The following is a 47349-nucleotide window of genomic DNA, read 5'->3' as shown; positions in this document are numbered from 1 at the left end:
CCTTCCATTCTTTTAGGGCCTAATATTCCGGATTTTGCTGCTATATTATACGAAGCTATTTTTTTATATGTACTGTCAGATTTATTTTTGGCATATATTTCAAGTATATCTTCTTGTTTGTATACTGTTATTAATATATTTAATTCTTCTAATTTGATATTATTATTTTTTAATGTATTTTTTACAATATTATCTTTTTCTTTTATGGCTGTTCTTACTCTATTATATCTTTTCTGATCATCAAGAAAATCTCCGGCAAATAAAAAAGAATTAATCATATTAAAAATAATAATTGCAATGATAATTTTTTTCATAAAACACTCCATATTTTGTAAAATATCGTAATTATAAATATTTCCTTGATTAAAAATATATTTTACTGTATTATTATTGCATTAATATATAGAATTTAAAGGAGGAAGTAATGTTAACTTTCAAAACCATTGATGATAAAGAAATGCAGCACATAATGGATACTAAAGAAGTAAGTGATGATATAAAAAAATCTTCAGAAAATGTTTTAGCTATATTCACTCAGGATTGGTGCGGTGATTGGAAAGGCTTGCAAAGAGAATTAAATGCTAATAAAGATAATGCTGATATTGATATAACTATATTTATTTGCTTATACAATGAAAGTCCTTTATATGAACCTTTTATGAATTTCAAAGAAAATGTATGGAATAATGATTTAATACCTTATTTAAGATATTATAAAAATGGTTCATTTGTTAAAGATACTAATTATTTACCTTTCCAAAGATTAATAAAAGCATTTCAATAAAAATACAATGTTTAAAATTGAAAAGGCGGGGATTGAAAATATTGAAGATCTTTCTATTCTCGCCAAAAATATATACTTAAAATACAATTCCAATTTAGATACGGATGAAGGTATTAATAATGTATTAACTTTTATATCGGCTAATAATATGAGGCTTAGATTTTTTATGCAAGGCTCTTTAATGCTCATTGCTAAAAATGAAAATGATATAATAGTTGGAATGCTTGAAATAACTAATTTTGATCATATTTCTCTTTTCTTCGTAGACGACAAATATTTTAAATTAGGTATAGCCAGCAGTTTATTTGAAGAAGCAAAAAACATTTTAAATTCAGATAAGTATACCGTTAAATCTAGTCATTATGCATATGAATTTTATAAAAAGCTAGGATTTATAGAATTATATAATGATATTCAGGAAGAAAACGGAGTGCATTTTCATTATATGATTTATTAGTAAAATGGGCATATGATATTAAAATCAAATGCCCATTTATTATTATTATTTTATTTTTTCAAATTTGAATTTAATTTTTAATTCTATTTGATTATTCAATCCTGTAGCTCCATTTCCGCAATTATCTTCATTGTCAGGACCGTCCATACCATCAATTATCATAGATATCTCAGCTTCACTATTTTCATTAACAGTTAAACTTGAAGTTTTAGATTTTATTCTATCTCCATATTCATCTGTTATAGAAGCCAATTCAAAAGTATTATTATTTTTATTGTATTTGAGTTCTATCTTTATCTTGTCATTTTCACTATAAGCATAAGGATAATGTACTTCATATAGGAAATCTCCAGATCTTTCATCATATTTTGTTAAATTGACTGCCATTGATATTGTTATATCATCATTCTCTTCATAAAGTAATGAATGTTCTTTTGATTCTATATTTATGCTTCCTACAGAATCAAGTTTTACTTTTAATGCCTGATCTATTTTACTAGGATTTAAAGTAGTAAATGGAGATAAAGAATGAACATCGCTTGAAGAACTATAAAAATCTAACTTCATATCATATCCAAACAATGCATAATCAAGTACTTTTCCCCAAAAACCTACATTACCAGTAATGGCATTTCTACTTGCCGATTTAGTATCTATATTTCTTAATTCCATAGAAGTAAAAGTCAATTTCATCTCTTTTTTATTGTCGGAAGCATTCTTATTGAAATAAGGTGAAGTTCCAGCACCTTGATATGATGCTATAGGTCTGTTCTCATCGTGAATTGAAGGAAAATACCCTGTAGAATTCAGTCTCATTTCATTTTGATATTCAGCATATAAAGTAACCTTTCCATCGGCATGCACTATACCTATAGGATCATATTCATAAAATTTCTTTTTACTTTCAAATAATTCTACTGCCTTAAACTCTACAGGATAAGGAGTACCAACTACAGGAGCATTAGCAGTCTTTGTTATTTTAGCATAAGCAAATACTAATTTTGAATGAGTATCTACAGCTATTAAATAGTTATTTAAATCTACTCCTATACCAGCAACTTTAGCAGATCCCTTTATTCTATAAAATAAAAATCTATTCATTCTATCAGATTGATTATATGAACTATCTATAGTTACCAAAGTTTTTTTTTAAAATTCATATTTATATACAGTCATAGGATTTATAGCAATACCCTGAGCCTTATTTCCATCTCCTGAAGCATCAAAATTATATTCAACTATAGAAGGATCACTATAATACCATGATTTAGAGTTGTCCTTATAAAATTCATATATAGGTACATTACTATCATCAAAAGATACTTTTAAAAACCAATCTTTTATCTCATTTCCATTAAAACCATTATATCCTATATCATTCCAAGGTCCATTTTTAAATGGATCTTCATCTTCAGGTACAGTTTCATCTCCTCCAACATCATCTGGATTACTTTCATTTGTATTTCCGCTAGATACATTTTTTTTATTATAATAGTATCTAGGATTAAAATAATTTCCGCAAGATGTAATAAATAAAGAAAATATAATCATTAATAATATAGTGCTTCTGTTCAACATAATACCTCACAAAAAATATACATAATTTTAAAAATGTCTATATTTATAGTACAGCTTATTAAATTTAAGTAAATAATATTTTCTAATATTTTTTAATACTTATACAACAATAATAAAATATTATAATACATTTCATACAAAAAACATACATTATAAAAAAACTGTCTATTTAAGATATTAATTATTATTTTTAATATAATGTTAATTGTAAAAATATTAATATTATATTATAATTAACATAATAGACTTGTTTCAAAACTACTTGACAAGATTATTCATAAAATTATTTAACTTAAAAAATTATAAATATAATGTTTTATATATTATATAATTTATTATTTTAATGTATAAACTTGCAGTCTTTCGCCGTAGGCGGACTTTGTCTGCTTCTTTGTGTCAACAAAAGAAGTGGGGGTGTGGGGCAAAGCCCCACTTATAAAAATAAAAAACTAAAAAATTTAAACTAATTTATTATTAAATTAGTTTTGGAACAAGTATACTATGTTACTGTAATAGGACTATCAATGGAAAATATACTAGAAGTAGAAAATTTAAAAATGTACTATCATACATCAAAAGGTTTAGTAAAGGCTATTAATGATATAAGCTTTAAAATAAAGAAAGGAGAAACTTTAGGCATTGTAGGTGAATCAGGATGCGGTAAAACTAGTCTTGGAACATCTCTTTTAAGAATGCCTTCCATACCAGGAAAATATGAAGGAGGAAAAATAATACTTGATAATGAAGATATTATTCCTCTTAAAGAAGAATATATAAGAAAAAATATAAGATGGGCTAAAATATCTATGGTTTTTCAAGGCGCAATGAATTCGCTCACTCCTGTATACACTATAGAAAAACAGATGATAGAAACTATAAACAGACATATTGATATGAACAAATCGGATGCGGTAAAACTTATAGAAGAATATTTGGGATATGTAGGGCTTCATGCAGATGTTGCCAAAAGATACCCTCATGAACTTTCCGGCGGTATGAAGCAGAGAGTTGTTATAGCTACTGCCCTATTTTTGAAACCTAAACTTATTATACTTGATGAGCCTACTACAGCATTAGATGTTATAGTACAGGCTCAGATTATAAACTTATTAAAAAAGTTAAAGAAGGATTTTGATTTATCATTTATCTTTATAACCCATGATTTGGCATTGGAAGCTGAAATTTCAGATAGAGTATGCGTTATGTATGGCGGTAAAATCTTAGAGCTTGCAAGCAATGAAGATATATATAAAAATGCTAAGCATCCATACACAAAAAGACTTTTAGCAGCTACTCCTAGATTAAATAAAGCTGTAAACAAATTAGAGTTTATAGAAGGTACTCCTCCGGATTTGCTTAACCCTCCTATAGGCTGTATGTTCTATGACAGATGCAAAGAAAGAATAGATAAATGCAAAAATGAAGAACCTATGTTAAAAGATATAGGAAACGGTCATTTATGTGCTTGTCATTTGATTAATAACTAAATTTAATTAATAATAAAAAGAAGAAAAATTATGAATGATATAATATTAAAACTTGAAAATGTAAAAAAATATTTTTATCCAAGTACCAATATAATAGAAAGTTTAATAAAAAAATCTAAAGAAATAAAAGCAGTTGATGATATAAGTATAGAAGTAAAAAGAGGTGAAATACTTGCCATAATAGGAGAATCTGGAAGCGGTAAAACCACTATAGGCAAACTTGTGATGAAATTAATAGAGCCTACTTCAGGAAATATTATATTTGAAAATGAAAACATTAATAATTTTAATAAAGAAGAAACTGCTAAATATAGAAGAAAAGTTCAGATGATATTTCAGGACCCTTATGCTTCTATGAATCCAAGATTTAAAATAAAAGATGTATTAAAAGAACCTTTATACATTCATAATATTGAGGGAGATGAAAAAATTTATGATGAAATGGTTATAAAGGCTTTGAAAGATGTAAAAATTAATCCTCCGGAAGAGTTTATGGAAAGATATCCGCATATGCTTTCAGGAGGACAACGTCAGAGAATAGCAACAGCCAGGGCTTTAATACTTAATCCTAAATTGGTTGTTGCTGATGAGCCTGTTTCTATGATAGATTTGTCTACAAGAGCAGAAATTCTTTATATGATGAAAGAACTTCAAACAGAAAAGAATTTAAGCTATATATACATCACACATGATTTATCAACAGCTAGATATTTTGCAGACAGAATAGCAGTTATGTATTTAGGCAATATAGTAGAGATTGGCGATGCTGATGAAATAATAGATAATCCTAAACACCCATATACAAAGGCTTTGATTGCTGCTGTACCTGATGCTTCTTCAGGAAGAGTCAATATAATAAAAGAACTCCCTATCAAAGGAGAAATACCTAATGCATCAGATATTCCTTCAGGATGCAGATTCCATACAAGATGCATATATGCAAAAGAGGAATGTAAAAATAATACTCCAAATGCTAAAAAGATTTCAGAAAATCATTTAGTTTCATGTCTATTTGCTGAATAAATAATATTGAAATTACAAAACAATTTCAGTATAATAAAAATAATTAATCATAAACAGGAATAAATTATTATGAAAGAATATAATGATCAGGAAAAAAAATTAGCTGAATATATAGAAAAATATCTGCCGTTCAGAGCAAAACATATATTTTCTACAAGAGAGCTTTCTGTTCAAATAGCAGAAAAATATAATGTTGATACAAATAAGGCATCTGTTGCTGCATTATGTCATGATTTGGGAAAGAGATATAAAGATGACGAAATGCGTAAAATAATACTTGAAAATGATAATAAAGAATATCCTAATTATATAACAGGTGCTTTACTTCATGCTAGAGTAAGTTCTATAATCACAGAAAAAGAATTCTCTATAAGAGACAGAGAAATTTTAGATGCAATAGAAAGTCATACAGTAGGACATGGAAATATGACTATGCTTGAAAAGATAATATATGCAGCTGATTATCTTGAGCCTACAAGAAATATACCTGCTGCTGATAAAATAAGAGAGAAAATTTTTACAGATTTTGATAATGCATTTCTAGAAGTGGTATTAGAATCTATAAATTTTGTTTTGAGTAAAAAGCAGTACTTGTCAGATAAAACAATAGAACTTTATAATTCATTAGTTATTGGATAATTTTTATGAATAATGATAATCTAAAAAAAGCATATATAATATTTGTAACCGACAGCAGACAATACAGAAACAGCAAAATAAATATAGATAATATACTTAATGAACTTGCAATGCTATGCGATACAGCAGGTTATGAGGTTGTAAATAAATATTCATTTATACAGCCCAAAATAACAGCTGGAACTTATATAGGAACTGGTAAATTAGAAAGTTTAAAAGAAAGTGCGGACATTGATAATGTAGAATATTTTGTATTTGATAATGAGCTTAGCGGTTCTCAAGTAAATGCTATAGAAGAAGGTTCTAATATAACAGCTCTAACAAGAACAGAAATAATATTAGAAATATTTGCTTTAAGAGCCAAAACTATGACTGCAAAAATGCAGGTGGAATTAGCTTTTTTAGAATTTGAATATCCAAGATTAAAAGGTAAAAGAACAAATCTAAGCCAAATAAAAGGCGGTATAGGATTAAGAGGCGGAGCTGGAGAAAAACAGCTTGAATATGATAGAAGAAGAGCAAGAGAGCGTATACATAAATTAAAATCTCAATTAAGCAAGGTAGAAAAATCAGCAAGTACAGGAAGAAAAGGAAGAGAAAATACTTTTAGAATAGCAATAGTTGGATATACCAATGCTGGAAAAAGTACATTATTTAATCTGCTTTGCAAAGAGTCCGTTTATGTAGAAGATAAATTATTCGCTACATTAGACACTCATACAAGAAAACTATATTTAACAGATGATACTCCTGTGGAAGTTATAATAAGTGATACTGTAGGATTCATAGACAGACTTCCTCATACTTTAGTAGCTTCATTTAAATCTACATTATCTGAAGTTGTTGAAGCTGATTTACTTTTACATTTATCAGATGCAAGCGATGAAAATATAGAAGAAAAACTTTTGCATGTAGAAAGCATAATAAAAGAAATAGATGCCTCTCATATAAAGAGAATAGTTATATTTAATAAATCTGACTGCATAGATGAAGTACAAAAAAATAAAATACTAACCTCTTATGATGATGCAGTATTTATAAGCGCCAAAAATAATACTAATATAGATATTTTGAGAAATAAAATATTAGATATTATATTGGAATTAAATATTAATAATAATCAAAAGATTTAGTTAACTGAGCAAATATAACTACCCAAAAATCCTCACCATTAATAGCATAATGTGCTACACCTATATGAGTAAATTTATCGCTTAGAATATTAACTTTATATTTACTGGAATTCATCCAATAACTAGCAACAGTTTCTGCATTTTTAAACCTATAAGCTATATTCTCATCAGATGAATAAGCAATTATCCTATTTTGATAAAATAATTCATCATATTTTGTATTATTAGGTCTAATATGCGAGAAACTAACAGCAAGTTCTTTTGCTCTAATATCCGCTACTTCATTCAATCTATCATCAATCTCAAATGAATATAAATTATTATTCTCTCTTATCTCGTTGAACATATTCAACATAGAAGTAATATCATTATTATAATCTTGAGCAGACAAAAAACTAAAGCTGCATGCAATTACAATAATTATTTTTATTAAAATATTAATCATATATTTCCACTTTACTATTAAAAAATTTTATTTACATAAAATGCTATTTTTATATGAATAAATATAATATTTTTTCATTATTTTTCAAGTCTAACAAGTAAATTATTTTTATTAATTTCGGAAATATTTGAATGTTTTATATTATAAATTATTCTTTGTTTTATCCTAGAAATAATGCTTATCTCATCATTAGAATACGATAAAATATCCAAAATACTATTTGTAATATCCACAAGATATTCATTAGATTTTCTTGAACATAATCTGCTGTAAGTCTGAAGTATATATTCTCCAAAATATTTTATGAGCCTCATATCATTGGCAAGTATAGCAGCATTAATATGATAAGAATAAATTTTCAATGCATTAATATTATCTTCTTTAATGTATCTATCTAAAAATATAGAAAACATTTTTATATACTCTAAACTTTTATCTTTAAGTTTATTGCATATCTCATCTTTATTAATTATATGAACAGAATATTTTAAATTTAATACTATAATATCATCTTCATCATAATCAAATATTAGATTATCCTTAGAACAATCTAAAGGATTATCCATTTTCAATCTGATATTATCTATATATCTTAATTTTTTATTAGCATTGCTGCAGCTTATTTTTGAAGTATCAACAACAAATAGATATTCTATATTTTTGGTTTTATTAACTATAGATCTTTTAGCGCCTCTATATTTAGTATATTCAGAAGTAACAATATCTAATTTACCTCTGCTTTCAAGTATTGAAATTAAATCATCATATTCAATTATTCCATCTGTAGAATAACTCATAACTATATGCTTAGAATCTATATTATCCAATAAATTTATTAAAGTATCCTTAGCTGTTTTTTTATAACAGTACATTGATTTAGTTTTAACCCAATCTTTTCTGATACCGCCTTTGTCTGTTTTTTTACCATTTACATATATATTCTTATTAATTGCAGGCTTATCCCATAAGGCTATAGTATTAAGTAAATGATAATTGCTTCCGTATTGATGCTGATTATATGGCGGATCCAAATATACCAAATCAAAATGCTTATTTCTATTTTTTAAAGCAAACTCATTAGCATCAAGCATACTAACATGACATTGCTTGCCATTATATAAAGGTATCGGCTTTAATGATATAGGAGCCATTATTCTATGCAATGCATCCTTGTTTCTTCCGCCAAAACCTGCATGAAAAGCTTTGAAAACTCCGGAAGTATTTGTATGTGTAGCAGATTCATATATAATTGAAGCTATAAGATAATAATATTCTTTTTCATTTATTGCATTATTTTTATAAAGCATTTCTATGTTATGTCTTATAATATCTATTCTCTTTGCATTGTAATGAGTGTAAAAAAGTCTTTCATTTATTAAGTCTGGATTTTCATCATTTGAAGGAGCATAATATTTTGATATATATCTGTCATCATCATCTATATATTCAATATTATTAATCATATTTATTGTATTCTCTGCCCCGCCGGTATGAATAAACATATTAGATAAATCTTCTTCATTAATACATAGATGAGCATAGTTTAAAATATAAGAATAATATTCCCAATCATTAGAATAAACTTCTAAATCCATAGTTTTCAAAAGTCTTGAAACGCTTCCGCTTCCTGCAAACAGATCAAGAGCAGTATTTACATTGCCGTCTTCTTCTAAGATTCTAGAAATGGTGTTTTCTATAAATGAAAGAAGTCTTCTTTTATTTCCAATATATGCTATTAAATTTTCTTTTAAATATTTATCTTTTATATTCGCTTCAGTATTAGTTATCATAATCTTATTATCATAATATAGTTTACATAATAATATTAACATAATACAAATAAAATATCAATATTCTATTATTTAGAAATTAGCATAAACATATATTAATTAGATAAATATTCATAAAGGATATAGCTAAGAAAATCATTTATAGAGCTTACATATATTTCTATATTTAAAAAATGATTAGTAAATTTTTATTTCTGTAAGTAAGTTAAATGGCAATACCATAGAATCTTTCATATATTATAGTCAATTAATAAAATAGTCACCTACTTTTCCCAATTATAAATTATAATCTAAATACTTTCCTATCTCAATTCAATAATTTTACTATATTAATATAATTCTGATATTAAAAATTTTTAGATTTTAATATTTTCAATTTAAATATTTATCAAGTTATATTTTTAATAACATTAAAAAAGCGATGCATATTATACATCGCTTATAAATTAAATAAATAAAAGAATTATTTATTCATTAAAAACATTATCAAGCATATACTTTATCTGTACATAATTATTAATATTTATATTATTAGTAATAGTCTTAGTATATATAAATATGTTTTGCTGTGTTTTATACCATTTGGAAACTTCTCCATTAGTATATGCTTTTTTTACATCATCTCCAGAAAGCCATAGTCCTGTTTCTCTTTCTAAATCTACCTCTTCAACTGTTTTACCATTCATATCTGCAACCAATTCTACAGCTTCGCTCATATTAAGCTGTCTATAATCCATAGCCTTAAGAATAGCTCTTGAAAATCTATTAACTATATCAGCATTATTATTTTGAAAAGAAGGAGTAACTATCCAACTGCTAGGAAAAGATCCAACATCAGAATAATCAACTGTTGTAGCAATAGATTTCACTTTATCTCCAAGACTATTTAATATCTCAAAACTGTATGGGGCCTGTACAGAAGCCGCATCAATAGTATTGCTAATCATAGATGATACTATTGTGTTTCCATTCATATTTATAATATCTAGTTCATTTGTTTTAATTCCCAATGACTGTAGAGCTAAATATAGTAGAATTTCAGAAGAAGTTCCTATTTGAGTACCAACCTTTTTACCCCTTAAATCTTTTACAGATTCTATATTAGCTGCATTTCTTACTATAATTTGTTCAGCTCTGCTTAAAGCATTAGGGAACAATACATTAACTTTACCTTCAATAGCAAGAGAATGTGCTCCATGTCCTATATAAGCAAATTCTAAATTTTTTAATAGCATCTCCTCTACTTCAGAAGGACCATCTAAAAACTTTATTAATGTAACATCTAAATGTTCTTCATCAAAAAAGCCTTTTTCCTTTGCTATAGCAACAGCAGATGTTCCAGAAAAATCAGGCATATATCCAACTCTTATCTGATATTTCCTTGCTGGTAAAACATTTACTGTTTTTACTGCTTTTTCTGTTTTTTTTTCGCATGATACAAACAGTATCATAATAAATGATAATAGTAAAATATTTTTTTTGCTCATATTAGCCTCCTAACTCTAATTGATAAATATTATTTAATTATATTCTTTACTAATTATAATTTTTTTCAATATGAAAATATCTATTTTAGTTATATTATCTAATTTATTTGTATATAATTAATATTCTCAACTATTCATAATTTGAGAATACCTTTTGCCGAGCTTAATACCATTAGCAGCTGTTATATAGTATAGTATTTTTTATATATATTAAGCAACATATATAGCTATTTATTTTTAATAATTATAGGATAAATATAATAATTATTATAATTTTTTATACAAAGTTAACATACTTCATAAATTTATAATTCAAACTTTCGATAATAATTGAAAAGATAGATTTTTATGGGGTTTTTATCATGAATATGCAAAATGATTATGTCTTTAATGATGAGAAAATATATGTTTTGTTGGAAGAATTTAGCGATTATTTACAAACTTTAAATTTTGCTGCTCATACTATTAATAGTTATAATAAAGATTTAAAAGAATATTTTCAATTCTTACATAATAAAAATATACCATTAGATGAAGCTAATCATTATACAGTAAGAGATTATTTAACTTTTTTAAAAGAAAAGTCATTGACAAACTCTACTATGTCAAGGCATTTATCATCAATAAAAAAATTCTATAAATATTTAATAAGAAACGGTTATTCAGATAAAAATAGAATAGTAGATATGAAAAGTCCGAAAAGGGAGGAACATATAGCTAAATTTTTATCTATAGAAGATATAGACAGTATATTAGCTATAGATGATGAAGGAGATTTTACACTCATCAGAGATAAAATGATGGCGCTGTTTATGTATGCGATAGGACTTAGAGTATCAGAACTTGCTTCTTTAAGACTTAGTATGATAAAAAAAGGTTCTGAAACATTAAGAATATGCGGTAAAGGTTCTAAAGTGAGAGATATACCAATATTACCTATCATATACGAAAACTGGGACATCTACATGGAAAAAAGGAGAATCATTCAAAAAGAATATTCTGAAAACAATGACTATTTATTTATAAATAGATTTGGAAAGCCAATAAGCGATAGAAGCATAAGAACATCTATGAAACGCTTAATAAGAAATGCTAATATATCTATAGATTTTTCTCCACATACATTAAGACATACATTCGCTACACATTTGCTTAATAATGATGCAGAAATTAGAGGCGTTCAGGAATTATTAGGACATGAAACTATAGCTACAACCCAAAGATATACTCATGTTACAAATTCAAGACTATTTGAAGTATATAATAAATTTCACCCTCATTCTAATAATTAAAATTTTTTTATTGCAAATAAAATTTTAGGCATATTAATTAATTTAAAATCAATTAATACGCCTAAAAATATTTAACAATTTTTTATTATCAATAAAAATTATTTGTTATTTTTTTTACTTCTTTTTATACTTCTAAGATGCAAGTACACTGTATGATGTGAAATATTCAAATAATTTGCCACTAATTGAACAGATTCTTTAAACTCAAATATACCTTGAGCATATAATTTTTTTATTATTGTTTTATTATAAACAGAAGGTCCTACTTCATCTTTATCTACAGTACCTATAACTTTTTTAAGAGCATCTATGATAATATCTTCTGATTTACTATTTTTACTTTCTTTTACATCAGAATTAATATTATCAGGTATAAATACTTTTAATGTATTAACCAAAGAAATATGAAACTTCCAACTTATAACCATCATAGCTATAGGAATACCGTTAGAATTTTCTATAACTGTATAATTTATTTTATGACATTCTCCAGTAACAGTTTCAATAAAATTATTTTTAAAAAATTTATTATTATTTTTATCTAACATCTCATTTAATATGCTTCTGTCTTTATCGGAAATAGCATCACCAATACTTTTATTATGCATATATTCATTAACTATAAAAACTATAGGACAATCCTCATTTTCAAAAGAATATACCACTATTTCTACATTATCCCCAAGATACTTTCCTAAGGATATAGAAATATTTTTATAACTATTTAATATACTAAAATCTTCTTGGGTGTATATATAATTATACATTGCTTCTCCAACTTTTATTATCGATACTTTTATAATATAATAATTTTTTTATATTTTCCAAATTTTTTTAACTAAAATATTTGTTTTATTATTTTATAAATATATAATTATAACAATAATAACTAATATAGGTAATTAAATGGAAATTAATTTAGATAACTATGTAACAATACCATTAGAAAAAATAAAAGATTATAAAGAAGTAATACTAAAAGATAAAATAGAAATTATTTCTAAAAATGAAAATGGTGTAGTTAATGTTGTACCATACAATAAAATAGATTATTTATTCAATAATAATTTACAAGAAAATCCATTATTTGCTGGGGCTAAATATTATATATATAAATCTTATTTGGATATGATAGAATTTTTTATTAATCCTAATGAATTAAATAGTAAGGATTATTTCTATTCTATTTTCACAAACAGCAAAGATCCTATAGAAAAGACTCAAAAAGCACAGGAAGCTATACTTGAAAATATATTATCTATGAATGAATATAAAAGAGTTGAAAATATAAAAAATTTAATCATAGAATTAGAAATAGAAGAAAACAGAGATAAATTCACTTGTAAAGCTGCAAGTTTATTAGGAGAAATATTAGTAAGACTTGGGCTTATGATAAGAATAAATGTAATAGGCAATATATCTGAAAATAATGAAAATTATAAAACTATATATGAAAGCACAAAATATAATACAAATTATGAAGAATTAATGAAAAGTATTGCTGAAAGTACTTTTGTATTACTCAATAAAAATTATGAAAATCCGGATATGTTCAGTGATGTAATAGGATTTACAGGCTGCAATATAATAGATCATAGCAATAGACTATTTATTAATACTATAGAATTTATGATATTCTATAATAAAAATATAAGTATGGGTATGCTTTCAAAAATAAGAGCTAAATGGAAAAATGATTATATGCCTTATTATATAAAAGTATCAAAGAAAAATAAATTTATAAAAGATATATCCAAATTAGATAATATATTCAAATTGGGAATAAGACAATTTGATTATAGTGAAATTGTAAATATGTCTATCGCTGCATTTTTGCATGATATTACATTAACAGAAATAATTAATTATTTACCTAGAGAAAATGTTAATATAAATAATGAATTATATTCGCATGCTATTAAGTCATACAATTATACAAAATATTCGATATCTAATAATCAGGATATAAATTTAGCTATCGGAGTTCATCATGAATATTATGGATACGGACATGGTCTTGCTATGACAATATGCGAAGCTATGAAAGCTAAAAGACCAAATTTTGAATATCCATATTTAATAAGTTTTGATTCTAAAGATATATTTAATTTCACATCTTTTATTTATTATCCTGTGAAAATTATAGAAATATTAGATTTATATGATTTTCTAAAATACAAACATGATATTTGTATAAGTGAAATTAATACAGATTCAGAAATAACAGATTATATGTATGATAATTTTTTGAAAGATGAAGTGAAAATAGATTATATAATATTCTCAATTTTCAAAAACTATTTATTAGAGCTAAAAAATTTTTAATTAATAAACACTAAATTACAAAAGGGATAACTATGCGTTTTTTAACAATTTTATTTATTATTTTATTCGGTATTTCCTGCTCGAATGATACTGACAAAACAAAAACTACTACATCAGAAAGTGTATTAGATTATGTTCAAGTGGATTCGCCAAATTCATTTGCACCTTTAGGAATAGGCATAACAGTTGCACCTCCGGAACATGGACAAAATGGAAAATATTTTATAGTTAATAAAAATATAGCAGAATCTACATTTGATTACATGAATAATGCCTATATATACAGAGCATCAAAAGATAAAGAAGCGTTATTATCTCTTTACGGAGATTATCAAAACGATACAAATAAAAATTTCACAGAAAATGAATATAAAATAGATGTGGAATATAATACAACTTCTCTTAATGAAAAATTTACATTATGGAAAGTAGATGATATATATTATACTTTATCTACAAAAATAGAAGATGATAAAGATTTAACTAATTTATCTGTACTTTATGTAAATTCAATATATTGGCATAAAAAATAATTAAATAATATAAAAAATAAAAGGGCTTATATTTTAAGCCCTTTTTTATTCAAATAATTTCAGCTAAGTAATACAATATTAATCCTTGGATTAAAAGCATAATGCTGTTCTATCTTTTTTCTAGTATCCTCTATCAAATTAATAACATCTTCAGCTGTACTTTCATTTTTAGAGTCATACAATGATTCATTTATAATATAGTTTGGAAATCTTCTATGCCATTTCATAGCTCCGAACTTCATATCAAGTCCGCCTACCCTCTCTACCATCTCATAAGCCTTAACATCATAAAAATCTTCAAACACAGGACCTATGCTGGCTTCAGTAGGAGCAACAGAACCTCTTATATATCTAAACCAATCTATTCTATTATCAATACTTTCAGGACTGTCTTTTTCTAATACCAATACCGCTGATAATATGATGATAAATCTTTTTTCTTTTTCAGTTAAAGCTAGATATTCATCTTTACTTAATTCTGTTACAGTACAATCTTGTTTATTAAATAATGTTACAGATTTAACTAAATTAAGAAGAGATATTCCAAAAGATTCTAATGTATCATATATGGATGCTCCTATTCTAGTATTAACTAAAGCTACAAATTCTAATCCGGATAAATTTCTAATTCTAGCCTCATGCGAAAGTCTTTCTAAAATAGCAGAACTATTAGATTTTAAAACCCCATCATCTAAAAATTCAAAAGATTCAAATTCTCCTTCCAATGAAACTATTATACCATTATAACCATTATCAGAAACTATAACCTTACTAGTATCCCCCATCACAAAATAATCAATAACATTCTTATATAAGAAATTAGCAAGTTCTAAAAAATCAGATATTTTTTTTACAACAATATATAAGTCAATATTTCCGCCTACATTAAATCTGCTGAATTTACTAAAAGCTTGGTTTATATAATATTCTATATTTTTTTCTTTGAGAAAGCTCTCAACCATTTTGTAATTTTCTTGCATATTCATTGCTAATCCTTACTATATTGCCCGCTCCCAAAGTCAATATTATATCTCCGTCTTTTTTCATATCATCAAGTACCGGCAATACATCTTCTATATTTGGAACATATCTTATATGATCATTCTGTTTTCTTACTATATCGCATATAATCTCACCGCTTATTCCTGCTATAGGAGCTTCACCTGCTGCATAAATATCGCTAATAATAACTTCATCAGCATCATTAAATGCAGACTCAAAATCATTAAGAAGAAGTTCTGTTCTGCTGTATCTATGCGGTTGGAATACTGCTATTATTCTTCTGTTTTTATAAGCATTTTTAACAGATGAAAGAGTAGCTTTTATCTCTGTTGGGTGATGAGCATAATCATCGAATAAAGTTATCTCCTTATCATAAAGTTTATTCAATCTTCTTCCTACACCTTCAAAAGTTTTTAATCCTTCTTTTATATCAGCAATATCTATACCTAAATGAATGCCTACCCCTATTGAAGCTAAAGAATTCAATACATTATGAATTCCTATAAGAGGAACAGAAAACTCTCCTAAACATTCATTATTATGATAAGCTGTAAAATAAGTTATAGGTGCTTCTACCCTAATAGAATCTTTATCAACATAGAAATCATAATCACTTGAAAAACCATAGGAATAGAATTTTTTATTGGCACTTTTTGATAAATCTTTTACAACACTATCTTCAAAGCATAAAAATGAACATCCGTAAAAAGGAACTTTATTAATAAACTCTAAAAAAGCAACTCTTAAAGCCTCAACATTTCCATAATAATCCAAATGATCATTATCAATATTAGTAACGATGTTAATTACAGGAGAAAGTCTTAAAAAACTTCCATCACTCTCATCTGCCTCGCATACCATATATTCACTGCTTAAATCATTACAAGCAGCATTACTCTTCAAATTAAAATGATTTCCGCCTATTATACAAACAGGATTAAGTCCGGCATGCATCATTATCTGACTTATAAGCGATGTTGTTGTAGTTTTACCATGAGAACCTGATATTGCTATACCATATCTTAAACGCATAAGTTCGGCTAGCATTTCACCTCTAGGTATAACTGTTATCTTTTTTGCTTTCGCTTCAATAATCTCTTCATTAGTCGGACTTATAGCCGATGAAGTTACAACTGCAGTAACATCATCTTCTATATTTTGAGCCTTATGCCCATAATATACTTTTATTCCTGCAGATTCTAAAGATTCTGTTTTTGCTGTTTTAGCCAAATCGCTTCCAGTTATAGTAAAACCTATAGCATTTAATACGCTTGCTATAGCACTCATTCCAATTCCGCCTATTCCTATAAAATGTATCTTTTCTTTTCTTTTTGTAAACATATCTTCCCCAATATTTAATATTTTAGTATAATCATTTTTTTTCTAGAATTCCAGTTATATCATCAACTATTGAAGATACAGCTCTTGCACTCCAATTATTTTTAATATTTTCCCTCATTTTTTTCAATCTCTCTTCATTATTCAAATTATTCACAATAATATTTTCCAACTTTTCTTTATCCAAATCAGATTCTTCTATCAAATATGCCATATCCTTATTAAGCAAATCTAAAGCATTAAAATACTGATGATTATCTGTTGCATAAGGAAAAGGTACTAACAATGAAGGAACATTAACAGCTAATATCTCACTGATAGAACTGCTTCCAGCTCTAGATATAACAAAATCCGCAGCATGAAGTAAATTTGCCATATCTCTATAATAACTATGCACAAAAACATTTTCAAATTTAGCACTATTTACTTTAGCAATTATATCATTAGCCCATTTAGGACCAGCAAGCCACATTATATGTAAATTATTAACTTTAGCTTTTATATCCTTTATGCATTCAAAAAATAATTCATTCAATTTCAAAGCACCTTGAGAACCTCCCATAACAACTAAAAGCTTATCATCTTCTTTTAATTTCATAACACTTCTAGCACTTTCTCTATGAACCACAAAGAAATCATTTCTTACAGGATTTCCAAAAACCTTTCCATTAGGCATAAACTCTAAAGTCTTTGAAAAAGTTAAATATGCTCTTTTGGCATTTTTATAAAATATTCTATTAACCTTGCCAGGTATAGAATTCTGTTCGCATAAAAATATAGGTATATTTTTAGTTTTTGCTGCATAAAGCATAGGGAATGATACAAACCCACCCATACCTATTACACAATCAGGCTTATGCCTTTTAATTATATTATATGATTTCATCAAAGCCGGTATAAATTTCAACATAAATATTATTTTCTTGAAAAAATTACCCGGAGAATTAATATTTATAGTATTAAAATCATAATTGCCCGGTATCAAATGATAATCCTTTTGAGCAACAACAAGTCTAGGTTTATGTCCTTCTTTTTTCATATAATCGTATATAGAAATAGCAGGAGTTATATGTCCGGCAGTTCCGCCGCCGCATAAAATTACATTCATTGTTCTCTCCTTTGAGTTATTTTTAATAAGATACCTACCATTATCATATTAACAACTAAAGCATTTCTACCATAACTAATGATAGGAAGTGTCATACCAGTAGTAGGCAGCATAAGTGTAGCCACCATTATATTTAAATATGCCTGCACACTAATGAACATAGTAATAGCAAATGAAAGATTTTTCAAAAACAGATCTTTAGTACGCGACGATATTATAAATCCTCTAATAGTAAATGATAAAAATAAAAGCAATATAATAACATTACCTACCAATCCATATCTTTGAGATACAGAAGCATATATAAAGTCAGTTAATGCGGCAGGCAAATGTGTACTAACATCAGCTATATATTCATCAGGAATTCCTGTAGCTCCTCCGTAATTGAATGCCAACTTAGCTCTTCTAATTTGATAAACTTCTTCTTCAGGCTGGCTCTGAGGATCCAAAAATGATACAACTCTGCTCCTCATATATGGTGTATTGAAAATAAAAATAAGAAAAAGAATCATTAAAAAAAGACCTGAAAGCAATATTGATCTTAAAGGTATGCCTCCATAAAAGAATATTGCAAAACCAACTATAGAAAATAAAAGTGCTGTACCGGAATCCGGCTCTATTAAAATAAGTCCTGAAACAATTATCAAAATAGATAGAGGCGGAAATAATCCTCTTTTAATATCTATTAACTTCTCACCTTTTTTACTTAAAACGCTTGCAAAATATATACTGCATGTTATTTTGGCGATTTCTGAAGGCTGTATAGTAATTCCAAAAGGAAGAAGAAGCCATCTTTTTGCATAACTCCCAGCAACAGTTATACCAAAAAAATATACCAAAACAAGAAGTATCAAAGTAAAAAGCAAAATAAGAGGCACCATCTTATCTAAAACAGTAAAGAAATCCGGAACTATCATCATGATAATAGTAAAAGCAAGCATAAATGATAATAATTTTAAATGATTAGAAAAATATGCTGTATTAGGTTCATGTATAGTTTGTGCCCCATATATGGAAACTAAGCCAGCTACAAGTAAAGCTATATATATTATTAATAAATATTTATCAGGAAACAATTTTCTGCTTATCATAAACACTCTTTAGTTTTATAGTATCTTATAACCTAATGACATTTTTAATTCTATAAATGTCGTATTATTATAATGAGGAAGTCCGACATGAAGTCCAGCCGATGCCCCTATATTTAAAATTAAAGTTTCTTTCAAAAAATTAAAGTTTATCATACCAGTTATACCAAATTTATGCGATAAATGCTTTGAATTAATTAAATATGTAAGCCCATAATATCCGCCTATATAAAACATGCTTATCTTTCCTAAAAGATAAAAATCATTAATCAATTCAAATTCACTTTTCGCATGCAATATTGAAGTTCTAGGATCATAATAATATTTTTTATCACCAACATTCACATAAGACATATTCAGATTATTTATCAGAATAAAATTATCAAATTTAAATATAAAATACGGAGAAATATTTATTATATATCCGATTGCATTACCCTTTTCCATAGCATATAATTCATTAAAAGAATAACTAACATCTTTACTGTCAAATCCTGCATAACCGAAATTCATAGCATTAAACATAAAATCGGCATAACCGCTTACTCTGACACCTAAAAATGATAATGGCTTCACATCTACATACAGACCTAGCATATCCGAAGACAATGAAAAATTATTCTCTATACCGAAATCGACCTTTGTATCTCTAAATAGAAAATTGGTGGCATTTTTATAAAAATATAACCTATAATACAATCTAGTCTCTAAATTAAATTTTATATAGTTAAATCCCCCCAAAGCAGTTTGTTCTATAAAAAGTTCATTACTATAAATACCAGTATTCGTATTTACTGCTAGTTTCCTTTCATATATGTCCATATTAAAAATAGTATTTATATCTGCAAAAACAATCTTTGAATATATAAAAACTAACACTATAAGAATATTTACTTTTTTCATCCAAATCTCAAAAATTATGAAAACTTTTTTAATATGATACTTTATAAAATAAAAAAATCAAGATAAAAAACACCATTTTACTATTTTAACATATAACTAATATATACAAAAAATAGATTGAAAAAAAAGGATATATATGATATTATAAAGTATATTTTATATCTTATATCAAGGTATTTTCTGATGTATAGAAGTATTATCAAATCGATAATGGAAAACAGAATCGAAGTCATTAAGAAAGACTCTACTTTGTTAGAGGCGGCTTCTCTTGTCTCTAAATCTTCTAATAAGATATTAGCTGTTATTAATGATTCAGATAAAATAGTTGGAATTATTAATTATAATGAATTATTAGTAAATATATTAAAAAATGCAAATAAAAAAGATTCAAAAAATATATTCAATAAAGAAATATCAGCTTTTATGAATAAAAATATTATAGTGGCACATCCTGAAGATGATATATCAGTAGCATTTGATATAATGAAAGAAAATAAAATAGATTATCTAATAATTATTAACAATGATCATTACCCTATTGGAATAATCAACATATATGATATATATGAAACTATGCTCAAAATAAGAATGCGTAGTATGAGCCTTGCAATTAATGAAGTAGAAAAAAAATCTTCTATGGAAAAAGATAAAGTAATAAAAAAATTAATGAAAGAAATTGATACTTTGCATGCTCAATCAACTATAGATCCTTTAACAGGATTATTTAATGTAAGATATTTCAATAAAATTATAGAAGAAGAAGTAGAAAGAGCTAAGAGATACAAATACAGTATATCTATAATATTTATGGATCTTGACCATTTCAAAGATATTAATGATATATATGGTCATGATTGCGGCAATGTAGTTCTTCATGAAATAGGAAGATTACTTAGCAATAGTTCTGATAATATTAATATGCTTAGAAAAAGTGATATAGCTATACGTTACGGCGGTGAAGAATTTATTGTTATATGTCCTAATACAAAAAAAGAACAAGCCTATATAGTAGCTGAAAGAATAAGAAAAACAATAGAAAAGAAAAGATTTGCTTATGAATCTACCATTATAAATGTTACTGTAAGTGTAGGAATTGCTGAGCATAAAGGAACATCTAAAAAGCCTATAGCTGACACTATAAAAAACGCTGACACGGCAATGTACGAAGCCAAACATCTTGGAAGAAATAAAGTAATATTACATTAATACTCTTTTAATTCAAACTATTAAATCATATATACAAAAACAATATAAATAATACAATGATAATAATAAGATATTTTTATATAAAAAATAAAGGCTGCCAATAAATTAACTGACAGCCATAAATAATAGTCTATTTATTAATTATATATTATTTAACTTGTAAAGAAGTGATAACAGCTAAATCAGCTATATCCTGAGCAGAACATCCTCTTGAAAGGTCATTAGCAGGTTTAGCAATACCTTGAAGCATAGGACCTATAGCAGTACATTTTCCTACTCTTTGAGCTATTTTGTGTCCGATATTTCCAGAGTTTAACTCAGGGAATATAAATACATTAGCATCGCCCTTAATAGGAGAACCAGGAGCTTTTTGAGCAGCAACTTTTTCAATCATAGCTGCATCAAGCTGCATTTCGCCGTCATAAACAAAATCAACCTCTTGTGAATCTAATATTTTTTTAGCTTCTCTAACTCTAGTAATTGATTCATGTTCAGCAGAACCTTTAGTAGAGAATGAAAGTAAAGCAACTTTAGGTTCATTACCTGTCATACTTCTATAAGACTCAGCTGTAGCTTTAGCTATATCAGCAAGCTGTTCAGGTGTAGGCTCTGGTATAACTGCACAGTCAGCAAAACAAGATATACCATTTGTAAATAAAGATTTATCAGGGCTTTCAAGGAAGAATGTAGATGATAAAGTTTTAATTCCTTTTTTAAGTCCTATTAAGAATAAAGCTGCTCTAAGCATTTCACCTGTTGAATAAACAGCACCGCCTACCATACCGTCAGCATCATTGTCGGCAATCATTGCAGCAGCTGCATATATAGAATGATTTGTAATTAAATCCTTAGCCTGATCTTTAGTCATACCTTTCTTTTCTCTAGCTGTGAAAAGCATTTCGATATATTTTTCTGTTATAGCTTCTTTGGTTGGATCAAAAATTTTGACAAAACCATCATCTAAGTTTAAATCATTTTCTTTAGCTAAACCTTGTATTTTAGCAGTATCTCCTACCAATACAAGTCCTTTAACTAATTGTTCTTTTTTTAGTATAACAGCAGCCTTAACATGTCTTTCATCATATCCTTCTGCTAATACTATAGTTTTTGGATTAGATTTTGCTTTTTCTTTTAAATTATCCATAAATGATGCCATAATAAAAACCTCTTAAAAAATAAAATTCTATCTATATATTTTAATACATAAATTAGAATTTTGCAAACCCATACTATGTCTAAGTATAATTTTTATTAAAAATAATCCATTTTTAATACATAAGCTAAGAGGATTTTATCGTCAATTAAATATGTAATATATTTTTTAATTATATATATCCCAAATATAAAATTTTAAAAAACATATAGATAATACTTAGCGGCAAATAATAATAGATATTTTTTGAAATATTTTTCATTATATAAAAAAATAAAGCAGATAAAAATATTATAACTAATAAATTTCCTAATAAAATGACATATAAAGGATTTTAGTTTTTATAAAATAACTTTAATAACAGTAAAACTATATACACAAATTAATGTTTTTATAATATTGATTTACTGAATTTATTATAAAAACATCAAAATTACTTAATTTATGATTCCTTTTTCACACTGCTTCCTATCTCACATATAAATATTGCTGATATCATACATATACCGCCTATAACAAAATTCATAGTAACAGGGTCTTTCATAAAAATGACTCCGCCCAAAGCACCCAAAAAAGATTCTAAACTAAGTATAATTCCAGCCTTACTAGGATTTACATACTTTTGTGATACAGTTTGAAGCAAATAAGCAATTCCTGTGGCTCCTATAGCCAAATAAGCAAGAGAATAAATAGCTTCATTAGAAACATTAACATTGAAAGGAGTAGAAGTTACCAACCCTACAGAAAGAGATACTATACCAGCTATAATAAGCTGCAATGCCGCCATTATAATACCGTCTACATATTCAAGCATCTTATCTATAAGCATTAAATGAACTGCAAATACAATAGCACAAAGCAATGCAAATAAATCACCAATCTCTATACCAGAAAAGCCTTCAAAAGAACTTAATAAATATAAACCTAAAACTGTAATTACTGCCGCGATAAATGCTGAAATATGAGGTCTTTTTTTGTATATTAGCCAAGAAAAAAACGGTATGAATATAACATAAGAACCTGTAAAAAATGCTACCTTTGAGGCGGTTATAAATTTAGAACTCATAGTCTGTAAAAAGAATCCTAAAAATAATGCTATACCAACAGGGGCTGAGAGTATTATATCTTTTTTAGAAATATTTCTAATTCTTTTGAAAAATACAAGAGATAAAAAAATTCCTCCGGCTAAATTTCTTATTCCTACAAGATAAAAAGGTTCTAATTCTTTAACGACAACTTTAACGGCAACAAAACTATATCCCCAGATCAATGCTGTTAAAAATATACCTATAGTGCCTAATCTTTCTTTATTAGCCATATACTACTAACCTAATAATTAATTTTATTAGTATTAGATAATATAATATTTAAATTAAAATGTCAAAGTATATTATTCAAATTATGATTTAAGTTTATTATTGAATAAATTGATAATACTGCTGTAACCCTTTTCTTTAGCAACATCATATTCTTTTTCAAATATATTCTTACTGGAATCACTTATTTCATAATATTTAACTAACTGTTCACATATTTCAAAATAACCTTTTGAAGAAGCTATATATAAAGCAGTATCTCCATTTATATTCTGTTCTTTTATAGAAGCATTATTTTTAAGAAGATAATCTACCACTTCTGTTTTTCCATTATCAGCGGCTATCATTAAAGCAGTTTCACCCAATTTATTTTTATTATCAATAATATCAGGATAAAGCTCTAAAATATATTTAACAATATCATCATATCCTTTAGCACATGCAAACATAAAACAATTCCAGCCATTAATATCTGTTTGATAAATATCTATGCCTTTTTGTATTAAATATTTCACAGACTTTAAATTATCATATATAACAGCCCACATTAAAGGAGTAATAGATTCTCCATCGCCTTTTAAACTCATTCCATGCATCAAAAGAAGCTCAACAATATCTATGTTTCCAGCTATAACAGCATGAATAATAGCATTTCTTTCCAAACTATCTACTGCGGAAATATCAGCATTATTATCAAGCAAAGTTTTTACTATCTCAATATTACCAATATAGCATGCATACATAAGCGGAGTAACATAATCATCATCAGCCTGATTAACATTAACATTATGCTTTATTAATAAATCTATAATTTCTTTATTCTCTATCTCTATTGATAATATCAAAGCAGATTTGCCATTATCAGTAACTCCGTCAGGCTGCACTTTATTCATAAGTAAATACTTAACTATATCTTTATGCCCGGCAGATGCAGCTATAGCTAATGCTTTAGGAGCTTTCTTTTTTGAATTATCAAAGAAATATCTTACTACATCCAAATGTCCATTATAAGCAGCAGATATAAAAGCACTTGAAAATACATTATGCTTATTTAATCCTAATTTTGAATGTATATAATGAACTAACGATAAATTACCGCTAATAGCAGCTATTGTCAAAGAATATTTAGGTATTTCTATATCACCTTTATTAAGTATATACTCTACTATATCTATATTGCCGCTTGATATTGCATAAGATAATACTGTTTCTTCGTATATATCAACATCATCTAAATTGGCATGATTATCTATTAAAAATTTAACAGCTTTAAAATTTGATTTCTGACAAGAATACATCAAAGGTGTTATATTAATATCAGTTTTGGCATTAACATCAGCACCATTTTCTACAAGAAGTTTTATAATATCAAAATGATTCTCTGAACATGAATAATGCAAAGGAGTTTCATTATTGCAATTGCTTAAATTTACTAAAGCACCATTTTTTATTAGTATTTCTGCTATATCTTTATGACCATTAGCACATGCATTCATTAAAGGGGTTATATATAGCTGATCTGCCTTATTAGGATCTGCCCCTGCCTTTAAAAGTAATTCAACTATCTCTTTATATCCAGCCTTACAGGCATGCATTAATGGTGTTAATCCCAGTATATTGCTTAAATTAATATCTATATCTTTATTTTTTAATAATATTTCAACTGCTAATACATTATTTTTAGCCGAAGCCTCATGTAATTCAATCTCAATTTCTCTCATAAGTAATAAACCTCATATTATATATTAAATGTAATATAAAAGCATAAATAGTCAAACATATTTTATTTTTATAATATAACACATTATTAATAATTTAACAATTATTTAAAAAAAATCAAAAAAATATTATAAAAGCTATTGTAGCTATAGAACAATATAAAGCCGTACCAACTATATCGCATATAGAAGTAAGCATAGGTGCTCCGCTTATAGCAGGATCTATATTAAATTTAGTAAGTATAAAAGGCAGACAAAGCCCTATAACACTTCCAATAAAAACTATACTAAACATAGATACAGATACAATAGCTGCTATTTCAAATCCCCCTCTTATGACACCTAATATATAAGCTCCAAGCGCCATACTCAAACCTAACATAGATGCCACTAATACCTCTTTTGAAAGCATATAAAACCAGTCCTTTAATACAACATCTCCAATAGCTAAAGACCTTATAACAAGTGTAGCAGACTGACTTCCGGCATTGCCTCCGCTTCCTATAAGCAAAGGCAAGAAAACAACTAAAACTATATGTTTTTGAAGTGTATTTTGGAATATACCTATAACACCTCCTGAAAATATATTAATAAATACTAATATTAAAAGCCATAATATTCTCTGTTTGTAAAGAGTAGATATAGGAGTTATTTTTAAATTATCATCAAATTGATCTTCGCTTGAAGTTATTCCCGCCATTTTATGAAAATCATCTGTATATTCTTCTTCTGCTATGTCCATTATATCATCTACTGTAACAATTCCTATCATAGAATGCCTATCATCAACAACAGCAAGAGAATGAAGATTATATTTCTTTATTACATCAATAGCATTTTCCTGATCATCATAAACTGATATATAAGGGCAATTATTAGTAATTTCTGATATTAATGTATCTTTATCCGTAAAAAATAATTTCCTTAAAGCAATAGATCCAATCAATGTTCTTCTGGCATCTGTAACATACAAAGTAGTATAGGTTTCTGACTCTGCTATATTGCTTCTAACATATTCAAATGCTTCGCTTACAGTCCAATCCGGTTTTATACTTATATATTCAGGCGTCATCAAACGTCCTATACTTCCTTCAGGATATGCCAAAAGCCATGAAGCTATTTCCCGTTCCTCGCTTCCTAAAAGTTTTAATATATTTTCAGACATAGTTTCCGGAATAGAGGCTAAAAAATATGTTCTATCATCAGGATTAATATTTTCCAAAAGGTCTTTAATATCAGCTTCCTGCATATTTTCTATGATTCTCTGCTGATCTATAGGGGCAAGTTCAGGAAATACTTTATAATAATACTCATGCGGAAGAATACTAAAAACTTTGTATTTATCATCATTTTTTAGAGAAGTGATGAGATTAGCTGTTTCTACCTCCTGCCATAAAGGAAGTATATCTGTTAATGCATCCCACTCTTTTTCTTCTATCAAATCCTCGATTTCAGGCTGTAAAAGTTCTTTAAGCATACTTATATCCTATGTATTATGTATATAATATAAACCTATTGTTACGATAAATTAATAACTAGTTCCAACTAAATAAGTACCTATTTGTACACCAAAATCAAATGAATGTATATTATATCTTGAATAACTAGGATGTTTATAATTCATAGCAAAATCATAATTGAAATATAAACCTGCTGCAATAGCAGCAAAACTGCTTAAATTATATTTAAAATCTACAGTAAATTTAAGATATGGTATAACTGCAGATGTAAATGATTTTTTTATTTCATCGGCATTTAATTTTGCACTATAGTCGCCATCTTGTACATTAGCAGCCAATGGTATTTTTGCTCCTGCTCCTATACCTAAAGAAAGCACTAAAAAAGTAACTCTAAACATAGCACCAGTATTTAAAGTATCAAATGTGTAAGAAACTATTCTAGCATCTTGAGAATTTATATATTTATAAGAACTTCTATAATATCCTATGTCGGCTAAAACATCAAAACCTAATAATCCGCCGAAATCATAAAAATATCCGGGCTGAAGTAATACACCGAAATCGAATGAACTGCTGCTTTTTAATATATCAATTTTACTATTATCTAATCCTCTCAAATCAGCAAAAGCAAAACTTCCTGTCAATGGCACAAATAAAGCAACACCTCCGCCATGCTGAGCAAATGCATTTATACTAACGAATACCATAAAAAATAATGATGCTACTAATTTTTTCATAATCTTCTCTCTTAAATTATGTTATATTATTATAATATAAAAAAAACAATATAATGTCAAATATTAAACTTCTATACTAAGTCCGTCATAGGCAGGATACATATTCGCAGGAAGTTCTTTTTCTAAATTTTTATGTAAAACATCATGAGTCATATGAGTAAAATAAGCTTTTTTTACGCCTAATTTATCAGCTATATTCACAGATTCCTGTAAAGATAAATGAGTATGATGCTGTCTGTATCTTAAACCATTTAAAACTAAAACTTCAGTTCCTTCAATCAGTTTCAAACTCTCATCGCTTATATGACTTGCATCTGTTATATACGTGAAATTATTGAATCTATAACCTAATATATTAAGCACTCCATGCTTTACAGCAATAGGAGTAACTTTTATATCATCAAACATCATTTCACTTTCTATATGATGAAAAACAACCTGAGGAAGTCCTCCGCCTAATTGAACAGGATTAAAAAAGAAATCATACTTCTGTCTTAAATTATCCATAGTATCTTTATTACCATAACAATCTATTGCGGTATGCATTATAAAATTTAATGATCTTAAATCTACAATGCCAGAACTATGATCTGCATGTGAATGTGTATAAAATACAGCTTCAAGACTATCAACTTTTTCTCTTAACATCTGAGCTCTGAAATCGGCAGAAGTATCAACTATATAATTTTTATCATTATGTCTTATCAGTATTGATGAGCGTGTTCTCTTATCTCTTTTATCTTTACTTCTGCATACTCTGCATTTGCATCCAATCATAGGAACACCATCGGAAGTACCTGTGCCCAAAAAAGTTATTTTCATATTATACCTCCTCTACTATAATATTATATAATTTATATTTTTTATATCAATACTAAAGTTTTTCTATAAATCTTTTTGCTAAAACTTCCGCATCTATATTTTCTATACATATATGATTATTAGGACAGTTTTTTCTTTTATAGCATCTTGCACATTCTAAATTTTCTACTCTTATAGTTTCAGAATTTTTTGCAATCGGCCCTACCCTAACCTCGCTTGTAGGTCCGAATATTGCTATAAGCGGTTTTTGAAATGCACATCCAGTATGCATAGGGAAAGAATCAACCGTTATCATTCCTTTTGAATTTCTTATAAGATATGCTAATTCAGGCAAATTAAAAAGTCCCGCACTATTTAATACATTATCAAAACCTTTTACTATTTCAGCACATTTATCATTATAATCGGATGTAGCCGAAACTATTATTTGTATATCTTTTAACTTTTGTATTTCTTTTATTATCTCTCTAGATTTATTAACAGATAAATCTTTAGTATCCCATCTTGAAAATGGGGAAAAAACTATATACTCATTATCTATATCAAAATTGCTGTTTATTGAATACTTTATATCTTTTATTCTTTCAGCAAAATCTATATCTATATTTTTAGGTAAAAAATAGTCTAAATCTGTACCGTCATCTGGACAGTCTATAAACTTCAAAAAAGATAATAATCCTACTATTGCATTTATATCTTTATAATAATTGCTTTTAAGTCCAAACCATTTACCCTTGGCATATTTCTTTTTTGAATGACATAAATACAAAAATATAACACTCCTTTCAAGCCCCTGCAAATCCATAGCTATATCATAATGCTCTTTTCTTACTTCTTTTATATGCGAAAAGAATTCTCTTATAGTTGAAAAAAACAATAAAGGAGATTTAAATATTTCTGTTTCATATTTGTATATATCCAAAACATACAATTTATTTATATAAGGATTATTCTCTAATATTCCTAAAGCTCTTTTATCTGTAACAACATCTATAGTACAGTCAGGCTTCCATTTTTTTAATGCCCTTATTACTGGAGTCATATGCAAAACATCGCCTAAAGAAGTTTGTTTTATTAAAAGTATCTTCATTATTAAATACACCTTATTAAATAATAATATAATGATATATATTTTTTTATAATAATCAATAAAAATATATAAAAAATCTTATAAACAGCATTGACAATATTACTTTATATAGTATTATTACTATATAAAGTAATTAACTAAAAAATCAAAAAATAAATATAAAAGGATTAAAAAATGAAAAATAATAAAACTATAATTTTTGTATTAATAATAATATTTGTATTAATATCATCATTCACTATAAGTAAAAAATATATGTATCCAAAAAATGAAACTGATAAAGTTATAACAATAGGAATAAGTCAGATGATAGAGCATGATGCATTAGATTTAATTTATAAAGGCATAGAAGATGAATTAAATAAATATTATAAAGACAGCAATAAAAAGATAAATATTGATTATCAAAATGCTCAAGGCGAACAGGCAAACTGCAATACAATAGCTCAAAAGTTTGTTAATGATAAAAAAGATATTATAATAGCAATAGGGACACCTTCGGCACAGTCAGCCGTCAATTTAACTAAGGATATACCAATAATAGTTTCAGGCATAGGCGATCCAATAGGTGCAAGGTTAGTAACGAATTTAAATAAACCGAATGTAAATGTAACTGGAATTATAAATCTTCCTCCTATAGCAAAGCAAATAGAACTTATGCATACACTTCTTCCAAATGCTAAAAAAATAGGACTTTTATATTGCTCAAGTGAAATCAATTCTGCATATCAAATAAAGCTAGCAAAAGAAAAATTGGATTCTCTCGGACTTGAATATATAGATTTAACTGTTGCAAATGCCAATGAAATTCAGCAAATTATGTTAAGTGCTGTAGATAAAGTAGATGCTATATTCTCACCTACTGATAATATAATAGCAAACAGCATGGCCAATGTTGCTATGATAGAAGAAAGCACAAAAATACCTGTTGTATGTGCCGATGCCAGTATGACAAAAATAGGAGGCACTGTTACTTATTCTGTTGATTATTATGATATGGGAGTTTCTACTGCTAAAAAAACAATAGAAGTATTAGAAGGTATAAAAGATATAAAAAACATACCTTTAGAGCCTTCAGAAAATTATAACTTTGTTGTTAATACTAATATGATTAATAAATTAGGAATTAGGATACCAAACGATATTTATAACAATTAATACAATAATAAAAAGCTAATAGTTCCGTATTTAGACTACTACATAAATAGGGCTTGCAATTATTATATAATTACAAGCCCTATATTTTTAACAATTATCTATTTTCTCTTATCTGTTTTCTTTTATCTATTTTCTTTAAAAAAATGTTCTTCTACTCTTATACAAATTTCATGATATATTGCTTCATGAAATTCCTGAGATATATGAGTTTCTTTAGCTGGTGCTTTAATAGTAATATCAGCCATCTCTGCAAGTTTTCCTCCATTTTCATTGGTAAAGGATACAACTTTTATTCCCATAGCCTTAGCAAGTTTTGCAGCATATATAATATTCTTTGCATTTCCTGATGTGCTTATAGCGAAGAAAATATCTCCTTTATCTCCAAATCCCAATAATTGCTGGGCAAATACCAAATAAGGTTCTTTATCATTAAGATAAGCACTTGAAAGTCCCAAATGTGAAGTTAAAGCAACAGCTCTTAAAGGAGATTCTAAATTATCAGCAATATACTGTCCGTCATCAAACTGTAAAAGCTCCTTTCTTATATCTTCATTAATAGGACGCTTCTTTAAAAAACTCTTTAATAACTCTCCTGCTATATGCTCACTATCGCAGGCACTTCCTCCGTTTCCTGCTATTAAAACTTTATTTCCTCTTTCATAGCATTTTATAGTTTCATTTATAGCAGATTCAATATTATCTTTTATACTTTCCAATTTTGGAATTCTTTTTATTAATTCTTCTATCATTTAATATTCCTTAAAATAAATTACGATTAATTATATATAGATTTTAAAAATTTAAAAAATATTATTCAGTAGCACCATACTCCGTTAAAAACGCTATCAAAGTATCAGGCTTTTTATAATTATTTTTCACATAAGTAAGTGCAGTTCTTCCGTTTTTATCTCTAACATTAACATCTATTCCATTATCACAAAGAAGTCTAGCAACTGGAAGCATATTTTCACTTTTATCAGCAGACATAAAAACCATTATCAATGCATTATCTCCGTCATTGTTAATGGCATTTATATTTACTTTATAATCAATCAAAGTCTTCACTATATCGGTATACAATTTATATGAAGCTATATGCAAAGCAGTTTCTCCATAACTATTAGAGGCATTAACATCTGCTTTTGCCTTTAATAAAATCTTCACAATATCATGATATCCGCCTGTTGCAGCCATTAATAAAGCAGTATAACCCACTTTATCAGAAACATTCACATCTGCATTAGAATTTACTAAAAGCCTTACAATAGCGGTATGTCCATGATGAGATGCAAGCATTAATCCTGTAACTCCATCCTCAGATACAGCATTAACATTAACCTTTTTGTTTATAAAGGCAACGACTGCATCATATTTACCTTCTTCACAGGATTTTAAAAACTTGCTTTCATTATCAGTCAAAGCATAGGATACATTAAAAAATAGTGCAAAAATAAAAATAATATTTATTAATTTTTTCATAAACAACCCAATATATATATAACTATTATATATAATATCATTAAAACCATATTTGTAAAATACTTTTTGTTTAGTTATGTAAAAAATGTTCAATACATTCCGCCGTCAACGCTTATAACCTGCTTAGTAATATAATTAGCCTCATCAGATAATAAGAAATTTACAGCATTTGCCACATCTTCAGGCTTTCCTATTCTTTTTAACGCTATCATATTTTTAGCATGCTCTATTATTTCATCATTAATCATTTCGCTTTCAATAATACCCGGAGCAATACAATTTACAGTAATATTTCTTTTACCCAATTCTATAGCTAAAGATTTAACAGCACCTATTAATCCTGCCTTAGAAGCTGCATAATTAACCTGTCCCCTATTACCAATAAGACCAGTTATTGAACTTATAGCTATGATTCTTCCGCCTTTTTTATTTCTTATCATAGGCATAATTAGAGGATTAACTATATTATAAAAACTTTTAAGATTAACATCTATGACATTGTCCCATTCATCTCCAGTCATAGCAGGAAAAGCATTATCCATAGTGATTCCGGATGAAAGCACTATACCATAATAAGCTCCGTTTTCTTCTATATCTTTAGTTAACGTACTTTTAACTTCTTCTCTGTCTGTAATATTCATTTTTAAAAATCTTATGTTAACATCATAATATTTTGCAAAATCTTTTATTTTCTCTATAAAAGAATCATTTTTATTATAGCACATTACAGCATCGTATCCATTTTCTATAATCTTTTTTGATATAGCAAATCCTATACTGCCTGAAGCACCTGTTATTAAAATAGATTTATTTTTCATCTTTTATCCGTTTATATCATTATTATTAAAAATATCTGCAGAACTTTCCATAACCATTATAGAACAGTCCATGATTTTATTGTCATCATTAACTATTTTTTTATATTCATCTAAAGTATTTATATCATCATTATAAAGAATAGCTTCTCCGTCATAGTAGGCTATTTTTTTATCATTAAAAGTTTCTTTCACAAATATATAAACTCTATTATCAGATTTTATTTTATTTATATAGCAATTAACTTTTTTTATATTTAAAATAAAACCTATTCTTTTATTATCATCATTATTTGATAAAGCTCCGTTATAAGCTGCCGCAGTCTGTGCTGCATATTCTGTAAATATATAAGATTCTATACCTTCAGGTTCTGAAATATCATAAAAAATATTATCTTTCTTAATATTAGCAAAAGAAAGTATTTCCTTATTATCAAAATTTATATCAGATATACCTTCTATCAATAACATTTTTCCTTTATGAGGTATATTCAATTTATATTTATTTTCCATAAAATTATTGATCCGAAATTATTTTCCAACTATCAAACAAGTATTGCTTCCGCCGAAACCAAATGATACGCTCATACAATTTTCAAGTCTTTCAGACTGCACTTTTCCAGTAACCAAATTTATTTTAGCTAATGTATCATCATACTCGCCGTCATATAAATGCGGAGGAAGTATTTTTTCTTTATTAATATCAGAAAGTGTAATATAGCAAACTCCAAGCTCCATAGCTGCTGCTGCCCCTATAGTATGCCCGAATGATGTTTTACTAGAACTGCAGTATATATCAGAAGCATTAACTATATTTAATGTTGTGCTTTCCATTTTATCATTTATTGAAGTTCCTGTACCATGAAGATTAATATAATCTATATCATTTATATTCATATCAGCATGTTTTAAAGCATCATTGATACATTTGCTTGTAGTAGTACCGTCTATATCAGGACTAGTCATATGATGAGAATCTGAATTACTATTATAGCCTTTAAGATATAATGCATTTTTTGAATCAATTAAATTATCTTTTGCAAGCACTGTAAATGCAGCACCTTCTCCTAAATTAATACCTTTTCTGTTTTTTGAAAAAGAATTAGTTTTATTATAATCAACTACTTCAAGAGAATCAAATCCGTAAACAACAGTATCAGTTACAACATCGGCACCGCCTACTATAGCTGCATCTATTACTCCGCTTCTTATAAGTTCATCTGCTGCTATTATAGCATTAGCACTCGAAGTACATGCTGTAGATATAGTAAATGAAATACCTGAAACATCAAAATACTTCTGTAAAAAATCACAGCATATATTAAGACTTTGCATAATCAATATTTTTTTCTCATCGATTACGCTTCCTTTTAATATATAATCTTTAGTTTCATCGCTTCCATTTTCGCAAGTACCCACTATAACGGATATTCTATTTTTTCCGTATCTCTTTTTCGCTTCATCGATTATAGGCTTTAATTGATTAACAGCATGCAAAGCCATTTTATTTATTTTATTATTATAAGGGTTATCAAGTTCAAAATTAAAAAAATCATTATCTATTTTGCCTAAGAAAAATTTTTTCACATAATCATTATTCTCTTTTAAACCATACTCACCATTTAAAAAATATTTATTATACAATTCTTCCTTATTTCTAGCTAAACAATTAATAATTCCAAAATCTAATAATACGTTGCTCATAAAACACCTCAGAATCGAGTATATAATTCTATAACAAAAATGTCAAATTATTTAATCATTATTCTTTTTTATTAATTTATTAAAATTAAACAATACAGGAGAAATTATAAATGATGATAAAATTCCAATAAATAAAAATAAACCGAAAGATTTTACAGGTATAAAACTGCTGAATGCCAATGTACCGAATGATAATACAGTTGTCATCATAGATAAAAATACAGCTAAAAATGTAATCTCTTTATCTGCAGCACTATTTGAGAAAAATATTGAATAATCTATTGATATTCCTATTGAAAGTATCAAAGCAAATATAGAAAATATATTTATATTAATACCAAATATTGAATGTACTGATAAATTTATTAATACAGACATTAACTGTACTATTATTATAGCTATTGCTTTATTTTTATCAAAAAATATCATCATAGTTATAAATATTATAACATAGGCAATTACAGCCATTTTTATAGCCGTTTTCGCAGTGCCGTCTAAAGCATCATTAATTTCTTCATTTATATTAAATATTTTAACATCATTATTATCTGATTTTATTATATTGTTTGTATCATAATCGCTAGTTGCTATAATAAAATATTTATTATTATTAGTAACTATAATTTTATTCAAATCATTGAAATTAGTATTCTCAAGTATTTTATTTATATCAAGAATTTCATTTTTAGTATTTTCAAATTCTGATTTTATTCTCTGATAAGAAACTTCATCTAAATTCAAAGCATCAGTCTGTTTTCTTAATATAGGCATTAATTTATCATTTACAAGCTTAACATTATCTTTCTGTCTTTCCTCTGAATATAATATTTTTGATATAGCTGTATAATTATTATTGCTTAAATTATTAGCTATGCTCTCCTCTGCTGATAATGCCTTTGAAAGAGTATCTCCTCTTGAAATTATAATATTCTTTGCGAGTGATGTATTTAATCTGTTATAAACTTCTTTTTCACTATTAAGCAAAAAATCCGGTGTATTATATAACTGATTAGCAGAGAAATTCACTTTTATTTTTGGAATAAATATTATAGAAATTATAATAACCGCTACAAATATAATCAATACATTTTTTATGCTTATTATTTTAACATAATCATTTAATATATTCTTGCTTTTATCAAGTATCGATTTCTTTATCACGCTTTTATCATTTTTAAATAATATAGGATATATTATGTTTACTGTAAGAAATGAGCTTAAAAGTCCGAATATAGAAAATAATGCTATTTGCTTTAATAATATAAGAGATGTTAAAGATAATGATAAATAACTCACTATTGTAGTTACAAAACCTAAAAGCATACTAGGAAATATTTTTTTCAATACTTCTTTTTTATCTTCTTCATTGTACCATTCAGTTATAAAATGTATTGAATGATCTATTGATATACCTATAAGACTTGTGCCAAATACAAATGTAAATATATGAATCGAATCAAAAAATACAGATGAATATAAAAATGCCGATAAACCTGATATCATTATAGTACACATTGAAATTATATAAGGCTTCAAAGATTTGAATATAAAAACGAATATCAAACAAATAACAATAAATGATACTATAGATATAATAGTAATTTCAAACTTTGCACTTTTCTGACTATAATAAGTATGTACCGGAACACCTGAAATATATGTTTTTATATTTTCTTCATTTTCTAATACTTTTAAATATTCTGTAATATCATCAAAAAACTTTTCGTTATCAATATTTTTAGGCATATCAATATTAACAAGAATATTATATTTATCATCATAATTTATAAATTGTATTGAATCTCTAGACTGAAAATTATTTTCTGAAGTGAGAATCTCATTTATTTTTGAATTAACAGTAAAAAAAGGATCATCTTCAATATTATCAACTATAGGTATAAAAAAAGGAGAATAAAAATTAGCAAGTGCATTTTCTGCAACAATATCTGCCTCATCATTCAATAAATAATTTCTTATCTCTTTTGAAAGAAGCTGATATTTATATTTTACCATGGTATTTAAAATATCATCATAGTTTCTAGAATGGAAATTAACTGACACATTACTATAAGACTCTTTTATATGTTCATCTAATTTTAATGCATTACTTTTAGCATTATCAAAATCTTCACTTTCTATAAATATTTTTACGCTGCTTGAATTTTTAAAAAAGAAATCTTCCAAAGGCTTTTGAAAATCTTTATCTTCCAAAAACTTAGGAGTTATAGACAAAAAATTAGTATCTATTTTGGCCGTTTTTCCAAATCTTGATAAAAATAATATAACAGCAAATAAATGAAAAATTATCCAAATATATATAAAAATTTTTCTTCTATTATCTAAAATACTTTTATTCAAAATATTTTGTCTCCTCAGAGGTTATTCTATTAGATTTAGATAAAACTTTCATTATATATTCAGTAGTGCTGTTATTAGAAGAATACATTTTTATTTTTTCTATATATCCTGCATTAGCAAAACTTACTTCTATCTTCTCTATTATTTTTTTAAGCTCATTAGTTTTTGGAGTATAAACTATAATATTTCCATTAACACTTTTATTAAATGATTCATTTATAGTTTTTTCATCATAAGTAAAAATTGATTTTATTATATTAGCTATTTGAGCAAACATAGCATTATTGGAGTCAGCCATAACTTTCTTTTTTCCGTCCGGCATTATCTGAATAACATTTTTTTCACCCATTACAGTTATAGACTCTTTAGGACTTTTAGTAAACCAGCATATACCATAACCGCTAACTACAATAAAATCACCCGAAGATTCAAAACTTCTTCCTTTCTGACTTACTATTTGAGTATAGCTTCCTTTCAATAGTTTTGCATTTTTATATTCATCTTTAACTTGGCATAATAAAATAGAAGCCATTGCAATAAATATTATCAAAATTTTTCTCATTTTATATTTCCTAATATTATTTATATAGTATATGCCCAAACAACTATATTTTGTCAAAAATAATTTTTTAAAATTTTAAATATATGCAGGGCTTTGCCCCGCACCCCACTTCTTTTGTTGCCACAAAGAAGCAAAAAGGCTGCATTTTTATGGTATATCCTATATTTAATAGGAATGTTTTTAATATAAAGTTCTAGCAGTTGCGTTTTTTGCAACTTTTTTGTGCGGCAAAAAAGTTGATAATTCTATATAAAGTGCGTCAGTTGACAAAGTTAAAAATTCTTAGTATATACTAAAAATTTTATATTGTTCTTTTTCACACCTCATACATTATGCATACTTAATAAATAAACATACAAAATACTCCTGCAGCTAAAGTGCAAATAAATTAGTAATAAATCATACTAATTTTATTTTATAAATTATAAAATACAATAAAAATACAAATTGTAAAAAAACTTTATACTTAATTATTAATTCTTTCTATTCTCTCTATAAAATCTTTAGGACTATTCAAAAAACCTTTTCTAGTTTCACTGTCAATAGGCATTTGCAATGTGCTTGATTTTGATATGATTTTATTATTTTCATCATAAAAAGTATATTCTACTCTCATACCATTCAAATATTCTGTAATTGCCGTATGTATTCTAACCTTCTGATTTAATTTTATAGAGTTTATATATTTAATTTCTAATTTTACTATAGGCCACATAACGCCTTTAGCAGTCATAATATCATAGTTATAATCTATAATTTCAAGCATAGCCTCTCTAGCCTGCTCCATAAATTTAATATAATTACCATGCCAAACAACTCCCATAGGATCCAAATCATAAAAAGAAGGTTTTATATAATAATCATTTTCTAAATAACATTTTTTGGCTGCCATAAATTAATCTCCTTTATACCAAAAATCATGAAAATTATACCATTGATAAGGATATTCTATAGCTTTTTCTTCTATAATGGAAGCAAATTCTTTAGTTAATTCTAATATAACTTCATTTTTCTTTTTTCTATTTTTTAATTCTTCATCATTTAATTTTATTTTTGAAGGATATATATAAAAGTTATATTTCTTTGAAAGTATTTTATCATCTTCTCTCAATGCAAAGAAATAATAAACAGGATATCTGAGCAAAATAGGTATCAAAAAAGCTCCGCATGGAAAAGGTGCATCTTCGCCTAAAAAGTTTATATAATTTACTTTATCAGTTTTATTCGTAGTTCTATCTCCTGCTATTGCTACTATCTCACCATTATTCAATTTATCTTCAATACTTATTATTGTATGAGGACCTATATTAGAAGCATCTATAAAATCTATATAAGAATTATTTTTACCCTCTTCAAGCACTATATTAACATTCTTATTTACTTTAGGATCTATTATTATATTTATCTTATAATCTTTAATAGGATTCCCTTCATTAATAGCAGCTAATCCTTTTAAAAGCTCAATATTTCCTATATGAGAAAATAATATTATCATACCTTTTTTCTTATTAAGTAAATCAATAACTTCATTATAACTATCTTTAGTTTTTACAACTAAATCTGTAATAGGTATATCTCCATTCCAAGCTGAAAATTTTTCTGAAATAGAAACAACAAATGAAAGCAAATGCCTATAAGAACAAATAAAATTCGATTTAATTTTTTTATTATATTTAGACATCTTTTTTAAATATTCTCTGGAAGCCTGCATTCTAGTTTTTGAATAAAAGAAATAAACTATACTTATAGGAATAAGATAAAGAATTATAAAAGTCCTTCCCAAAATTTTATATACAAATACGGAAAATAATGCTTTCCATCTCTTACCTATTTCTTTTTCTTCCGTCCAATGAGCCATAACAAAAAACCTTTAAGAAAAATATACTTTACCGTCTGAATATTTTTTATTATCATCATATATCTTAAATGAAATAATATTGTCAGATAAATGACATTCTATAAAAATATTTGTATTTGGAAGAATCATATCAGTAAATTTTAATTTTAATAATTTATTTACTACTAACTCTTTATGAAAAATATCTTTAGATATATCAGTAATAATTTTTATCTGAGCTATAGCAGGAAGAAGTTTAAATTTTTCAAAATGCCCGTCAAAATAAAATAAACTACTACTTATAAATATTTTAGCCTTAAACATATCAGGAGTATGTTCTTCTATAGTATAATCTATACTAGACAATTTAATTTCCTTCCATTATGGCGTCAAGTGCTTTTCTATCTATTTTACCGATTTCGCTTCTAGGTATAGAATCAACAAAATATATTTTTTTAGGCAATACAACTGTTTCAAAATAGCCTTTTAAATAATCAATAACATATTTTTTCATATCTTCAGAATTTCTATCTTTATTATTCATTACTATAAAAGAAGCAATATATTCTCTTTTATCAGATTTACAATATATTGTATAACTATCTTTAAAATGCTTATCCATCAATATTTGTCTGTCTATCTGCTGTACGCTTATTCTTTTACCTTCAATTTTTACTATAGAATCTTCTCTGCCTAAAAGTTCAAACTCATCTCCATTCTTCATGTTAACAACATCGCCGACATGTATCCAAACATTCTCACCCGTATAACCTGAACAGCATTCTATACTTCCATTTTCATCAACTTTAAGTTTTACAACACTTAATCTAGTCCATAATTGATTTTCGCTTCTTCTTCTATAAGCCATAGCACCAGCTTCAGTACTTCCGTAAATTTCTGTAACATCAGTACCAAATATCTCTTTACAAAGGTCATTAACTTTCTCCTCAAGCATTCCAGTAGAAGAAAATAAATACCATTTAGATTTTATTTTTAAAGAAGATTTATCTATTCTCTTTAAAAATGCAGGTGTAGTAACTATAGTAATTTTTTCATAATCTGCAAAATTATTAACAGTTTCTAGATAATTTATTCTATTATTTATACATTTAGTCTCAAGCATAAAAGGAACTAGCACAGCAAAAACAAAACCGTAACTATGATAATGTGGAACTGTATACAAAAATAAAGAATCTTTAATATTTTCAGTAAATTGATTAACTATTTTAGTAGCCTCAGCTTCAAACTGTTTTAGAGTTTTTTCTATAAGTTTAGGATATCCTGTTGATCCTGAAGTATAAAAATTCACATATACATTTTCATCTATTATTGTTTCTTTAAGTACATCAAACCATTTATCATTGCATTTGCTTTCAAACACTTCATCTAAATTCAAAGCCGAATTTTCTGTGTCGGATATATAAACCATAGTATTATCTATTATGCTTTCAACATATTTAGGGCTATTATTATTTAATACATTCACTCTTTTTTTAAGAATGAAACCTGCAGTAATAATAGCAATAAATCTATATGCATCTCCAATAAATACAGTAATAGTATCTTCTTTATATTTAGAAATATATTCCAAACTTCTTACTATATCAGAAACAAACTCTTTATATTTTATAAAATTCTTATTCTCTTTATGAATAAGAAAAATATCTTCTGAATCTTTTAACGAATAAAAATTTGTATTGCTTAATTTTCTCATAATATTTTTTATTTATTATCTGAATTTTCTCTTATATATTTTGCTAATGTTGCAACAGAATAAAAATACTGTTTATTGTTTTCTTCTACATCGGAAAAAGTTATATTAAATTTTTTCCTTATTGCCACACCTATTTCTAATGCATCTATAGAATCAAGTCCTAATTCATCTCCAAATAAAGGAGCATCTGTGTCTATATCCTCTATAGATACGCCTTCTAAATTTGCTGACTCTATTACAATTTGCTTTATTTGATCTTCAATACTCATATACAATTCTCCTTATTATAATTTTACATAAATCTATCAATAAAATATATTATTTTTTTATTAATTTAATTTTCCCTAATTCTAAATCGGCAGTATCTGTTGATATAAATTTTATAAAATCTATAATAGAATTTTCATCTTTATCAAGATCACTGTCAATAACATCTATATCAATATTTGGGTCTTTTTTAGAAATAAGACAAGAAAATGCAAATGAATAATTACCGTCTTTTGATATTTCTTCATAACTTTCAGGCAACTTTTCATCAGCTATTAATATAAGAGCTTTATCACTTTCAGAAGTTTTTAAAAAAGCCATAGCCTGAATAAGTGCTGTATCTATAAAATTATTGTAGCATGTAATAGCAATAGCTCTTTCATGATTTTGATAAAATATAGTAAGCTGCGCCACTGCTGTATTAAAAACAGAAAAACTAAAAAGTGCAGGAGAAACTTCATGTTCTGTAACTATCTTTTTAGACATATTATACTGCTGTTTTATTTCACCATATTTAGATACAAAAAAAATTGGTATTTGTTCATTATCTTTTAGAATATTTTTAACGGATTCAAAAGAAAATTTAGTTATTTGACTTAATCTTCTTTTTTGTGCTCTAGGTATAAATTCTAAATCCGGATTAGAATCACCATAAGTAATTTTTATATCATTATTTATATTTTCTAATATAAAATTCTTATCCATATTTGGGGCAAAAAAATCCCAATCCAATACTCTAAAACTTAAACCTGTCATAAACTTCCTAAAATAAAAATCATAATTTCACTATTTTTCATTATACAAAATTATATTATAAAGTCAACTATAATATACTTGTTAATAAATCAATAGTACAAATAATAAAATTTAATGTATCATACTTTTTAAGCATATATAATCATAATATATAAGTATTTGATATAATTATATAATAAATTAAACTAAATAATATAAAATAATATTGACATTGGAGTGCACTCCAATGCTATAATCATATAAAAAGGAGGTAAATACATAATGACAATAGCAGAAGTCAGCAAAAAGACGGAATTATCTACTGATACATTGAGATATTATGAAAGGATAGGCATAATACCTGAAGTAGAAAGAAGCGAAAGCGGAATAAGAAATTATACTGATCATGATTTAGTATGGATAGAGTTTGCTAAATATATGAGAAGTGCTGGAATGGGTATAGAATCATTGATAGAATATATAAAACTCTACAATAAAGGAGACGCCACTTTAGAGGCAAGAAAACAATTACTAATAGATCAAAGAGAAACAATAGTAAATAGAATAAATGAACTTAAAGAAACATTAGAAAAATTAGATTTTAAAATACAGAACTATGATACAAAAATGAGAGAATGTGAAAAAAGACTATCTAAAAATAATTAATATAATTAAGGATAAAAAAATGAAAATATTATTAACTTTTTTTCTTTTTATAATGACAGCATGTAATTCAGTTTATGGAGATAATACAACTACTATGAATACTTTAAATACTTCAATCAATTTAAAAATAAATAATAAAGACTATAAATTGATATTATATGATAATCAAACAGCAAAAGATTTTTTAGCTATGATGCCATTAACAATAACTATGAATGATTTAAATGCTAATGAAAAATATCATAATTTGAGTAAAAACCTTACAACACAATCATCAAGAGTAGGAAGCATAAAAACAGGCGACTTTATGCTTTACGGCAGTAATTGTTTAGTTCTTTTTTATGAAAGTTTTTCTACATCATATAGCTATACAAAAATAGGATATATAGAAAATACATCTGGACTTAAAGATACTCTTGGCAGAGGAAGTGTTGAAATAACTTTTAGTATTAATAATTAAAAAATTATAAAAATTACTATTGACATTGGAGTGGACTCTAATGCTATAATTTGAAAATAATTGATAATAAACTTGGAAAATTAGTGATAAGTAAGTTTATTGATAATATAAAAATTTTGGGCGTCTTTTAAGTTCACTTAAAAGAGCCTTTTGCCAAAAATTTTTATTAGTAATAATAAATTATTAATAGCAACAATAGGAGTTATCACATGAAAAAAGTAAAATTAAATAATGGACTTGAAATGCCCATATTAGGCTTTGGAGTTTTTCAAATACCTGATTATGAAGAATGTAAAAAATCTGTACTAAATGCCATAGAAGCAGGATACAGATTGATAGACACTGCTTCTGCTTATAATAATGAAAAAGCTGTAGGAGATGCTATAAAAGAAAGCGGAATTGACAGAAAAGAATTATTTATCACTACTAAATTATGGATAAGCGACAGCGGATATGATAATGCTAAAAAGGCTTTTGAAAATTCTATGAATAAATTAGGTTTAGATTATTTGGATCTATATTTAATACATCAGCCTTTCGGTGATTATTACGGATCTTGGAGAGCTATGGAAGACTTATATAATGAAGGAAAAATCAAAGCTATAGGTGTATGCAATTTTTATCCTGACAGATTATTAGATTTTGTTATGCATAATAAAATAGCTCCTATGGTAAATCAGATTGAAACTCATCCATTCTTTCAAAGAGAAGAAGATAATAAACTTATGAAAGATTACAATATTCAAATAGAATCTTGGGGCCCATTTGCTGAAGGCAGAAATAATATGTTTACTAATGAAGTATTGCAGTCTATAGCAAAGAAGCATAATAAAACAGTGGCACAAGTTATATTAAATTGGCTTATAAAAAGGAATGTTGTTGTTATACCAAAGAGCGTACACAAAGAAAGAATAATAGAGAATTTCAATGTATTTGATTTTGAATTAGATGATAATGATATGAAAGAAATTTCTAAACTTGATACTAAACAAAGTTTATTCTTATCGCATACTGATATTGAAACGGTAAAATATTTATGTAATTATAAAATATAATAATTTATAATTTTTTAGTATATACTGAAAATTTTTAAGTTTGTTACCTGATGGACCTTATCTAAATTTATCTACTTTTTTGCCGCACAAAAAAGTAGCTGCCGCAGGCACGCTACGCGAAAACGTAATTACTAGAACTTTATATTTAAAACATATCTATTAAATATATGATATATCCTAAGAATGCAGTCTTTCGCGAAGCGTATCCGAGCCTGTCGAGGATATAAGGTTCTTTGTGCCAATACCACCCTAAAGGACTTCCTATGGTCGCAGGCACTCCCTACGGTCGCAAAAGAACTTGGGGTGTTACGAAGTACGCAGAGCGGTGGGGCAAAGCCACCACAAACAATAAAATTGAAAAAACTAAAATTGGAGAATATAAATTTTTTAGTATTATTTCATCTTTGAAAATTACAAAATTGTTTTAATAATATATGATAGGGTTAAATTTTATAAAAGGAAAATTATGAAAAATATTTTTATAAGTTTTTTATTTATTTTTATGACAGTACTAATTTTTAATAATAAAGCAGAGGCAAATAATATGAAAGGCAATTTTAATTTCAATACCAAAACTGTTAAACTAAACAGCGGATATGAAATACCTTTAAATGGAATCGGTACTTATAGTCTATTAAATGATGTTTGCTATAATTCTATTCTTTATGCTTTACAAAATGGCGTAAGATTGATAGACACAGCATACATATACAATAATGAGGAACAAGTTGGAAAGGCTGTAAGAGATTCTAAAATAAACAGAAAAGATATTTTTATCATTACAAAATTATATCCTAATCAATACAATAATGCAGAAAAAGCTATAAATGATGCATTAAAAAAATTAAATGTAGAATATATTGATATGATGCTTCTTCATCACCCGGGAAATAATGATGTTGAGGCATATAAGGCTATAGAAAAAGCTATAAAAGAAGGAAAGATCCGTTCTGTTGGACTTTCTAATTGGTATATAAAAGAATTAAAAGAATTTCTTCCAAAGATAAATATAATGCCTGCTTTAGTACAAAATGAAATACATCCCTATTATCAAGATACTGAAGTAATAGAATATATTCAAAGTTTGGGAATAGCTGTTCAAGGCTGGTATCCATTGGGAGGAAGAGGACATCAGAAAGAACTTTTAAATGATAAAGTATTAAAAGATATAGCAGCAAAATATAATAAATCAGTTGCTCAAATCATATTAAGATGGAATTTACAAAGAGGTGTAATTGTAATACCGGGATCAAGCAACAGAGAACATATAATAGAAAATACAGAAATATATGATTTTGAATTGAGCGATGATGATATGAAAAGAATATCAGAATTGAACCGCAATGAAAAACATGATTGGTATTAAATATTATTTTTATTATTATTATTTAATTTAAAGAAATTGATTAATAAAACTTTAGGAGAATATAAACATGAAAAAAAGAAAGCTAGGAGATTTAGAAGTATCCGCAATAGGCTTAGGATGTATGGGATATGGTGTAGTATATGATGAAAATTATGATAAAACAGAATTAATATCTCTTATACATGAAGCTGTAGAATTAGGCATTAATTTCTTTGACACCGCAGAAGCTTATGGCCCATATAAAAATGAGGAAATTGTTGGCGAGGCATTAGAGAAATACAGAGATAAAGTTGTAATAGCTACAAAATGCGGCATAAAAACAGTAAACGGTAAACCTGTATTAGATGCCAAAAAAGAAACTATAAGAACATCGGTAGAAGGTTCATTAAAAAGATTAAGAACCGATTATATTGATTTATACTATCTTCATAGAGTTGATGCTAATACCCCTATTGAAGAAGTGGCAGAAACAATGAAAGAATTAATAAAAGAAGGAAAAATTAAACATTGGGGAATTTCAGAACCTGGAGCAAACACTATAAAAAAAGCTGATAAAATATGCAAATTAACTGCCATACAAAGCGAATACTCTATGATTTGGAGAGAACCTGAAAAAGAAATTATACCATTATTAGAAGAATTAAATATAGGTTTTGTTCCATTCTCTCCATTAGGCAAAGGATTTTTGACAGGAAGATTCAATGCTGATTCAGAGTTTTCAAAAAATGATTTTAGAAGTTATGTACCAAGATTCCAAAAAGAAAATTTAAAGCAAAATCAAGTATTGATTGATATTTTAGAAGATATTGCAAAGACAAAAAATGTATCAAAATCTCAAATAGCATTAGCTTGGGTATTGTATCAAAAACCATTTATAGTACCAATACCGGGAACAAGAAAAATAGAAAGATTAAAAGAAAATATATACTCTGTTAATGTAGAGTTTACTAATGAAGAATTAAATAAAATAAATGAAGCAATATCAAAAATAACTATACAAGGAGAAAGATATCCAAAGGAACATTTAGAAATAGTAGGCAGATAATATTTTTTGTATTTATAATATTATACTTGATAAGATTATTTAATTTTTTAATTACAAGTATGATTTTTGAAAAGTTTATAAATGAATTATTTTAGTATATACAAAAATTTTTAACTTTGTCAATTTTAATATTTTTGTAGATATATTATCAACTTTTTTGCCGCACAAAAAAGTTGCAAAAAACGCAAGTGCTACAACCTTATATTATTACAAT

The 47349-nt window shown here is 26.5% G+C and carries 47 protein-coding genes and 1 pseudogene; 16 read left to right on the top strand and 32 right to left on the bottom strand.

The genetic code is table 11. From position 1 onward, the window contains the following. Positions 1-314 (bottom strand): annotated as a pseudogene (locus tag Q0K19_RS09520) (hypothetical protein); the annotation flags it as partial. 110 nt (positions 315-424) lie between these two features. On the opposite strand from Q0K19_RS09520, the gene Q0K19_RS09515 reads away from it, so the two are divergent. Together Q0K19_RS09515 and Q0K19_RS09510 are read left to right on the top strand one after the other, a co-directional pair. After that, complete coding sequence (locus Q0K19_RS09515) at positions 425-784, top strand: hypothetical protein (protein ID WP_297247555.1); 360 nt, start codon at positions 425-427, stop codon at positions 782-784. Between the two features lie 7 nt (positions 785-791). Continuing rightward, positions 792-1241: a GNAT family N-acetyltransferase gene (locus tag Q0K19_RS09510; RefSeq protein ID WP_297247554.1), complete on the top strand. Its 450-nt coding sequence runs from the start codon at positions 792-794 to the stop codon at positions 1239-1241. Between the two features lie 45 nt (positions 1242-1286). On the opposite strand, the gene Q0K19_RS09505 is transcribed toward Q0K19_RS09510, so the two are convergent. Next, entirely contained in the window at positions 1287-2381 is a 1095-nt protein-coding gene (locus Q0K19_RS09505; RefSeq protein ID WP_297247553.1) for a hypothetical protein, read from the bottom strand. Positions 2382-2390: 9 nt separating this feature from the next. After that, a complete protein-coding gene (locus Q0K19_RS09500) occupies positions 2391-2819 on the bottom strand; it encodes a hypothetical protein (protein WP_297247552.1) in 429 nt (142 codons plus the stop codon). Between the two features lie 524 nt (positions 2820-3343). Between Q0K19_RS09500 and Q0K19_RS09495 the strand changes: the two genes are divergently transcribed. The 4 genes from Q0K19_RS09495 to hflX all read left to right on the top strand — a co-directional run bounded on the left by Q0K19_RS09495 (position 3344) and on the right by hflX (position 7101). Then, entirely contained in the window at positions 3344-4306 is a 963-nt protein-coding gene (locus Q0K19_RS09495; RefSeq protein ID WP_297247551.1) for an ABC transporter ATP-binding protein, read from the top strand. Between the two features lie 27 nt (positions 4307-4333). Further along, complete coding sequence (locus tag Q0K19_RS09490; RefSeq protein WP_297247556.1) at positions 4334-5329, top strand: ABC transporter ATP-binding protein; 996 nt, start codon at positions 4334-4336, stop codon at positions 5327-5329. Between the two features lie 69 nt (positions 5330-5398). Beyond that, a complete protein-coding gene (gene yqeK, locus Q0K19_RS09485; RefSeq protein WP_297247550.1) occupies positions 5399-5968 on the top strand; it encodes a bis(5'-nucleosyl)-tetraphosphatase (symmetrical) YqeK in 570 nt (189 codons plus the stop codon). Positions 5969-5973: 5 nt separating this feature from the next. Then, a complete protein-coding gene (hflX, locus tag Q0K19_RS09480) occupies positions 5974-7101 on the top strand; it encodes a GTPase HflX (protein WP_297247549.1) in 1128 nt (375 codons plus the stop codon). On the opposite strand, the gene Q0K19_RS09475 is transcribed toward hflX, so the two are convergent. The 3 genes from Q0K19_RS09475 to Q0K19_RS09465 all read right to left on the bottom strand — a co-directional run bounded on the left by Q0K19_RS09475 (position 7079) and on the right by Q0K19_RS09465 (position 10823). After that, positions 7079-7546 carry a CAP domain-containing protein gene (locus Q0K19_RS09475; protein WP_297247548.1) on the bottom strand — a complete coding sequence of 156 codons (468 nt, stop codon included), beginning with the start codon at positions 7544-7546 and terminating at the stop codon, positions 7079-7081. The two genes, hflX and Q0K19_RS09475, sit on opposite strands and share 23 nt — an antisense overlap. A 77-nt stretch (positions 7547-7623) precedes the next feature. Next, a complete protein-coding gene (locus tag Q0K19_RS09470; RefSeq protein ID WP_297247547.1) occupies positions 7624-9336 on the bottom strand; it encodes a DNA adenine methylase in 1713 nt (570 codons plus the stop codon). A gap of 467 nt (positions 9337-9803) precedes the next feature. Continuing rightward, positions 9804-10823, bottom strand: a complete 1020-nt coding sequence (locus Q0K19_RS09465; protein ID WP_297247546.1) for an ABC transporter substrate-binding protein — start codon at positions 10821-10823, stop codon at positions 9804-9806. Positions 10824-11185: 362 nt separating this feature from the next. On the opposite strand from Q0K19_RS09465, the gene Q0K19_RS09460 reads away from it, so the two are divergent. Beyond that, on the top strand, positions 11186-12115 hold the full coding sequence (locus Q0K19_RS09460) for a tyrosine-type recombinase/integrase (RefSeq protein ID WP_297247545.1): 930 nt from the start codon (positions 11186-11188) through the stop codon (positions 12113-12115). A gap of 98 nt (positions 12116-12213) precedes the next feature. On the opposite strand, the gene Q0K19_RS09455 is transcribed toward Q0K19_RS09460, so the two are convergent. Continuing rightward, a complete protein-coding gene (locus Q0K19_RS09455) occupies positions 12214-12882 on the bottom strand; it encodes a transcriptional regulator (RefSeq protein ID WP_297247544.1) in 669 nt (222 codons plus the stop codon). A gap of 139 nt (positions 12883-13021) precedes the next feature. Here Q0K19_RS09455 and Q0K19_RS09450 point away from each other — a divergent pair, with 139 nt between their 5' ends. Both Q0K19_RS09450 and Q0K19_RS09445 read left to right on the top strand, forming a co-directional pair. Continuing rightward, positions 13022-14440 (top strand): hypothetical protein, encoded by a 1419-nt coding sequence (locus Q0K19_RS09450; RefSeq protein WP_297247543.1) that lies wholly within the window; start codon positions 13022-13024, stop codon positions 14438-14440. A gap of 32 nt (positions 14441-14472) precedes the next feature. After that, a complete protein-coding gene (locus tag Q0K19_RS09445) occupies positions 14473-14973 on the top strand; it encodes a hypothetical protein (protein ID WP_297247542.1) in 501 nt (166 codons plus the stop codon). A gap of 59 nt (positions 14974-15032) precedes the next feature. On the opposite strand, the gene Q0K19_RS09440 is transcribed toward Q0K19_RS09445, so the two are convergent. From Q0K19_RS09440 to Q0K19_RS09420, 5 genes are read right to left on the bottom strand one after another with little or no spacing between them, the layout of a single operon-like run. Next, positions 15033-15959 carry a UDP-N-acetylmuramate dehydrogenase gene (locus Q0K19_RS09440; protein WP_297247541.1) on the bottom strand — a complete coding sequence of 309 codons (927 nt, stop codon included), beginning with the start codon at positions 15957-15959 and terminating at the stop codon, positions 15033-15035. Further along, complete coding sequence (gene murC / locus Q0K19_RS09435) at positions 15928-17316, bottom strand: UDP-N-acetylmuramate--L-alanine ligase (RefSeq protein WP_297247540.1); 1389 nt, start codon at positions 17314-17316, stop codon at positions 15928-15930. The genes Q0K19_RS09440 and murC overlap by 32 nt, the downstream gene beginning before the upstream one ends. Positions 17317-17347: 31 nt before the next feature. Beyond that, complete coding sequence (locus Q0K19_RS09430; protein WP_297247539.1) at positions 17348-18421, bottom strand: glycosyltransferase; 1074 nt, start codon at positions 18419-18421, stop codon at positions 17348-17350. Next, complete coding sequence (locus tag Q0K19_RS09425) at positions 18418-19512, bottom strand: FtsW/RodA/SpoVE family cell cycle protein (protein ID WP_297247537.1); 1095 nt, start codon at positions 19510-19512, stop codon at positions 18418-18420. Before Q0K19_RS09425 ends, Q0K19_RS09430 begins: the two co-directional genes overlap by 4 nt. Before the next feature lie 15 nt (positions 19513-19527). Continuing rightward, positions 19528-20412, bottom strand: coding sequence for a toxin A (locus tag Q0K19_RS09420; RefSeq protein WP_297247535.1), 885 nt, complete (start codon positions 20410-20412; stop codon positions 19528-19530). A gap of 183 nt (positions 20413-20595) precedes the next feature. On the opposite strand from Q0K19_RS09420, the gene Q0K19_RS09415 reads away from it, so the two are divergent. Continuing rightward, positions 20596-21618: a diguanylate cyclase gene (locus tag Q0K19_RS09415; protein ID WP_297247533.1), complete on the top strand. Its 1023-nt coding sequence runs from the start codon at positions 20596-20598 to the stop codon at positions 21616-21618. 148 nt (positions 21619-21766) lie between these two features. On the opposite strand, the gene pta is transcribed toward Q0K19_RS09415, so the two are convergent. The 7 genes from pta to Q0K19_RS09380 all read right to left on the bottom strand — a co-directional run bounded on the left by pta (position 21767) and on the right by Q0K19_RS09380 (position 29914). Then, positions 21767-22774 (bottom strand): phosphate acetyltransferase, encoded by a 1008-nt coding sequence (pta, locus tag Q0K19_RS09410; protein WP_297247531.1) that lies wholly within the window; start codon positions 22772-22774, stop codon positions 21767-21769. Between the two features lie 439 nt (positions 22775-23213). Continuing rightward, positions 23214-24089: a DMT family transporter gene (locus tag Q0K19_RS09405; RefSeq protein WP_297247529.1), complete on the bottom strand. Its 876-nt coding sequence runs from the start codon at positions 24087-24089 to the stop codon at positions 23214-23216. An 81-nt stretch (positions 24090-24170) separates the two neighbouring features. After that, positions 24171-25808: an ankyrin repeat domain-containing protein gene (locus tag Q0K19_RS09400; RefSeq protein WP_297247527.1), complete on the bottom strand. Its 1638-nt coding sequence runs from the start codon at positions 25806-25808 to the stop codon at positions 24171-24173. A gap of 115 nt (positions 25809-25923) precedes the next feature. Next, the gene (gene mgtE / locus Q0K19_RS09395) at positions 25924-27282 is read right to left on the bottom strand and encodes a magnesium transporter (RefSeq protein ID WP_297247525.1); all 1359 of its coding nucleotides are present in this window, start codon (positions 27280-27282) and stop codon (positions 25924-25926) included. A gap of 51 nt (positions 27283-27333) precedes the next feature. Continuing rightward, positions 27334-28002: a hypothetical protein gene (locus tag Q0K19_RS09390; RefSeq protein WP_297247523.1), complete on the bottom strand. Its 669-nt coding sequence runs from the start codon at positions 28000-28002 to the stop codon at positions 27334-27336. A 63-nt stretch (positions 28003-28065) separates the two neighbouring features. Beyond that, complete coding sequence (locus Q0K19_RS09385; RefSeq protein ID WP_297247521.1) at positions 28066-28824, bottom strand: MBL fold metallo-hydrolase; 759 nt, start codon at positions 28822-28824, stop codon at positions 28066-28068. A gap of 52 nt (positions 28825-28876) precedes the next feature. Next, positions 28877-29914 carry a glycosyltransferase family 9 protein gene (locus Q0K19_RS09380; protein ID WP_297247519.1) on the bottom strand — a complete coding sequence of 346 codons (1038 nt, stop codon included), beginning with the start codon at positions 29912-29914 and terminating at the stop codon, positions 28877-28879. Between the two features lie 174 nt (positions 29915-30088). Here Q0K19_RS09380 and Q0K19_RS09375 point away from each other — a divergent pair, with 174 nt between their 5' ends. Beyond that, a complete protein-coding gene (locus Q0K19_RS09375; protein ID WP_297247517.1) occupies positions 30089-31072 on the top strand; it encodes an ABC transporter substrate-binding protein in 984 nt (327 codons plus the stop codon). Between the two features lie 122 nt (positions 31073-31194). On the opposite strand, the gene Q0K19_RS09370 is transcribed toward Q0K19_RS09375, so the two are convergent. From Q0K19_RS09370 to Q0K19_RS09310, 13 genes are all read right to left on the bottom strand, one after another. Next, on the bottom strand, positions 31195-31821 hold the full coding sequence (locus tag Q0K19_RS09370; RefSeq protein WP_297247515.1) for an SIS domain-containing protein: 627 nt from the start codon (positions 31819-31821) through the stop codon (positions 31195-31197). Positions 31822-31882: 61 nt separating this feature from the next. Beyond that, complete coding sequence (locus Q0K19_RS09365) at positions 31883-32551, bottom strand: ankyrin repeat domain-containing protein (protein WP_297247513.1); 669 nt, start codon at positions 32549-32551, stop codon at positions 31883-31885. Positions 32552-32640: 89 nt separating this feature from the next. Next, complete coding sequence (gene fabG / locus Q0K19_RS09360; RefSeq protein WP_297247511.1) at positions 32641-33369, bottom strand: 3-oxoacyl-ACP reductase FabG; 729 nt, start codon at positions 33367-33369, stop codon at positions 32641-32643. Between the two features lie 3 nt (positions 33370-33372). After that, positions 33373-33879 carry a 3-hydroxyacyl-ACP dehydratase gene (locus Q0K19_RS09355; RefSeq protein ID WP_297247509.1) on the bottom strand — a complete coding sequence of 169 codons (507 nt, stop codon included), beginning with the start codon at positions 33877-33879 and terminating at the stop codon, positions 33373-33375. Between the two features lie 18 nt (positions 33880-33897). After that, positions 33898-35070 (bottom strand): beta-ketoacyl synthase N-terminal-like domain-containing protein, encoded by a 1173-nt coding sequence (locus tag Q0K19_RS09350; protein WP_297247507.1) that lies wholly within the window; start codon positions 35068-35070, stop codon positions 33898-33900. A gap of 51 nt (positions 35071-35121) precedes the next feature. Beyond that, a complete protein-coding gene (locus tag Q0K19_RS09345; RefSeq protein ID WP_297247505.1) occupies positions 35122-37428 on the bottom strand; it encodes an MMPL family transporter in 2307 nt (768 codons plus the stop codon). After that, positions 37421-37990, bottom strand: a complete 570-nt coding sequence (locus tag Q0K19_RS09340) for an outer membrane lipoprotein carrier protein LolA (RefSeq protein ID WP_297247503.1) — start codon at positions 37988-37990, stop codon at positions 37421-37423. The genes Q0K19_RS09345 and Q0K19_RS09340 overlap by 8 nt, the downstream gene beginning before the upstream one ends. Before the next feature lie 466 nt (positions 37991-38456). After that, entirely contained in the window at positions 38457-38882 is a 426-nt protein-coding gene (locus Q0K19_RS09335; RefSeq protein WP_014487734.1) for a thioesterase family protein, read from the bottom strand. 3 nt (positions 38883-38885) lie between these two features. After that, a complete protein-coding gene (locus Q0K19_RS09330; RefSeq protein ID WP_297247501.1) occupies positions 38886-39848 on the bottom strand; it encodes a glycosyl transferase family 2 in 963 nt (320 codons plus the stop codon). A gap of 12 nt (positions 39849-39860) precedes the next feature. Continuing rightward, a complete protein-coding gene (locus tag Q0K19_RS09325) occupies positions 39861-40193 on the bottom strand; it encodes a 3-hydroxyacyl-ACP dehydratase (protein WP_297247499.1) in 333 nt (110 codons plus the stop codon). A gap of 1 nt (position 40194) precedes the next feature. Continuing rightward, positions 40195-41541, bottom strand: coding sequence for a class I adenylate-forming enzyme family protein (locus tag Q0K19_RS09320; protein ID WP_297247497.1), 1347 nt, complete (start codon positions 41539-41541; stop codon positions 40195-40197). Between the two features lie 8 nt (positions 41542-41549). Continuing rightward, on the bottom strand, positions 41550-41810 hold the full coding sequence (locus tag Q0K19_RS09315; protein WP_012669838.1) for a phosphopantetheine-binding protein: 261 nt from the start codon (positions 41808-41810) through the stop codon (positions 41550-41552). Between the two features lie 49 nt (positions 41811-41859). Beyond that, the gene (locus tag Q0K19_RS09310) at positions 41860-42564 is read right to left on the bottom strand and encodes a beta-ketoacyl synthase chain length factor (RefSeq protein WP_297247494.1); all 705 of its coding nucleotides are present in this window, start codon (positions 42562-42564) and stop codon (positions 41860-41862) included. Between the two features lie 261 nt (positions 42565-42825). On the opposite strand from Q0K19_RS09310, the gene Q0K19_RS09305 reads away from it, so the two are divergent. From Q0K19_RS09305 to Q0K19_RS09285, 5 genes are all read left to right on the top strand, one after another. Next, complete coding sequence (locus Q0K19_RS09305; RefSeq protein ID WP_012669836.1) at positions 42826-43209, top strand: MerR family transcriptional regulator; 384 nt, start codon at positions 42826-42828, stop codon at positions 43207-43209. Positions 43210-43228: 19 nt separating this feature from the next. Next, on the top strand, positions 43229-43669 hold the full coding sequence (locus Q0K19_RS09300; RefSeq protein ID WP_297247489.1) for a cyclophilin-like fold protein: 441 nt from the start codon (positions 43229-43231) through the stop codon (positions 43667-43669). 209 nt (positions 43670-43878) lie between these two features. Next, positions 43879-44724: an aldo/keto reductase gene (locus tag Q0K19_RS09295; RefSeq protein ID WP_297247487.1), complete on the top strand. Its 846-nt coding sequence runs from the start codon at positions 43879-43881 to the stop codon at positions 44722-44724. Between the two features lie 466 nt (positions 44725-45190). Then, the gene (locus Q0K19_RS09290; protein WP_297247485.1) at positions 45191-46090 is read left to right on the top strand and encodes an aldo/keto reductase; all 900 of its coding nucleotides are present in this window, start codon (positions 45191-45193) and stop codon (positions 46088-46090) included. A 67-nt stretch (positions 46091-46157) separates the two neighbouring features. Continuing rightward, the gene (locus tag Q0K19_RS09285) at positions 46158-47135 is read left to right on the top strand and encodes an aldo/keto reductase (protein WP_297247483.1); all 978 of its coding nucleotides are present in this window, start codon (positions 46158-46160) and stop codon (positions 47133-47135) included. Positions 47136-47349: the final 214 nt, after the last annotated feature.

Source organism: uncultured Brachyspira sp. (assembly GCF_944393015.1).
Taxonomy (GTDB): Bacteria; Spirochaetota; Brachyspiria; order Brachyspirales; family Brachyspiraceae; genus Brachyspira.
Note: the sequence above shows the minus strand (reverse complement) of the source record. Positions and strands in the feature narration are given on the sequence as shown.

Coding starts and splice junctions, on each gene's coding strand:
- Q0K19_RS09455 (WP_297247544.1), bottom strand. CDS start 12,882: ATGTATAATTATATATACACCCAAGAAGATTTTAGTATATTAAATAGT.
- Q0K19_RS09420 (WP_297247535.1), bottom strand. CDS start 20,412: ATGAAAAAAGTAAATATTCTTATAGTGTTAGTTTTTATATATTCAAAG.
- pta (WP_297247531.1), bottom strand. CDS start 22,774: ATGGCATCATTTATGGATAATTTAAAAGAAAAAGCAAAATCTAATCCA.
- Q0K19_RS09335 (WP_014487734.1), bottom strand. CDS start 38,882: ATGGCAGCCAAAAAATGTTATTTAGAAAATGATTATTATATAAAACCT.
- hflX (WP_297247549.1), top strand. CDS start 5,974: ATGAATAATGATAATCTAAAAAAAGCATATATAATATTTGTAACCGAC.
- Q0K19_RS09350 (WP_297247507.1), bottom strand. CDS start 35,070: ATGAGCAACGTATTATTAGATTTTGGAATTATTAATTGTTTAGCTAGA.
- fabG (WP_297247511.1), bottom strand. CDS start 33,369: ATGAAAAATAAATCTATTTTAATAACAGGTGCTTCAGGCAGTATAGGA.
- Q0K19_RS09295 (WP_297247487.1), top strand. CDS start 43,879: ATGAAAAAAGTAAAATTAAATAATGGACTTGAAATGCCCATATTAGGC.
- Q0K19_RS09460 (WP_297247545.1), top strand. CDS start 11,186: ATGAATATGCAAAATGATTATGTCTTTAATGATGAGAAAATATATGTT.
- yqeK (WP_297247550.1), top strand. CDS start 5,399: ATGAAAGAATATAATGATCAGGAAAAAAAATTAGCTGAATATATAGAA.
- Q0K19_RS09365 (WP_297247513.1), bottom strand. CDS start 32,551: ATGAAAAAATTAATAAATATTATTTTTATTTTTGCACTATTTTTTAAT.
- Q0K19_RS09380 (WP_297247519.1), bottom strand. CDS start 29,914: ATGAAGATACTTTTAATAAAACAAACTTCTTTAGGCGATGTTTTGCAT.
- Q0K19_RS09440 (WP_297247541.1), bottom strand. CDS start 15,959: ATGAATATGCAAGAAAATTACAAAATGGTTGAGAGCTTTCTCAAAGAA.
- Q0K19_RS09470 (WP_297247547.1), bottom strand. CDS start 9,336: ATGATAACTAATACTGAAGCGAATATAAAAGATAAATATTTAAAAGAA.
- Q0K19_RS09500 (WP_297247552.1), bottom strand. CDS start 2,819: ATGTTGAACAGAAGCACTATATTATTAATGATTATATTTTCTTTATTT.
- Q0K19_RS09495 (WP_297247551.1), top strand. CDS start 3,344: ATGGAAAATATACTAGAAGTAGAAAATTTAAAAATGTACTATCATACA.
- Q0K19_RS09405 (WP_297247529.1), bottom strand. CDS start 24,089: ATGGCTAATAAAGAAAGATTAGGCACTATAGGTATATTTTTAACAGCA.
- Q0K19_RS09370 (WP_297247515.1), bottom strand. CDS start 31,821: ATGATAGAAGAATTAATAAAAAGAATTCCAAAATTGGAAAGTATAAAA.
- Q0K19_RS09415 (WP_297247533.1), top strand. CDS start 20,596: ATGTATAGAAGTATTATCAAATCGATAATGGAAAACAGAATCGAAGTC.
- Q0K19_RS09330 (WP_297247501.1), bottom strand. CDS start 39,848: ATGGCTCATTGGACGGAAGAAAAAGAAATAGGTAAGAGATGGAAAGCA.
- Q0K19_RS09305 (WP_012669836.1), top strand. CDS start 42,826: ATGACAATAGCAGAAGTCAGCAAAAAGACGGAATTATCTACTGATACA.
- Q0K19_RS09430 (WP_297247539.1), bottom strand. CDS start 18,421: ATGAATGTAATTTTATGCGGCGGCGGAACTGCCGGACATATAACTCCT.
- Q0K19_RS09425 (WP_297247537.1), bottom strand. CDS start 19,512: ATGATAAGCAGAAAATTGTTTCCTGATAAATATTTATTAATAATATAT.
- Q0K19_RS09300 (WP_297247489.1), top strand. CDS start 43,229: ATGAAAATATTATTAACTTTTTTTCTTTTTATAATGACAGCATGTAAT.
- Q0K19_RS09450 (WP_297247543.1), top strand. CDS start 13,022: ATGGAAATTAATTTAGATAACTATGTAACAATACCATTAGAAAAAATA.
- Q0K19_RS09310 (WP_297247494.1), bottom strand. CDS start 42,564: ATGACAGGTTTAAGTTTTAGAGTATTGGATTGGGATTTTTTTGCCCCA.
- Q0K19_RS09340 (WP_297247503.1), bottom strand. CDS start 37,990: ATGAGAAAAATTTTGATAATATTTATTGCAATGGCTTCTATTTTATTA.
- Q0K19_RS09285 (WP_297247483.1), top strand. CDS start 46,158: ATGAAAAAAAGAAAGCTAGGAGATTTAGAAGTATCCGCAATAGGCTTA.
- Q0K19_RS09385 (WP_297247521.1), bottom strand. CDS start 28,824: ATGAAAATAACTTTTTTGGGCACAGGTACTTCCGATGGTGTTCCTATG.
- Q0K19_RS09475 (WP_297247548.1), bottom strand. CDS start 7,546: ATGATTAATATTTTAATAAAAATAATTATTGTAATTGCATGCAGCTTT.
- murC (WP_297247540.1), bottom strand. CDS start 17,316: ATGTTTACAAAAAGAAAAGAAAAGATACATTTTATAGGAATAGGCGGA.
- Q0K19_RS09510 (WP_297247554.1), top strand. CDS start 792: ATGTTTAAAATTGAAAAGGCGGGGATTGAAAATATTGAAGATCTTTCT.
- mgtE (WP_297247525.1), bottom strand. CDS start 27,282: ATGCTTAAAGAACTTTTACAGCCTGAAATCGAGGATTTGATAGAAGAA.
- Q0K19_RS09465 (WP_297247546.1), bottom strand. CDS start 10,823: ATGAGCAAAAAAAATATTTTACTATTATCATTTATTATGATACTGTTT.
- Q0K19_RS09290 (WP_297247485.1), top strand. CDS start 45,191: ATGAAAAATATTTTTATAAGTTTTTTATTTATTTTTATGACAGTACTA.
- Q0K19_RS09375 (WP_297247517.1), top strand. CDS start 30,089: ATGAAAAATAATAAAACTATAATTTTTGTATTAATAATAATATTTGTA.
- Q0K19_RS09390 (WP_297247523.1), bottom strand. CDS start 28,002: ATGAAAAAATTAGTAGCATCATTATTTTTTATGGTATTCGTTAGTATA.
- Q0K19_RS09400 (WP_297247527.1), bottom strand. CDS start 25,808: ATGAGAGAAATTGAGATTGAATTACATGAGGCTTCGGCTAAAAATAAT.
- Q0K19_RS09355 (WP_297247509.1), bottom strand. CDS start 33,879: ATGGAAAATAAATATAAATTGAATATACCTCATAAAGGAAAAATGTTA.
- Q0K19_RS09515 (WP_297247555.1), top strand. CDS start 425: ATGTTAACTTTCAAAACCATTGATGATAAAGAAATGCAGCACATAATG.
- Q0K19_RS09445 (WP_297247542.1), top strand. CDS start 14,473: ATGCGTTTTTTAACAATTTTATTTATTATTTTATTCGGTATTTCCTGC.
- Q0K19_RS09320 (WP_297247497.1), bottom strand. CDS start 41,541: ATGAGAAAATTAAGCAATACAAATTTTTATTCGTTAAAAGATTCAGAA.
- Q0K19_RS09315 (WP_012669838.1), bottom strand. CDS start 41,810: ATGAGTATTGAAGATCAAATAAAGCAAATTGTAATAGAGTCAGCAAAT.